Genomic DNA, 56,348 nt, shown 5'->3' with positions numbered 1-56,348 from the left:
CCTGTTTATTCGTACAGTATGCTGTCAGTATATACAGTATTAACTACTGTGCAACTTTTTTATGGAAAAAAGTTTTGATTCGGAAACATCGAATAACTAGTGGTATGATCCATACTTACGGTTTACATAGCAGAACGCTTGGAAAAATATGAACGACAGCAGCACCCATATTTCTTGGTTTTTCTATCTTTTAAAGTGGCCTTTAAAGCTACTCACACGTTTTAAGGCTATTGCGGACTCCCATGACGAGGTGCCTTCACAGCCCGACCATGTGGTGTATGTTATGCGTTCGCCGTCGGCAGCGGATCTTGTGGTGGCTCGCCAGGCTGCAAAAGAGCTGAACTTACCCGACCCGACCTCGACCTTCGAAGTCAAAGGGCGCGAATTTCCACGCGTGTTATATGTAGAAGACGACCGTCACCGTTTAGAGTATGACGCCATTGAGCCTTTCTCAGAAATACTCGACCTGCACAATAAGTTCGATGACCTAAACGTACTCATGTTTCCCGTAGGCATGTTCTGGGGACGTGAACCGGGTAAAGATAAGCGAGACAGCAAAACGATTACCGCAGACATCGACGTTCCAGGTAAGTGGAAAAAATTCATGCTGGTGCTGTTTTCCGGGCGTAGCGTACTTGTTCGTGTATCAAGACCTGTGAGCCTTAGAAAGATGGCCGACGACTTCAAAGGCGATAAAAATCTCGCTCGCAAACTTAAACGTGTCGCACGAACTCATTTTGCCCGACTTCGCCATGCCGTTGCAGGCCCAAAACTGACAGGCCGTAAAGAAATTATTGCCGAGTTACTTCGCCTACCTGCTATTAGAAAGGCTATTTTGGAAGAAGCGAAGAGCAAGCACATTAGCGAAGAAAAGGCAGAAAATGTAGCGCGCCAATATTTAAATGAAATTGCGGCTGATTACCGAGAAGGTTTGGTACGCTTTGGTGACCGCTTCCTGTCTTGGTTATGGACCAAAATTTATCGGGGCATATCAGTAAAGAACAGTGCTGAAGTTCGCGAACTCGCTCAAGACGGTCATGAAATTGTTTATGTTCCATGCCACAGAAGCCACATGGACTACATCCTACTTAGTTATGTTATTTACAAAGAGGGTTTAGTACCACCACACATTGCTGCTGGGGTGAACTTGAACTTCTTCCCGATGGGGCCTATTTTCCGACGCGGCGGTGCGTTCTTTATTCGTCGTAGCTTTCGTGGCAACAAACTTTATTCCACAGTATTCCGCGAATATTTAGGCCGCCTTTTCCAGAAAGGTTACGCCATCGAATACTTTATGGAAGGTGGTCGTAGCCGAACGGGTCGTTTACTTGCTCCAAAAACGGGCATGTTAGCTATGACCCTGCAGGGCCAGCTTCGCGGCATTAGTCGACCTATTAGCTTAGTACCCGTGTATGTCGGTTACGAGCACGTGATGGAAGTAAGTACTTACCATAAAGAGTTACGTGGTAAGAACAAAGAGAAAGAGTCCATTTTCCAAGTCTTTGGCATTTTGAAGAAGCTTCGTAACTTCGGAACGGGCTATGTTACCTTTGGCCAACCGTTGCGCCTTAGTGACTATTTGGACAACGTGGTTCCAGACTGGCGTGATTCAGTAACCAAAGGTACAGAAGAGCCTGCTAAGCCACGATGGCTTACGCCTTGTGTAAACCAATTAGCGGGGCTTCTTATGCAGCGCGTTAACGAAGGCGCTGCGGTAAATCCTATCAACCTTGCGGCAATGTGTTTACTTGCAACAGACAGACAGCGCTTAAGCAAAGACGAACTTATGGCGCAAGTAAGTGCTTACATTAAATTGCAGCAGGAAGTGAAGTTTAGCGCTTGGCTGCAAGTACCTGAAGCAGACAGTGATTTAGAGCACATGTGGAACCACTTAGTGGAAATGAACAAATTCCATGTGGACAAAGACGATGCCGGAGAAGTTGTACGGCTCGACCAAGTGCAAGCTTTAAGCATGACTTATTATCGCAACAACATCTTGCATGCGTTTATTATTCCTGCACTAATCGCAAGATATGCGCGAGGCCACCACAACTTTACTTTGGACGCGGTAAAAACGTTTGTATTGAAAGTTTACCCAATGATACAAGCCGAACTCTACATGCCGCATACCCAAGAGCAGGTTGAGCTTTATGTAAATGCGCTATGCGAGCACTTTGTGTCGGTAGGGTGGTTCACTGAAACCAAAGACGGCTACGCCATTGCTCAGCGCGATCAAAATGAATACGTACAGTTGGTCATGCTTGCTGACGCGGCAGGGGAAACACTAGCGCGTTATGCAGTAGTTTTAGAGCTACTACAGCATTCAAGTTCATTGTCGCGAAGTGATTTAGAGAAATTCAGTGAAACCGTGGCTATGCGGTTAGGCTCTCGCCATGGTATCGACGCACCTGAGTTCTACGACAAGAAAGTATTTAGTACATTGGTGAGTACACTGAAAACCGAGGGCTATATTGTAGTGGCTGAAGACGGTTCTTACGTTTCAGATGACCGAGCTACTGTACTCAGTGAAGAAGTAGACTTTCTGATGGGAAGTGCGGTGCAGCTCACCATTAAAGAGTCGACTAAACGACTTTTAAATGACCAAGCTGCCCCCAATGCTATAAAGGCTTAACAGGTTTCAAGGTGCCTCAAACAGAGGCACCAAAAGGAACCGGTAGCCAATAATGCAACGCTAAACCAATCGCGAAAATCATGCCAGCATAATGGTTTTGACGGAAAGCTAAGAAGCATGCGTCCGTGTCGCGATTGCGAATAAGAATAAGCTGCCAGAAAAATAATCCTGCCATACCTATTAATCCACCCCAATACGCGTATGTTGCTTGCATGGTGTAGCCCACATAAGCGAGTAAGGCGACGGCCAATATTTGCAGCAATGCGATAAATGGAATGTCGTATTTGCCGGTTAAAATGGCGGTCGATTTCACTCCCACTTTAAGGTCGTCTTCGCGGTCAACCATGGCGTATTCTGTGTCATACGCCACAGTCCAAAATAGATTAGCGACAAACAGTACCCAACATACCAGCGGTAGAGAGTTGGTTGCAGCCGCAAATGCCATGGGTATAGACATACTGAATGCAGCACCCAGAATAAATTGTGGGCCATGAGTCCAGCGTTTCGTAAAGGGGTAAAGTATCGCCAGCGCAGCAGCTATAAATGCCAGAATTATGGTGAGCTTGTTGAGTGTGAGAACTAAAAGCAGTGCTAAGAAAATAAGTATGGCGAAAAGCACAATGGCTTCGAACGAGGAAACAGCCTTTTTCGCTAATGGCCTTTCTTTTGTTCTTTCCACCTGGCCGTCAATATGGCGGTCAGCGAAGTCGTTGATTACGCATCCGGCGGAGCGCATAAGGAAAACACCCGCAGCAAAAATAACCACTAAACGAACCGATGGGTCGCCGTTTGCAGCAATAAGCAGCGCCCAAAAAGTGGGCCATGCCAAAAGCCAAGTGCCAATGGGTTTGTCCATGCGCATTAAGGCGCGGTATGCGTCTAAACGATTCATCGTATCACTCCTAGATTGATGCCTTACTCTCAGCATAGCAAGGTGCTGCAGAAAGGAACACTTCAGCGACTAAAATAGGACCATTTTGTAGATGAAATAGTCGTCTTCTGCCAAACAGCGAAGTTACTGAGTTTGCATGTAAAGTATTGTCTAATCTCACGACATTGCTAGCTTGGTCAAACTGAGCAACCTGAATATCGCCAGGAACAATAGAGGAGTTTTGAAATAACACTTCACCCAAAGGGTTATTTCCCATTTCTGCTAATGCTTGATCTTCGTCACTCAATGACGACACCGGTAACACTGAACGAGCAAACACCCAAGACTCATCGTCGCTGTTGAGCAATACTTCACGCACAATGCACAGGTGCGTGTCGGTAATACCCAAAAACTGAATCTCAGAATTGTGCGCGTGAAGCTGTTGTTGGCCTAATAACTCTACACGAAAATTATTGGACAACGCCTTTAGTTTTGCGGTTAGAGAGCCCGCATCATTTAGCCAACTATTCAGGTTCGGTTCTAGTTGCGGTAGCTCGGTTTGCCAGCTCGCTTCCATACCTACGGGAAAAAAAGATTTTATTTGCATGTAAAATTCGATCTTCGTAACAATAGAACTATCATACCTGAAGGACAATTTTGCTTCAGCACTTGCTGAACTTGCCGATACCCTAAGCAACTTAAAAAGGAAGTCATGCATGATACCAAGGTTATTAAAATTACTGCTGATTATGAGCATTGCGGTGGCGACAGTGTTACCTTTTACGGCTTCTTCACAAGACGCTCAACATGCTTATTTCGGTTTCGAGCCTGACATAACCACTAATTACTTAAAGTCGCCGGGCGACTCAAGCTTAGGGTATATTCGTGTTGCAATTGAAGTGCGTGTACCAAGTACGCAAGAGTTAAGCATGATTGAGTACCATGCGCCGCTTTTGAGAAATGCGTTTATTCAGGTGTTAAGCACAGAAACTGAAGCAAGAATACGTTCACTTACTGGCCGTGAAGAAATTCGATTAGCGTGCTTAGAAGTTGCTCAAGAACTTATTCGTAGAGAAACAGGCGAAGACATTATTCGCGACTTAATATTCACCAAGTATATTTACCAGTAGCGAATAGCAATGACTAAGAGTCATATTACCGCTTCAACACAAAGCGGTAATATGCACCTAAGCCTAAGCCGCTAAGCAGTCCGCTTAAGTGCGCTTCATTAGCCATGTTAACCCACAACGCGTTGCTGTAACCGAGCACCAACCACAAAACCATGAAGAAGATAAGTGCAGGTGGAAGCCATAGTGGACCACCTCTTTTCGCACTCATGATCATGCAAAAACCTAAAAGACCGTATACTACGCCTGAAAGTCCGCCAAACAGTGGGCCGCTTACCGCAAATTGCACGAAGTTTGAAATAACAGCAGTAAGGAAAAACAACGTAATGAGTGTGCCTTTTCCTTGTGTTAGTTCAATTCGACCACCCAAGTACCACCACCAGAAAACATTAAAAATAAGATGTGTAGCGGAAAAGTGAAGGAACGCAGGAGTGACAAGCTTCCATGGCTGTTGCCAATTAAACTCTGTGGCGTTTGGAGGAGCAATAAGTAGACTTTGCGTTGTACTATCAAAAAATAAGAACTGTAAAGCAGCAACAGCTAACACGGCTATCGCAATAACAAAGGTCACAATTCCTGCTTGCGCTGCCATGTTGTGCCAAAGCAGTGCCAGGCCACTTTGAGATTTGCCACCTTGCTTGAATTGAAACTGATCAGGATTGTCGTGGAACTGAGCGATAAGCTCTAGGGCTTGCGCCTCGAATGCTGGCTGAAGAAGCCACAACACTACCTTACCTTGCTCTTCTGTAACGTGAACAGGAATGCGGTGTTGTAGTAACAACGCATACAGCTTTTTAATGTGAGTTTCGTCGCTAGACTGCGTTAGCTTTTTCACTCGCCCTTAACCATATCCTCTGGATATTGAGTTGCCCACGCTGTCATTCCACCGTCTAGGCTGTAAACCTCTTCAATGCCTTGTGCTGCAATAAACTGCGCCGCACCTTGGCTACTTACGCCATGGTAACAAGCAACAATGACTGCTTTGCCTTGGCATTCAGCAAGAAAGTCTTTGATATTGTCGTTGTTCAGTGAGTATGCCGATTCAACATGACCCATTGAAAAGCTGCGAGGATCGCGAATATCTGCAAGCACACAGTCACCCGAGCGAACTCGGGCGCGTGCGTCTTCCAATTGAATGTGCTGCATTTCACTCATATTAGGCTTCCCAATCTAAGATTACTTTTCCAGATTTGCCTGAAATCATGGTCTCAAACCCTTCCTCGTATTGGTCGACAGGGAAGTGGTGAGTAATCATTGGCGTTAGGTCTAACCCACTTTGAATTAATGAAGCCATTTTGTACCAAGTTTCAAACATTTCTCGGCCATAAATACCTTTAATAACCAATCCTTTGAAAATAACTTGGTTCCAATCTACCGCCATGTCTTCTGGTGGAATGCCGAGCATGGCAACTTTGCCGCCATGGTTCATTGCATTGAGCATTTGGCTGAACGCAACTGGAACGCCTGACATTTCTAAACCTACGTCGAAGCCTTCTTTCATACCCAGCTCGCTCATAACAACGTCCAGTGATTCCTTCGAAGTATTCACTGTGCGTGTAGCGCCCATTTTTGCGGCAAGCTCTAAACGGTAATCATTGATGTCGGTAATCACCACATGGCGCGCACCCACGTGCTTGGCTACAGCAGCAGCCATAATTCCAATTGGCCCTGCGCCGGTAATGAGTACGTCTTCACCCACAAGGTCAAAGCTTAATGCGGTGTGCACTGCGTTACCAAACGGGTCGAAAATAGACGCTAGGTCGTCAGTCACTTCGTCCGGTAATTTAAAAGCATTCTCTGCAGGAATAACTAAGTATTCAGCAAATGCGCCGGGACGGTTCACGCCAACACCGACTGTGTTACGACATAAATGACGGCGACCCGCACGGCAGTTCCGGCAATGACCACAAGTAATATGGCCTTCACCAGATACGCGGTCACCCAATTCGAAACCACGAACACCTTCGCCCATTGCTGCAACTTCGCCCACATATTCGTGACCCACGGTCATGCCTACTGGAACCGTTTTTTGCGACCACTCGTCCCATTTATAAATGTGTACGTCTGTGCCGCAAATTGCAGTTTTCTTAATTTTAATGAGTAGGTCGTTGTAACCATACTCAGGAACCTCGGCTTCGCTCATCCAAATGCCGGGTTCGGCTTTCAATTTTGCTAATACTTTCATTGTTAAAACCTCGGTTCTTAATACTGTTATTACTTAATAATATTGAGCTCACGACCTACACGAATAAACGCGTCTATAGTGCGGTCTAGCTGTTCTTTGGTGTGTGCTGCAGACATTTGTGTACGAATACGTGCTTGCCCTTTTGGAACAACAGGGAAGGAGAAGCCCACGACATAAATGCCTTCTTGCAACATCTTGTCGGCCATTTGCGCTGCCACTTTTGCATCACCAAGCATTACCGGAATGATGGCGTGATCAGCTCCGGCAAGTTCAAAGCCTGCTGCTGTCATTTTTTCGCGGAAGTAATTACTGTTCTCTTTTAGTTTTACGCGTAACTCGTCACCTTCACTCAGCATGTCGAGTACTTTCAAACTGGCAGTAACAATGGAAGGCGCAAGTGAATTAGAGAATAGGTAAGGTCTTGAACGTTGACGTAGCCATTCAACAACTTCCTTTTTAGCTGCAGTAAAACCACCTGATGCTCCACCTAAAGCTTTACCTAGTGTACCGGTAATAATATCTACCCGGTCCATTACGTCATGATATTCATGCGTACCGCGGCCCTTGTCACCTACGAATCCAACTGCATGAGAGTCGTCCACCATAACTAATGCATTGTATTTGTCGGCTAGGTCACAAATGCCTGGAAGGTTGGCAATAATGCCGTCCATTGAAAATACGCCATCGGTTGCAATTAATTTATGGCGAGCGCCGTCGGCTTCAGCTTGTTGTAGTTGTTTCTCTAGCTCTACAAGGTCGTTGTTTGCGTAACGGTAACGCTTTGCTTTACACAAGCGCACGCCGTCGATAATGCTAGCGTGGTTTAGCGCGTCACTAATAATGGCGTCTTCAGGGCCGAGTAATGTTTCGAACAAACCAGCGTTGGCGTCAAAGCACGAAGAGTAAAGAATGGTGTCTTCCATACCCAAGAAGTCACTAATTTTCTTTTCTAACTGCTGGTGAATGGTTTGAGTACCACAAATGAAGCGTACCGAAGCAACACCAAAACCGTATTCGTCTAAGCCTTTTTGTGCGGCTTTAATCAGTTCAGGGTGGTTGGCTAAACCTAGGTAGTTGTTTGCACAGAAGTTCAGAACTTTTTGACCATTCACTTCAATTTCAGAATACTGTGAAGAACTAATGGCTCTTTCGTTTTTATACAAACCATCTTCTTTCACTTCTTCAATTTGTTGACGTAGTTGATCGTAAAAAGCGCTTTTCATGCGTTGCTCCTAGCGGTTGCTGGAAAAAAATATGGGCTTATTTTACGCAGTTAGTGCGTGTTTCGCACGGAAAAACTGGTCTGCTGCCTAAAAACTGTTGTACAAACTGCATTACAGATGTTTCCAGCGTTAATGCGAAGTGGGCTAATCTTCGCTATTATTTCCGCTTCGCTATACACATTTAATAAAGGTAACTTTACCCATGTATACACGCGCAATTTATCCGGGCACGTTTGATCCTGTGACCAATGGGCACAGCGACCTCATTGAGCGAGCCTCGAAGTTGTTCAGCGACGTCATTGTTGCGGTAGCGGCAAACACTAGCAAAAAACCTCTGTTTTCGCTTGAAGAGCGTGTCGCATTAGTCGAAAAAACTACGCAGCATTTAGACAACGTTCGAGTTATCGGCTTTTCTGGTTTACTGGCAGACTTAGCCAGAGAGCAAGACGCTAAAGTGCTGGTGCGAGGGCTTCGCGCAGTTGCGGACTTTGAATATGAGTTCCAGTTGGCGAACATGAACCGACGCCTGAATTCGGAGCTAGAAAGCGTGTTTTTAACTCCTTCAGAAGAGAATTCGTTTATATCTTCAACCTTGGTAAAAGAAGTGGCTTTACATAAGGGTGAAGTGAATCAATTTGTGTCTGAACATGTGGCGAAAGCTTTAAAGTCAAAATTTAAGGGCTAAAGTCGGTAATTTTCGGGTAAATTGGGGGATTTTTCATCTATCTTTTTCAGCCCGAAAACGGTATCATGCGCGGCAAAATTTCATGTTACCGTTTTGAAATAAACTTACCATTTTGAAATAAATTGACCTGCAGGAGTCCATGGCATGGCCAAGGTGGATCTTAGCCAATATGGCATTACCAACGTCTCGGAAATAGTTTACAACCCTTCTTATGAGCTACTTTTCGAAGAAGAAACACGCCCTGAATTGGCTGGCTACGAAAAAGGCCAGGTAACCGAGAACGGAGCGGTTGCTGTAGATACCGGAATTTTCACAGGACGTTCACCGAAAGATAAATACATTGTTCGCGACGACACAACACGTGACACAGTGTGGTGGGCAGACCAAGGTAAGAACGATAACAAAGCGATTTCGCCAGAAGTTTGGGCTGACCTTAAAGGTGTAGTGACCAACCAGCTTTCAAATAAACGCCTTTTCGTAGTAGACGCATTCTGCGGTGCAAACGAAGACACGCGTTTAGCTGTGCGCTTTATTACAGAGGTTGCATGGCAAGCTCATTTCGTGAAGAACATGTTTATTCGTCCTTCAGACGAAGAACTCGAGGGTTTCACGCCAGACTTCGTAGTAATGAATGGTGCGAAGTGCATTAACCCGAACTGGCAAGAACAAGGTTTAAATTCAGAGAACTTTGTTGCATTCAACCTAACTGAGCGCATTCAGTTAATTGGTGGTACTTGGTACGGCGGTGAAATGAAGAAAGGTATGTTCTCTATGATGAACTACTTCTTGCCGTTGAAAGGTATTGCTTCTATGCACTGTTCTGCGAATGTGGGCAAAGAAGGCGACGTTGCTATTTTCTTTGGCTTGTCAGGTACAGGTAAAACTACGCTTTCAACTGACCCGAAACGTGAACTTATTGGTGACGATGAGCACGGTTGGGACGACGACGGTGTGTTTAATTTCGAAGGTGGTTGTTACGCGAAAACCATTAACCTTTCTGAAGAAGCTGAGCCTGATATTTTCCGTGCGATTCGCAGAGACGCATTGCTAGAAAACGTGTCTGTTGATGACAATGGTAAGGTTGACTACGACGACGGTTCTAAAACTGAGAATACGCGTGTTTCTTACCCTATTTACCACATCGACAACATTGTTAAGCCGGTGTCAAAAGCAGGCCACGCGAAGAAAGTTATTTTCTTAACTGCAGACGCGTTTGGAGTGCTACCTCCTGTTTCTAAGCTTTCTTTTGAACAAGCTAAATACCACTTCCTTTCTGGCTTCACAGCGAAGCTTGCGGGTACTGAGCGTGGTATTACTGAACCGACACCAACTTTCTCTTCTTGTTTTGGTGCTGCGTTCTTAAGCTTGCACCCAACTCAGTACGCAGAAGTTCTAGAAAAGCGTATGTCTGAAGCTGGCGCACAAGCTTATCTTGTGAACACAGGTTGGAACGGCACAGGTAAACGTATCTCTATCAAAGCTACGCGCGCTATTATCGACGCTATCCTAGACGGCTCGATTGAAGACGCTGAGTTTGTTGAACTGCCTTACTTCAACTTGGCTATGCCTACAGGCCTTGCTGGTGTTGAAGACGCAAGCATTCTAGACCCAAGAAAAACGTACCAAGATGCGAATGACTGGGACGTGAAGGCTCAAGACTTGGCTCGTCGTTTTGTTGCGAACTTTGAGAAGTTCACAGACACAGATGAAGGTCAGTCTTTGGTTGCGGCTGGTCCTCAGCTGTAAACAAAGCTTAAGTTAAAGAAAACCGTAGCGAGGAAACTCACTACGGTTTTTTTTGTGCCTGTTTTTCGTAGGGACCGCTGTACGTTCTCCATGGCAGTGGTTAAGCATACATCCTTGTGCTGGTGTGCGAAGCTTCAGGCTCAAATTAAATGGGGTCAGAGCACAAAGTGCTCTGACCCCGTAGGTGAAGTGCTCTGACCCCGTAGGTGATTGCGTACGGATGCGTGTTTAATATCATGGTTGGATGAGAGTCTATTCGGTACAATTAACTCTCATCTTCAAAAATGTCTTCGATGCGCATTTCGAATAGCCGTGCTGCTTTGAACGCCAGAGGTAAACTGGGGTCGAACTTTCCTTTTTCGATGGCATTGATAGTTTGTCGAGAAACATCTAATGCCTGCGCTAGGTCTGCCTGGGTCCAGTTCCGCTCAGCTCTGAGCACTTTTAGTTTGTTCTTCATTGATACTTCCTCGTGCCAATCAATAAGCTGATAACGTACGAAAGTCCCATCACCACTAAAATACTTGATGGATTCGGGTGGAAGTCGATTAATCGGATGCCTTCAAGTAGTCCGTAGACCGCACCAAATATCATGCTAACGCCCAAAGAAATGGCCATAGCGTTCATGTGAAGTTTGCGTTGTAACTCATCTAGGCCTTCTAGCATCATTTTATTGGCCATGATCATTTTGTAACCGCAAAAGAGGTTCACAACGATAACCGCAATGCTATAACCCACCGCAAAGTCCCAGACAAACTTTGGACCAAACGCCAGTAGCGCTAGAGATAAAACCCAGGCTAAGGTCCATGTGAAAATAACTTTATTTGATTTCTTATTACGCTCTGCAAGCGTGCTGCTCTGTGAATGTTGCATATCTCTATCCTCAATGAATGACTTACGTTAGTTAGGTTGCCGCGCTGCAATGAATGTCAAGTAACCTTGACTTTATTCATCTTAAGCCATATTTGATATAAGTCAAGTTTATTTTACATAAGGTCAGCTCTGCTTGTCTCTGGAGTGTAGGTGATGTGTTGCGCCCTTAGGCACCCGTTTTGCTATCGAGCGTTTCTTCACGTGAAGTAAGACAAACATAGATGAAGTTGGTAGAGTTGGTAGATAGCTTGATGCAAAGTGCTATAAATTCAGAGGGTAAGAAGTGAAGTACATATATTTCGTTTTGTTAACAGTAGTGCTCTGCTCCTGTAGTGACATTGTTTCGTCATATTATCCAACGTATGAAGATGCGAAAGAAGATGACCTGTTTGCTAGAGGTTGGCTTCCGAGTATATTACCGACCACCACAATAGACATTACGGTAAGAAATAATCTAGATACAAATACATCCAGCGGCGACTTTAAGTTGCTACCGAGAGATTTACTTCACTTTTTAAATGAACTCGAAAAAGTTGATGGCAATTCTTATAGTTACCAAGACTCTAACCGAGAGTACTTATGGAGATTTAATGTATCTGAATCGGGAGTGGTAAGTTTCATACTAACCAAAGGTTAAACTGAGGAGCGTCATAAATTGAACTCGCGAAGAATTTGTCGCGCGGCGGTGGAGAATAGATTGGAAATTAGTTTTGGTTTTAAGAGAATCGCTTTATGCATATTTTTTTATCTTCCTCTCGCTGTTGTAGCCCAGAATCATTGTGATTCGATGTCAGCGAATGAAGTTACAGTGTCAGAATATTGTGGGACAACTAATTCTGTTCAAGACTTAATTTCATGCTCAGAGAATGCGATAAGGAATGTTTCGGCAGTATATGCGTATCAGGTTTTGGAGCGCTGTACAGAGGATTCAGCAGACTGCCTGAAAAAGCAAGGACAGCTGGTATACGCATTACAACTAGAGCAATATTATGAATCAATGCTTTCTAAAGTCGAGCCGTACGTTACTGCAGGAGAACCCTGGGCATTATACCTGACAGCTCTCCTGAGTGCGCAGTTTGGTCGTTATGAAGAGGCTAAGCTCCTAATCGAGCCTTTCTTGGAATCTGGAGACTTAGATGCTGCTCTAAATACCTCTGAAATTCTGCGAATGGAGCAGAAATATCATCAAGCCTATTTAACTCTGAGTGAGGCTATGGCTGCATCCGAAAGTGGCGACACGAACGAGAGAGCAATCATGGCGTTGGGGCAATACTATCAATATGGATTAGGAGTTCAGACTAATTTAGAGCGAGCTTTAGAGCTCTATTCAAGCATAGATGGAGGAGATCTGTTTGGAAGCCTAGAGCACCTTATTAGTGGTGTATATTGGGAGTTGAATGATAGCGCCAATACTATTTCCTATTTGGAATCTAGCCTTCGTCGGGGGTTCGGTTTGTCAGCCCGATTTTTGGGAGATATTTATTTTGTAGGACAAAAAGACGTGGATCAGGATTACCGGGTTGCTGCCCAGTATTATAACGAAGCAGCGGCTAGAGGGTTGGAAGGGGCTATGTTCATGCAAGGTCTTGCTTTAATTCGGGCTGGAGAAGTAAGAAAAGGAAGGATTAGCGTTATTGCCGCAGGTATTATGGAGTCCGACCCAAAAGCTATTGAGATGCTCAATGAAAGTGATGTCGACTATCGTTCATTTACATGCCTTGTTGAAGAGGAAGCTCCTTATGGTAGAGACTTTCTAACGAATTGATTTGCTGAAAAAATAGTTTCGGTTCATAAGATGAGAAAAGGATTTTGGATTCATGACACAAAACAGTAGAACCAATATTTGGCTAATTTTTCTATTAATTGGAGACAACTACATTGTATTGAACTTTATAAATGCACCTAGGTTTCTATTCGAGCCAGATGAAGAACTTTGGTTTGTTGTGGCAAAAAGAGAACTCAGTTTTGCGGATAAAATAAGAGCGGAATTATTATTAAACTACGGAGCAGATTCATCTTTTGAAATAGCGAGAGAAACAGCTTTTGAAATTTCACTCAGGGAAAGAGGTTATGAGATGCTCACTTTGATGTCGGATTACGTTTCTGATGTCGAAAAACAGCACGCGTTGAGATTCGCCAAATCCGAGGGTGATGCTGAACTATTGATTTTTCTTCGTTTGAACTACGATTACTAACGCTTCCTAAGGCTTCATGATATGTTCGGTAATCTCTCAAATAATGTAATTGCGATATCGATTCTATTTTTCTTTATGCTCAACGCATGCGGAGCCCCGGCGCAATCTGCTCCATTAACAACAGAAACACAGGTGGTAGCATCGCAATTAATAGCTGCTTTGCGCTCCAAAGACAGGAGCGCTTTTGAGCAGCTATTTTCATCAGAAGACAACCTTCCTACCAATGCGGATTACAACTTTTATTTTGGATTAGAAGAGCCAAGTCGATTGAGGCGTTTCTTTTTAAATCCGAGCATTGATTATTCAATTTTCAATCAAGTAGATAACTCGGTGGTGATAGTCTACTTCCGTAGTGACTTAGTTGATAAACCTACCGTTTTAGACTGGGAGCTTATAGGAAGTCATTGGCTTGAGTTGTATGCAGCAACAGAAATCATAAAGAAGAACAATAGATGGAACTTTGACCAAACGCCTTTTTATCTCTTCAGACATGCACCGTGGGCTCACGATTACGGGTAGCTAAAGAGCCAAACAAGTACATTGTCCCCACAAACAAAAAGGGCTTTCCAATCGGAAAGCCCTTTGTTTTTAAACTGCGGCGTTCTTTAACTTTTAAAGACGCTCTGCGAAGTCCAACTCGTGTTCTGGCTGGCCTTCGTTTTGGTCAACAAGGTACCACTTCATCCAGCGCTCCATGCGGTAGGCGTAGTCAAGCTGCGCTGCTGCGCGGCGGTTGCCGTGACCTTCGCCTGGGTAAAGCACTAGGCGTACGGGTACGTTGCCGTGAACTTTCAAGTAGCGGTATAGCTCCATAGACTGACTTGGGTGTACGCGAGTGTCTTCTTCACCGTGCATAATCAGAATAGGCGTACGCGCTTGTTCTGCCCAGTAAATGGGGCTGCGCTCGAGATACCACTGCCACTTGTCCCATGGATAGCTGCGTGCGTGAACGAGGTGCATCTCGTTCGGAATGTCGGTGGTACCGAACTTTGAAAGGTTGTTGCTGATACCCACGAACATGACGCTTGCTGCGAAGTGTTCAGTTTGTTTAGTTGCGCCCCATGCAGAAGCGTAACCGCCGTAAGAACCGCCAGTAATACCTACACGGTCTTCGTCTGCTACACCAATTTCAACAAGGTGCTCTTTCGCGTCTACGATGTCGTCGAACTCTGCACCTGCGTAGTCGTTTTGACCTAGCATAGAGAACTCAACACCACGGCCTGTACTACCGCGGTAGTTCGGGAAGAAGGTCGCAAAGCCTTCTTGCGCCATGTACCAAGTTGGCGTGGAGTAGCGGTCGTTCCAACCGTTGCGAATGTGTGCTTCAGGACCACCGTGAATAGCCATAATTACAGGCACTTCACGACCTTCGCGGTAGTTGGTTGGGTAAACCAAAATACCTTCAAGCTCTAAACCGTCACGCGCAGTGTAAGTGATTACTTCTTGGCGTGGTTGTTCTGCGTCGTGAATCCAAGCGTTCGAGTCTGTTAAACGAGTAAGCTCTGAACCCGCTAACGTGAATGCTTCACGTGGGTGCGCAGGGCTATGGCCAAGTAAAGTAATTACACCTTCAGCGTCAATAGAACCTAGTGTAGTTGCAATGAGCTGACCACTTGGCAATAGCGTAGTTTGCTCATCACTTTCTACGTTGTGGCGAACTACAACAGTTTCTGTGTTCACATCTGCTAACCAAACAAGGTGGTTATTGTCGTGCCAAATGATGTCGCCAACGTGGCCTAGAAAGTTCGGTAATAACTCGGTGACGCTGCCATTTCTGAGGTTCGCCGTGTACAAGCGACCGTCTGCAGGGTCGTTGCGATCTTGCGAGCCAATAATAGCCAGACGTTGACCATTTGGTGAGAACGTTGCTGAACCTAGCTTACCTTCGGTATCAAAACGAACCTGTTCTTCACCTTCGCTATTAATCAGCACATAGCTGCTACGCATGTAGCTGTCGTCGATAAGCGTGGTTGGCGCTGCACGAACAAGAAGGTCTGTGCTACCCGGGCGGAACTGCACCGAGTAAACTTGTTCGTTAAATTCAACTTGGGTTACTTCTTCTGATTCTGTGTCGAACAAGAATGCGCGAGTAAAAGTAAATTCCTCTTCGTATACGCGAGCTCTGAAGCCTGCTTTTTCCAGTGCCTTGTCGTCTTCTGACTCTTCGCTTGCACGAAATGCAATGAAGTCGCCACTGTCACTCACGTCGAAGCTTGAGATTGAAGTGTCGTGTTCAAGTACCTTAACCGACTCACCACCATTTAAAGGAATGCTGTAAAGACTGGTGTTTTTATCGCCGTCACGCTTGGCTAGGTAAAGTACCTTGGTTTGGTCTGCATTGAAGGCAATTTGTCCAACACGCGTGTTGCCGGTCACAAATGGAACTTCAGTGCCGTCTGCGCGAAGCATAAACATTTCTACGTGAGAGCTGCCGTCTTCTTCGCTATATGGGTCGCGAGGGCGAACACGTGTGAAAATGGTAATTTCACCGTCGTCAGTAGTAATGGCTTGGTTCACGGATTGAGTGGTAACAATCTGCTCGAGCGTAATATTGTTAGCTTCACTGGTTCCGCACGCTAAAATGCTACTAAGCGTGAGAAGCGCGAGTGCTAACCATGCGCTGATTCGAGTCATGAGTAACTCCTTGTCGTTGGCTTTTTACAAAAGATTTTCAAGAAGGCTTATTTAACCTGTTTTTGCGTCAATCTTCTAGGGGGCTAAGGGTTGGTAGCCGAGGTTTCTTGCAAATTCGCCGCACCTCGGGCAATCATGCGGACCTGTTGGATGGTTTGTTCGGTGAGTTGCGCGCGCTCTTGAGCATTCATATCTAAGATGTCAGCCCCTGCGCTAAATACAACGCGAACAATTGCGTCACTTTGAATGCGCGCTAACTTGTCTTCCGTTTGACGCTCTGTTCGAAGGTAATCTGTTAGTTCTTTTTTGAAGTGATCAATTTCCCGTGCGATAGCTAACCTGAACTCTTTGGTCGTTCCTGCCTGTTCTTGCAGCATTAAACGGAAAATATTTTTATTGTTTGTGACATAGTCCATAAAAGTATGCACGGATATCTCGATAATGGAGCCGCCGTCTGCAATGCGTTGACGAGACTGGCGCAGTAATTGACGGAGCGCCAAGCCACCCTCGTCCACTAAAGTAAGGCCGAGTTCGTCCATATTCTGAAAATGGCGATAAAAACTTGTGGGTGCAATGCCGGCTTCTCGCGCAACTTCACGCAGGCTTAAGCTGGAAAAAGAGCTTTCCGGGCACAACTGATTTAGAGCTGCATGAATGAGGGCTCTACGAGTCTTTTCTTTTTGTTGCGCACGCACGCCAGCCATGGCTATTTCCTTATTGGGTAAGGGCTAAAGATTATCAGTGAACAAATGTAAGGTCAATTTACAAATCTTTCCTTGATCATTCGATAAAATATGTATAAATTCAGCGTACACTTGTTAGCTTAAAATGAATTTTATATGAAAAAACCACCTTTGCTATGGCTGAATATTCTTGTTTTCAGCATTACCTTTGCAGTTGCTGCAATAGGTACACCACTTTATATCTATTTTAACGGCTTGAGTAGCGCGTTAGTTATTACATTGATTGCTTTGTTTTCATGGGCCGGCTTGTCTATTACAGCTGGATACCATCGGTTATGGTCACATAAAACTTACGACGCACATCCTGTAGTGCGTTTTGTGTATGCGCTTGGTGGCGCGTTGGCGCTGCAAAACAGCGTATTGCATTGGGCTTCAGATCACCGTGAGCACCACAAGCACGTTGATCATTTAGATAACGACCCATATTCAATTTCGCGTGGATTTTGGTTTGCGCACATTGGCTGGATGCTTCGCGAGTATCAAGAGCAGCGTTATGAAGACTACTCGAACGTGAAAGACTTACAAAAAGATCCGATAGTAATGTGGCAACACAAGCACTATTTAACGCTTACCTTGCTCATGAATATTGGTTTGCCACTTCTGATTGGCCTTATGGTTGGTGAGGTGCTTGGTGCGCTAATCATTGGCGGGTTTTTAAGACTTGTTCTTAGTCACCACACCACATTCTTCATTAACTCTTTGGCGCATATGTGGGGGAAACGTCCGTACACAGAAAGAAACACAGCGCGCGACAATGGTATTTTAGCCCTACTTACCTTTGGTGAGGGTTACCACAACTTCCACCATATTTTTGCCGGTGATTACCGCAATGGTGTGCGTTGGTATCAGTACGACCCAAGTAAATGGTTGATTGGTTTGCTGTCATGGTTCGGGTTAGCGACTAATTTAAAGCGTGTGAACAAGTTTCAGATTGAAAAGGCCCGTTTAGACATGATGTGGCAACGCGCGCAGAACAAGAAAGCAGGCTTTGTTGAACGCTTTGAGCGTGAGTACCAACATCTTACTCAACAGTTGAAAGAGTTGAACGTGAAACGCAAAGCTTGGGCACAAGCCAAGAAAGAAGCGATAGAAGACATGGCTCAAGTGCGCGAACTTCGCGCTCAGTATAAATCGCTAAAACGTTCTTTTAGACAACAAAAACGCTTATTCCGCAGACAGTTACAAATTGCATTAGCTTAATTGTTGAAAGTATTGCGCGTGAACATTGAAAGCCCTCCTCGAGAGGGCTTTTCTTTACCCGCTGTTAACTTGTAAAAAGGGCTGTTTTGCGCAATAATTAAGCAATCAATAGGGGTTGGTTGTATGCAAATAAATAGTTCTCAGAATGCTGTGTTTACTTCTGCGTTGCAAGGTATGCAACAAAGCAGCGACCAAGTTGTGGATGCTAGCCAGCGTATTGCGAAAAGTGGTGCGATGGACGCTGAAGCCGCTGTTGATTTAATCGCGGGAGAAAAGTCTTACACGGCAAACGCGAAAGTATTAGCAACGCAAAGTGACATGGTTGGCACTTTGTTAAACATTAAAGCGTAAGGTTCTCGGTACTTTATATGGTCATGGCGGTTCCAGCATCAATTCCTTTCGTTCCTGCAAGTGTTGCGGGCCCGACGGATAGTGCCCGCCGAGACAACCAATTACGTGAAGTGATTACGCAAGTTTCCCAAAACGAGCAATTCAATCGTGAACGTGGTTTAGGTAGTAACCCTGAACGCGCACCTCTTCCTGGTTTACCCAGCTTCGCCAAACAACTTGCCGACGCTCGCCAAGGGGCAGAGCAAATAAAACGCCGCGCCGCCCGTGGTGAAGACGGTGAGATTGAAGAATCTTCGCAAGTAAAACGTGGTATTGGCGAGGACGACGCAGAGGTTCCAGATGAACAACGCGTGCTTGGCGAAGAAGAAAAGGGCGAAGGAAAGAACGAAGACGGACTGGGTGAAAAGTCTGAAGACGAGAAGAAAGTTGAAGAGCTAAAGCAGCGTGATGCAGAAGTTCGTCGCCATGAAGAAGCCCATGCCAATGTTGGTGGACAATATGCTGGCTCACCGACTTATGAATTCGAGAAAGGCCCAGACGGCACGAACTACGCTGTTGGTGGTGAAGTACAAATAGATGTTTCCGAAGTGCCGGGCGACCCTGCGGCCACGCTACAAAAAATGCAGATTGTTCGCCGCGCCGCATTAGCGCCTGAAGAGCCTTCGTCAGCAGACCGACAAGTGGCTGCCGATGCTTCGCGAAAAGAAGCGGAAGCAAGACAAGATTTAGCAGAGCAACGTCGTGAGGAAGCTTCACAGGCAGTTAACACGGCAAACAGTTCAGTCCGTTCTGCAGATCAGTTTTCCGACGATGAGCTTGACGCTTTAATAGAGCGTGGTTCGCGTATCGAGCAAGCCTATCAAGGTAGTTTCCGCCCAAGAGAAAGCGCGGTTCTAGCACAAGCCTAACTAGCCTACAGCGTTGCTTGTGTTAACCACGCAACTGCCGGCAACGACACCATTCCAATGAGTACCCCATAACCAATAATTGCTGCAACCAATCTTGGTTTAAGTCCTGCTGCAATGGCTAATGCTCCTGCAGTTATCATCGGCGGCATTGCGGCTTCTAACACCGCCACCTTTGCTGCAAGGTCGTTCGCTCCAATAAACTTAAATGTCATAAGCGCACATAGCGGTAGTACAAGCAGTTTGATGGTAAGAGCCAGCGCAAAGGGCACCATGTCGTGGCGAAGTACACGAAGCTTCAGTTGTAAGCCCACCGCTATCATGACCACGGGCACCAGCGTTTGTGCCAAAGACTCCAACAGTGGCTGTATGGCTCCAGGGTATTGTTCTTGACCCACAAGTAAGGCTGCTATCATGGCGAGCAACGGGGGAAATGTGAGTAGTTTTAAAGCTTGTTGTTTCTTGCTTGTGGGCTCATTGTTTTCTTGCTGAGACTGCTGGTAACGGCCGTACCTTGCGGCGATAACGCTAGAGAACAGAATGAGCGCCAGAAACGAACCTGCTTGGTCGTATAACACTGCATAAGGAAGCCCCGCCTCACCATACAATGCAGTAACCATTGGAAAGCCCATGAATGAGGTATTTCCAAGTGGCACTACGATAAGCATGGCGCCGGTAAGCTCTTTGCTCCACTTCAAAAGCCTGCTAAGCAAAAGCACAAGAGCCATAGCTAAACCAAACATCACCCAAGGCGTAAAAATTGGTGCCAGCACTGACTTATTTATTTGCAATGAAGGCAAATGAATAAGCACCATGGCGGGAACAGCAACATAAATCACGTACTGATTCAGCACTTGGCCACTATTTTCGGGTAACGACCGAGTGATTTGTAACAGCCACCCGATCAGTAAATACGCAACAATGAGTGTGAGGTTATCCATGCTCTATTTCTTTTTGGCGTTAGCAAAAGCAGCGGCGAAGGCGTTACCCATTGCGCTATTCCCTTTGTCTTCCTGTTTATTGCGGCCTTGGCTCGCCTGACTACGAGTTTTTCCAGTTGCTTTACCAGTTGCACCGCGGTCAGCGTTGTTAGAAGAGCCGTTGCTTACGGCTCCTGCCTGATCGTCCATCCGCATGGTTAAACTAATACGCTTACGTGGAAGGTCTACGTCGAGCACTTTCACTTTAACCACTTGCCCAGCTTTCACAACTTTATGTGGGTCGCTAACAAATTCGTGAGAAAGCGAAGAAATATGTACTAAGCCGTCTTGGTGTACACCGATGTCTACGAACGCACCGAAGTTAGTCACATTGGTCACTACACCTTCTAACTGCATATTCGGTTTCAGGTCTTCTAGCGTTTCTACACCTTCTTTGAATTCTGCGGTTTTGAATTCTGGACGCGGATCTCGGCCTGGCTTCTCTAGTTCTTTAAGAATGTCTGAAACAGTGGGCAAGCCGAAGTTATCGTCGGTGAAATCGTTAGGGTTCAGCCCACGTAAAAAGTCTGACTGACCGATAATTTCAGACAACGCTTTACCATTGTGCTCTGCTATCTTCTCAACAAGAGGATAAGCTTCTGGGTGAACTGATGAGGCGTCTAATGGCTGCGAGCCATTGGTTACACGCAAGAACCCCGCGGCTTGTTCAAATGCTTTGGGTCCCAGTCTACTCACCTCGAGTAGCGCTTTACGGTTGTCGAAAGCACCGTTTTGGTCGCGGTGTTGCACAATGTTCTGCGCCAAACTGCGATTAAGACCAGCGACACGAGCGAGCAACGGAACAGACGCCATATTCAAGTCTACGCCAACCGCGTTAACACAGTCTTCCACTACGGCATCTAGGCTAGTTGCCAATAAAGACTGGCTCACGTCGTGCTGGTATTGGCCTACACCAATCGATTTCGGTTCAATTTTCACGAGTTCTGCTAGTGGATCTTGTAAGCGACGAGCAATAGACACCGCACCCCGGTATGAAACGTCGAGGTCTGGGAATTCCTGTGCGGCTAATTCAGACGCGGAATAAACAGATGCGCCGGCTTCACTCACCATGACCTTTTGCATTTTTAACTCGGGTAGCGCTTTAACCAGCTCCCCGGCAAGCTTGTCGGTTTCTCGTGAAGCAGTACCGTTACCTATCGCAATTAACTCTACTTTATGTTGCTTGCACAGAGCCGCTAGCGAGCGTAATGACTTGTCCCATTGGTTTTGTGGTGCATGAGGGAATGTTGTGGTTTGCCCTACAAGTTTTCCGGTTTGATCAACTACAGTCGCTTTAACACCCGTTCTTAATCCGGGGTCTAAACCTAATGTGGTTTTCTGACCGGCTGGCGCTGCCATAAGAAGGTCTTTTAAGTTTTTCGCAAATACTTTTATAGCGTCTTCTTCGGCTGCGTCTCTTAACTGACCTAATAAGTCAGTTTCCATACGCGGAAGAATTTTTACACGCCATGTCCACTGCACGGCCTGAAGGCGCCAAGCAGATAGGCCTCCAGAAGCGGCTTCTACATTAAAATGCTGTGCAATTTTTTCTTCATACGCGCTGCGTTGGCCTTCTTCTGCATGAGGCTCTGGTTGAAGTTTCAGTTGTAGTACGCCTTCGTTCCTGCCGCGCAGCATGGCTAATGTGCGGTGTGAAGGAACCTTTTTAATCGGTTCTGCATACTCAAAATAGTCACGGAACTTCGCGCCTTCAGACTCTTTACCCGGCATCATTTGGCTGGTGATATCCGCTTGTTGCCATAGAGACTGGCGAATTTCTTTCAGTAACTGAGCGTCTTCAGAGAAACGTTCCATAACGATGAAGCGCGCACCTTCAAGCACCGCCTTAGTGTCTTCAAACCCGGCTTCAGCGTTTATAAATTCTGCTGCTAGCGCTTCTGGGTCTGCGTTGTTATCGGTAAGAAGCTGGTCTGCTAGTGGCTCGATACCCGCCTCAATGGCAATTTGTCCCTTGGTACGGCGTTTCGGTTTATAGGGTAAGTAGAGATCTTCAAGCTCGGTTTTCGAGGTGCAGTTTTGGATAGAGTTAGAAAGCTCTGGGGTAAGTTTTTCTTGCTCTTGAATGCTTTTTAAAATAACTGCTTTACGTTCACTAAGCTCACGTAAATAGGTAAGGCGAGTGGCTAGGTTACGTAGTTGGGTGTCGTCTAATCCGCCGGTCACTTCTTTTCGATAACGAGCGATGAAAGGAACCGTGGAGCCTTCGTCGATAAGTTGTACGGTTGCTGAAACTTGTTGAGTTTTAACATTCAGTTCGGAGGCAATCTGTTCAAGAATTTGAGCGTGTTCGGCGGTAGCTAAAGCCATAAAAATGAGAATTCCTAAATATACGAGTGCAAAAGCGCAGCACTCGTGTCATTGAATTTATAAAACCGTATTACTTCAATAGTAAAAAGGCGCAGAATGGTCCGCGCCAGAAAATTCAATATTACCGCAGAAGCTTTGCTGCGTCATGCTTGATAGCTGTTAAACGTCTGCAGAAGGGCGTGATTTCATCGCATCAAACCAACGTTGCAAGTGGGTTTGTTCATCTTTAATACGAACGTCTACAACACGAGCAAATTCAACGGTACAAAATGCGTTAATGTCGGCTACGGTGAAACGGTTAGCGGCAATCCATTCATTGTCTGCTAAGTGTTTGTTTAGCTTATGAAAGAACTTCTCCACGTCATTCTTGCAGTTCAGGCCCCAGCTCTCGTTGGGCTCCATACGGTCTTTGAAGTAGCCGCTTAGGTGCTGAAAAGCCATGCCAGTAGGTAAGAAAAAGTAAAATTCAATCCAGCGGGTCCATTTTTCTATTTCCGCTTTTTCTTTGGGTGTTTCACCCATTAAATTCATAGTTTCCGGATGGCTTTCTTCTACAAAACGGCAAATAGCCATGGTTTCAGGAATGCACGTTCCGTCGTCTAGCTCTAAAACCGGAACCTTTTTCATAGGATTCTTGGTGATAAATTCAGGCGTTAGGTTTTCGCCTTTTTGCAGATCGAGTTCCACACGCTCAACTTGGTCTAGCAGCCCTTTCTCAGCCATAAACATGCGAACGCGACGCGGGTTGGGCGCAATGGCCATTTCGTATAATTTCATTTTCTGAACTACCTTTTTGTGTCAGTGGTAGCACTCAGTTTGCACGTTCATAAGACAAAACGCTATGGCTGAAATTGACTATACTCAAGTGGAAACTGACATTGGAATGAAGATTATGCTCAAACTTTCTATGTATTGTGCTCTCGTGATTTTTCTAGTGCTGTCTTCTAACCTTTCGTACGCACAGCAGAGATGCTCTGGCTCAGAGTATCAGCAGTTTGATTTTTGGGTAGGGGAATGGAATGTGTATAACACCGCGGGTGACAAAGTCGGTATAAATGCGATTACAAAAACTTTTGACGGTTGTGCATTACACGAACAATATCAGAACATGAGGGATTACCGAGGAGCCAGCTACAATATCTATGACGCGACTCGTGAAGTGTGGCACCAAACCTGGGTTGACAATGGTGGTTTGCTGCTTGTCCTAGAAGGTGGAGTAATTGATGGTAAAATGGTGTTGTCGGGAGAAACTCAGAACACAGACGGCAAAGTTCTAAAACAACGTATTTCCTGGGAACTACTTAACGACGGTCGCGTGCGACAGTTATGGGAAACGCGTCAGCAGGATGAAGACTGGACGGTTGCTTTCGATGGCTATTATGAGAGACAGCCTTAGCTTCTTTAGGTTTTGTCGTAACGAATTTGGGTAACAAACCACTCTTTTTTACCTGATGGGGTTGTGACGTAAAACTCGTCATCGACTTCTTTTTTAAGCAGCGCGCGAGCCATCGGAGAGTCGATTGAAATATAGTCGTTGCGACCGTAAATTTCATCGGGCCCCACGATCCGAAAGGTTTTTTGCACACCGTCAATATCTTCTATTTCAACCCAAGCACCAAAAAATACCTTTCCTTCTTGTTGTGGCGAGTAGGCGACAACTTTAAGAACTTCAAGGCGTTTACGTAGAAAGCGAACACGACTGTCAATTTGTCTGAGTAGGCGCTTGTTTTCTTTGTAATCGGCGTTTTCACTGCGGTCGCCTAAGCTTGCAGCCCAAGCCACCTTTTTTGTGATTTCAGGCCGGTATTCTCGCCACAAATGGTCGAGTTCCTTCTCTAGCTTTTTAAAACCTTCTGCGGTAATTAGATTTGTTTTCACGGTCGACCTTTGTGTGTAATGCGCTGAGAGCAGGAAAGATACTTAGCTTTGCGCTTCATCGCAAGAGGCGGCTTATAAGCGATGTAATCACTAACTTTTTATCGCGAAAAATCAGTTTTTTACCGAATAAGATAATCTCAAAGCGGTTAATTTGTGTACTTAAACTATACTTAAAGTGTAGTCATCTTTTGATGGCGTAAATTATGAGTGAGGAGGTACACAATGAAGAAACTCATGATTATAGGTGTTGTCGCGCTCATGTCTGTTGGGTGTGCAAGTACGAACTCAAGCAGCGCGTTCGCGAAGAAATACGAAGTGGACTGGGACGAGGTTGCAGTGATTGAAGCTGCTAACCGAAACGGAGCTTCTCCGTCTAGAGTCATTTGGGTGAATCCACCGATGAAGCGGGTTCAAGACGACTCTGACGCGTCACCTCAACCGCAACAATAGTAATAACCGGTAACAATTTACAGCAGGGTTTGCCAACGTTTTCATTGGCAACCCGCTGTCCTACCTCTAAACTGTGTCTCATGATTAAAAACCGAGCACGCATGTGCAACGAGACACGGTGATTCTATGAATGAAACTTCTGAACGTATATTAGTTGTAGACGACGACGTGCGGTTACGTGCGCTGCTAGAACGGTATTTAAGCGAACAAGGCTTTCAAGTTCGAGCCGTGGGCGACAGCGAGCAGATGGACCGGTTGCTTACACGGGAAACTTTTCACCTTATGGTGCTCGATCTTATGTTACCCGGTGAAGATGGCATTTCGATATGTAAACGATTACGCCAAAAAGAAAATAACCTACCTATTATTATGCTGACGGCAAAAGGCGACGACGTAGACCGTATAATTGGTTTAGAGGTTGGCGCTGACGACTACATGCCAAAGCCATTCAATCCTCGTGAATTACTGGCTCGGGTAAAAGCTGTATTGCGTCGTCAAGTTCGTGAAGCACCGGGCGCTCCGAGTGGTGAAGACCGCGTCGTGGAATTTGGCAATTTCTGGTTCAATATGGGGACTCGGGAACTGCGTAAAGGCGATGAAGTGATTACCTTAACCAGTGGCGAATTTGCGGTGTTGAAATCGTTAGTGAGCCACCCGCGCGAGCCGCTTTCGCGTGACAAGTTGATGCACCTTGCACGTGGTAGAGATTACAGTGCAATGGAGCGTAGCATTGACGTTCAAGTGTCGCGGTTACGCCGAATTATCGAAACCGACCCAGCTAACCCTCGTTACTTACAAACCGTATGGGGCTTGGGTTATGTATTCGTACCCGACGGGGAGTCGGCGCATTAAATGACGTTGCTGCCAAGAACAGCCTTTGCCAGAACAATAGCACTGCTTGCATTACTGCTGGTTGTTAACCAAATATTGTCGTACGTCATGATCACCATTTATGTGGTGAAACCGAGCGTGCAGCAGCTCAGTTATTTGGTGGGTAAGCAAGTACAAACCCATGAACTTATCGCCGAGCAGCGCTTGCTGCCGAATATGCGACAGCGTTACCAGGATATTTCAGGTGTTGAAGAACTCTCTTTGCAGCAAGCTGAAGAAGCTGGTGTTCGCCAAGCTGCACCTTATAGCTTTTTAGCCACTGAAATGGCTCGTGTCATGAAAAAGCCGGTTTCAGTAAGAATTAGTGACACTGCCCCCATGCAGATATGGATTCAAACCGAAGGGCAAACCGGCTGGTATCGCATTCCTATGACAGGAATAGATCAAGGCCAGTTCTCTCCATTGCTTTTCTATCTAGTTCTTATTGGGACGCTGAGTGTTGCGGGTGGCGCTTGGTTTGCGCGTTGGTTAAACCAACCGTTACGTAATTTACAGCGAGCGGCGCAAGACTTGAGCCGAGGTATATATCGCGGTGAATTAGACGAGCTAGGTGCAACCGAAATTATCAACGTTACCCGCGCATTTAATAAAATGTCGCGAGGAATTCAGCAATTAGAAGACGACCGCAACTTGTTACTTGCAGGTATTTCCCACGACTTACGAACGCCGTTAACGCGAATTCGTTTAGCTGCAGAAATGATGGCGGACAAAGACCATGTGTTGTGGGACGGTGTCGTACAAGACATTGACGACATGAATTCGATTATCGACCAGTTTGTCGACTTTGTACGCTCGCCAGATGTGAAAGATTTTGAGAAAGCGAATTTAAACGAGCTCGTACATGACGTGGTACTTACCAGTGAGTACACCGACGAACAAAGCATTGAACTTGATCTTGAACGCAATTTACCCGCGGTCATGATGCAGCCCACTGCTATAAAACGTGTGCTCATGAACTTAGTTGTGAACGCACAGCGCTATGGCGCGCCACCGATAACCATTCATACGGGCTCGACTAAGCGCGTTGGAAATACTGACGCCGCGGGCGTTTTCCTAGAGGTGTGTGACCGCGGTGAGGGCATACCCGAGGACAAGCTGAAACGAATGTTTGAGCCTTTTACGCAGGGAAATAGCGCTCGTGGTGGTGAAGGTTCGGGCCTAGGGCTCGCAATTGTGAACCGGTTCGTCGACTTGCATCGCGGCGCGTTAGAAGCGACCAACCACCCGGGCAAAGGTTTTTGTATTCGTATTGAGTTACCGTCTAAGCCCGACCTGATGGAGCAAGCCGGGCCCCAAGACTAAATAGGTGCGACTCGGTTCACTCCATTGAGTGCCGCCACCCGGTATGCCTCTGCCATGGTTGGATAATTAAACGTGGTATTAATAAAGTAATTAATATTATTACCGCCGTTCTTTTGTTCCATAATGGCCTGCCCGATGTGAATAATTTCCGAAGCCCGCTCGCCGAAACAGTGAATGCCTAAAATTTCGAATGTCTCTCTGTGGAATATTAGTTTTAGGCAGCCAACGTGTGAATCAGCAATTTGTGCGCGCGCAAGGTGTTTAAACTGTGCACGGCCCACCTCATAGGGAATATTGTCGGCGGTAAGTTGCTCTTCTGTGGCTCCCACCGAACTAATTTCAGGAATGGTATAAATTCCCGTGGGGATGTCTGAAACAAGCTTGGAGTCGCATTGACCGTCGAGTACTGCGGTAGCTGCAATTCGCCCCTGGTCATAAGCGGCGCTCGCTAAACTCGGGTAGCCAATAATGTCACCAACCGCATAGATATTGTCCACAGCGGTGCGATAGTTAGCGTCTACCTCTAGCTGTCCGCGGTAATTTGCTTTTAACCCCACCGCTTCAATATTTAGCTGTTCAATATTGCCCGAGCGACCATTTGCGAACAGAAGGCAGTCGGAAAACATTCTCTTGCCTGAAGTTGTGGTAAGCACCACACCGTCTTCTCGACCTTCGATTGAGTCGAACTCCTCGCCATGGCGAATAACCACGCCGCTGTTGCGTAAGTGATAACTCAGTGCGTCAGAAATTTCTGTGTCGAGAAATGAAAGTAAGCGTTCACGGTTATTGATTAGGTCGACTTTTACACCCAACCCCCGAAAAATACTTGCGTATTCACAGCCAATTACACCTGCACCGACAATTAAAATAGAGCGCGGTTCGTGCTTCAAAGAAAGCACAGTGTCGGAGTCGTAAATACGTGGGTGCGAGAAGTCTACACCTGGTGGTCTGTAGGGGCGAGAACCCGTTGCAATGACCACATTCTTGGTGTGAATAATGTCGATTGAGCCGTCTGGTCGTGAAATGGCTAAATGGTTTTTATCTTGAAAACTAGCCTTGCCATGTATAACGGTTACACCATTTCGAACATAGAACGAACTGCGCAAAGAAACTTGTTTGCGAATAACGCCCTCAGCATGTTTGAGAATTTCAGAGAATGTAAGCTGGGTAGGCATTTCGCCGCGCGCAAATAAGGGGCTGGCGTTGTATTCGGTTAAACGGCTCACCGAATGGCGTAGGGCCTTTGAGGGAATGGTGCCCCAGTGCGTACAGCCACCACCAAGTCTGGGGTATGCTTCAATAATTGCGACACTTTGATGGCGCTTCGCTAACATCATTGCCGCACCCTCGCCGGCAGGTCCGGAGCCGATCACTACAGCGTCGAAGTTGGCGGTGACATTGTCTTTCTTCGCATTTTGGCTCATAAGTGGCGCAAATCCTTTGTTTTTTCTAACATGATCATAAGCATAAGACGGTTCTGGTTATTCGCCAAGTTTTGGTAACTCTGCGAAGCTTGCAACAGCGGGGTGACGTGCAAATGTTTTAGCCGGTTGTTGGCTGTCAGGTTTTGTTATACCCAAGGTGTATTCAATGCCAAACCGTTTTGCACTGTCTAAGATATGCTCTCCGTCGTCCACAAATAGTGTGCGTTTTGGGTTAAAAGAGAGCGTTTCAGAAAGACCTTGCCAAAGTTCGTTGAACTCTTTGCAGTAACCAAATTCATGCGTAGAGAACTGCTGAGGTATCCACTCTTTCAAATGTGTGAACTCATTTTTCAGCGCGAGTGCGTCTGGGTGAGCGTTCGTTAACAACGCTACTTGTTTGTTGCTCGCCTTAAGCTGCTTCAAGAAGTTCATCGCGTCTGGCCGGTATTTAATTTTTTCAGTCATTTCTCGCTTTAGCTGGCGAACCGGCAGTGAAAGCGTTCGTTCCCAGTAATCGAGACAATACCAGTTGAGTGTTCCGGCTACCTCGGTAAAAGCTTTATTCAGGAATTCTTGCGCTTCCCCGTGATCAATATTGTGGTGTTTTGCATAGGCTAAAGGTAAATAGTCTACCCAAAAATAGTTGTCATAATGGAGGTCTAGAATCGTACCGTCCATGTCGAGAAGAATAGTGTCTATGTTTTGCCAGTTCAGCATGGGTTTTCTCGATGATTTAATTTAGTGTATGTTTAGAGAGTTCACGGAATAAGAGCGCAGTATTATGGCCGGCAAACAAATACCAACCATCCTCTCACGCCAAATTGTAGCGAAAAGTCGCTTATTACGCATCGAGTCTATCGACTTGAAGTTTAGTAATGGAGAATTACGGCAATATGAACGCATGCAAGGCAGCGGGCGCGGTGCAGTTATGGTTGTACCGTTTATCGATAACGACACTATGTTACTTGTGCGCGAATACGCCGCAGGCCTGCACAATTACCAACTTGGCTTCCCGAAAGGTCTTATCGATCCGGGGGAAACGCCCGAGCAAGCTGCGGATAGAGAATTGAAAGAAGAGATTGGCTATGGCGTGAAAAAGTTGGTGCCCATGAAAAGCGTAACTATGGCTCCTGCATTTTTCTCAGCGTCTATGCACCTTTATGTCGGTCTTGATCTATACTCAGAGAAGCTACCCGGCGATGAACCCGAACCATTGGAAATTGTGCCGTGGAGCGTGAACAATATAGATGAACTCCTCGTTCAACCTGACTTTACCGAAGCGCGAAGTGTCGCTGCATTACTTTTAATGCAAAGGTGGCGAGAACAAGGCAATATAAATAACGGAAGCAGTAGTTAAGAAGGGGGCTTTATGAACCCACCTCAATATTGGCCTGAAGAACACCTAGCTCATTTGTCGGCAGAGGTTGCCGACATTGCCTCTGCTGTCGGTAAAAAAATCCTCGCGTTGCAAGGCGAGGGCAAATTCGACGTAGAAACAAAGGCAGACGATTCCCCTGTCACTAGTGCCGATCTCATGGCGAGCGAATTCATTAGTGAACACTTACATAACCTAAACCCTTCTTTGCCTGTGCTTACGGAAGAGTCGTTAGTCGACTGGTCGGTGCGTAGAGACTGGTCGAGCTATTGGTTAGTTGACCCGTTAGATGGCACCCAAGAATTTATTTATGGCTCTGGTGACTTTGCCGTGAGTATTGCCCTTATCCATTACGATATGCCAATTCTCGGCGTGATTTACTGGCCAGCGGAAGACGCATTGTATACCGCAGCAGCTGGGCAAGGAGCCTGGCGACTACAAAAGGGTGTTCATCAAAATATTAGTGTTCGTAGGCTAGACACTCCGCAGTCAGACAGTATTAAAGTCGCTCTCAGTCGGCGCCAACCAACCGAAAGAATTCTTTCACGCATGAGCTCAGGCGATCGAGACATAGAGCACGTTTACACTGGAAGTTGTGCTTTGAAGTCTTGCCTGGTAGCAGAAGGTACAGCCGATTGCTTCGTTCGCGTTGGTGAAACTGGTGAGTGGGACACAGCGGCGGCACAAATATTGGTGGAAGAGGCGGGCGGAAGTTTGGTGGACGAGTCTTTTCGGCCCTTGAAATATAACCGCAGTGCACAACCGAAGAATCCCAACTTTTTAGTATTGGGTGACCCTAGAATCGATTGGCAGGATATTTTACCTCAAGGCATAGCGCCCGAATCGTCATAGCTGTCGGCAGGAACAATATGCGCCGTTTCATGTAATTCAGACCATACAATAATGGCTTTGCCTTCCTGTAACTGCCGTTTCACCTGTGCCACCTTGGTTTCTAAAGACACATCTTGTTCGCCGTACTCAGTGCCTTCCATCAATACAAACTGTTCCACAAGGGCGTCTAACGTTTCGGTTTCAAGTTCTTGCCAAGGGATTTTCATTGCCAGCTACCTCGCCTTAATTTCAGAACCGAACCATCGCATAATACGACCGGGTAACCAAGGCTTGGCCGCTCCTTCGTGCTGGGTAATAAAACCAACATGCCCACCATGTCGGTGCATCTCGTAATGAACTTGGGGGCTTAAGTCTTCTGATGAAGGAATAACTTCTTGGCTCATTAAAGGATCGTCTTGAGCATGAATCACTAGGGTGGGCGTAGTAATGTTTCTTAGGTATTGTTTGCCGCTACACTTTTCATAGTATTCATTCGCACCTTGAAAACCATGTAACGGCGCGGTTACGCAGTCATCAAACTGTGGAAAGTCTTTGCAGGTTAGTAGCTTCCGTGGATTTAAGTCGAGAACGTCTGAAAAAATACCCAACTCCAATTTTTGATACGTTTTTTGCTTCAAACTGTTGAGTAAGTGGTTGCGATATACCCGAGAGAACCCTTTGTTCATTCTCAGTGACGAGGAGGCTAAATCCAATGGCGGACATACAGCAACAGCTCGTTGAATAGGGGGATTCTCCACGCGCCCTAGTAAATTCACGAGCATGTTTGCGCCAAGACTGAATCCTGCTGCGTGAATAGGACGGTTCGGGTATTTATCTGCGATATGTTGCAATGTATGTAGGGGATCTTCATATGCGCCAGAATGGTATGCAACCGGAGTTTTGTTCAACCTTCCCGAGCATGTTCTAAACTGCATGACTACAGCGTCGGCGCCTTGCTCAACACTCGTGATTGCAAGTTGATCGGCGTAGGCCGACTTAGCGCTACCCTCTAAACCATGAAAAATAACTACTATTGGGGCATCTGCTTGAGTTTTTGCGCCTTTTAGCCACGCCAGGTCAAGCTCGTCTCCGTCTGGGGTAGGTAATATTTCAATATCAAATTTCGCACGTGGCTGGTAGCGACTTATGCGTGACCAAAGGGTTTGCAGGTGCGCGCTCTTCAACCATGGATGAGGTTTGAAATGTTCAGAAACATTTGTGTCATTGCAACTTGGTACACTGGTTTGCATAATTTAAGGTTCACTTTATTCCATTAATGACCAGGGTTTTACTATGTTATTTTCCATGCGAAGTTACGTTATTCTTATTGCCTTCGCGCTTGTTTTAGCGGGCTGCTCTAAGCAACCTGTAGCGCCGGAGTCTGGCGAACCAGACATCTATACCAGCCCTTATGACGAGCGTGAGTATCGCACACTTACACTCGAAAATGGATTGCGTGTGTTATTGGTTAGCGACACTGAAACTGAGAAAGCTGCAGCAGCATTAGCAGTTGGTGCGGGAAGTATGCAAAACCCAGACAGCCAACTTGGCCTTGCGCACTTTCTAGAGCACATGCTCTTCTTAGGTACGGAAAAATATCCTGATCCGGATGAGTACAGCGAATTTATGTCGCGCCACGGCGGCACGCACAATGCCTATACCGCTGATGATCTCACAAACTACATGTTCGAGATTAATAACGACGCTTTGCCTGAAGCGTTAGACCGCTTTTCTGACTTTTTCAAAGCACCTCTGTTCACCGCTGAATATGTTGAAAAGGAAGTGAATGCAGTGAACTCGGAATGGTCGATGCAACGTGCAAACGACGGTTTCATTCTATTTGCATTGAACAACCGTACGTTAAATCCAGACCATCCTATTGCGCGTTTCCGTATTGGTAATAACGAGTCTTTGGGCGACAAGCCAGACAGCAACTTGCTTGAAGCCATGGTGGAGTTTTACGAGCGTTATTACTCTGCAAACTTAATGACTGCAGTAGTGTTAGGTAATCGTTCTCTTGACGAACTTGAGCAACTAGCTCGTGGCTCATTCTCGGACATTCCTAACTTTGACGCTGCGGTAGACCCGATTACAGCTCCACCAGTAACGGAAGCTCAGAATCAGCAGCTTATTTATTACAAGCCACAAGTGGAAACGCGTACGCTACTTCTAGACTTCACCATTCCTGAAGTGTCGGAGTATTTTGCGAATAAACCACAAGGCTTGGTGAGTTACCTCATCAGCTCTGAAATGCCGGGCACTCCTGCTGCACTTCTCCGTGAAGGCGGACTTATCGAGTCGTTAAGTGCTTGGGGTGAGGCCAACAACTATGGCAATGCAGGCCGTGTTCGTGTAGCGCTAGAGCTTACCGAGCAAGGTTATGCGCAAAAAGAGCTAGTGTTAGGTTTATTGTTCCGCTATTTCGACATGCTACGTGAAACAGGCGTAGACGAAGCTTACGTAAGCGAGCTACGTACTGTGTTGAACAACGAATTCCAATTCTTGAGAAAACAAGAAGCCTTTGGTTATGTTTCTCAGCTTGCAGCCGCTATGCAAGAGGTACCGACCCAGCACGCTATCGACGCCGACTATCGGTTAGACAGTTTCAATGCAGAAGTTACCCAGTCAGTTCTAGAGGCTGTGCGTCCAGAAAACGCACGTATTTTTGTGGTAGCGCCTGATGTTGAAACCGACCAACAGATGCATTTCTTTGACGGTCAGTATCGTATTGCGGATCTTTCTAACGAAATGATTCAGTCATGGAAGGATATGGCAGCTCAGGTTCCGATTAATTTGCCTGCCGTGAACCGCTTGCTACCTGAAGACTTGAGCTTAGTGACTGGTGAAGTGCAAGCTCAACCACAAACGATTATTGATGAGCCGGGTTTAAGCTTGCTTTATCAGCGTAGCGAACGCTTCGAAGAACCTCGTGCGTCGGTATTTGTAGACTTCTACCAACCTACATTCGAGTGGAGTTACGAAGAGCGCGTAGCTGCAAGTATGTTACTTGATGCCTTTAACTTGAGTGAGCGTGGTTTTTCTCGTGAAGCAGGTATTGCGGGCGTCGGCTTTTCACTGTCTTTCGGACAAGGATTACAGCTAAGACTTAACGGCTTCAATGACAAACAAGCAGAGCTTGCGAATATGTTGTTAACCCGATTTGTTGAGTTTGAGATGACAGCTGAGCAATTCGCAATGGTTCAAGACCGTCAGCGCCGTAGCATTATGAATGAATTGGTGGCACGCCCACTGAATCGTTTGTTCCCAGCTTATCAACGCTCGGTACGACCTGACTTCTTGAGTCATCAGCAGCGTTTGGCTCGTGTGATGTCGATACAGCCGGAGTTACTCAATACTGTTAAAGCTAAGCTGTTAGGCGACGTTTCTGTACGGGCATTGGTTTACGGTAATCACACGGCAGAAGACGCGACTGCATTAGTGCGCGACGCAGCTAACTTTGTTACGCCGAGTGCGGAAATAACTTACCAAGAGCACACGCCGATTCGTGAGTTTGGGTCTGACTTCCCGTTGAGCTATCAAAATAATACTCAATTGGACGATTCTGCTGTTTTACAAGCGCACTTTGTGGAAGACGAGTCGATTCAGGCGCGTTTATCTATGCAGTTGCTTTCAGAATTGCTTCACACTCGTTTCTTTAATCAATTAAGAACGGAAGAGCAGCTTGGTTATGCAGTGGGCGTAACGAACTTAAGCCTGCAGGAGAACCCAGGTTTGGCTATGTACATTCAAAGCCCAGTTCGTGGTCCTGCTCCGTTGGTGGATCGCTTCAATGCATTTATAGATGATGCGACAACATTTGTAGCGGAACTAGAAGACCAACGTTTTGAAGAAACCAAAACTGCGTTAAGAAGTAGTTTAGAGCAGCCTCCACAAAGCCTTGGTGAAGAAGCTGGTTTGGTGGTTTCTGAATGGCGTAGAGAAGAGCCGAATTACAACCGCCGTGAAGAGTCGCTTGCGGCTTTAGACCAACTTACAAAAGCGCAGCTACAAACTTACTTCACAACCTTGGTTGCAGGCGACCATGCCGCACGTAATCAGGTACGCATTGAGTTTCGTGGTGCGAACTTTACAGACATTCCATTCTCTGCAACTGAGCAGTGGACACAAATGCCTGTAAATGCGGGTACAGAGTAAGAGGTTATTCTGAACTTGCGGCTTGAACTTGTTCTTCAAGCTCAAGCCATTGTTCTTCAAGTAAAGCGAGTTGGTTTTCCAGCTCGCTTTGTTGTTTAAAGTGCTCAGACAATGCTTCTGGTGAAGCAGTTTGGTAAAGGTCGGACGCACTTAATACTTCATTCACCGTATCCAGCTTCGCTTGCGTACTTTCCATGTCCTTCTCAACTTTCTTAAGCTTGTCTTTCAATGGTTTGAGTTGTTGTCTTTTTACTGCGGCGGCTTGCCGTTGTGCTTTCTTGTTGGTGTCAGACTTTTCCTCTGCCTTTGAATTTGAGAACAGTAAAGGGTTGTCTTGTAACCATGTGCTGTAATCGTCTAAGTCACCTTTAAAGGCGCTAACTTGCCCTTGGTTCACCAAGTAGTAGTCGTCGACTGTGGTGCGCAAGAAGTGGCGGTCGTGCGAAACGACAACGATTGCGCCTTCAAACTCTTGCAATGCTGCAACCAAGGCTTCCCGCATATCTAAATCTAGGTGGTTTGTCGGTTCATCTAAAAGGAGCAAGTTAGGTCGCTGATAAACTAGCATCGCCAACACTAATCGAGCCTTTTCCCCTCCGGAAAACGGCCCAACCGGTTCAAAAGCTCGATCACCTTTAAAGCCAAAACGGCCTAAGTAGTCACGAATAGCTTGGTCGCTCGCCTTGGGGTCTATGCGTTGAATATGAAGCGCGGCTGAGCCTTCTAGATCAAGCGTTTCAAGTTGGTGCTGAGCAAAATAGCCGATCACTAGACCTTGGTTAACTTCGCGCTCACCCTGTAACGGTTGTAACTCGCCCGCAAGTAGCTTGGTTAACGTCGACTTACCTGCACCGTTGCGACCGAGTAAACCGATACGACTGCCAGGAACCAGGTTAAAGTGAATGTCGTGCAAAATAACAGTGTCACCATATCCAGCCTGCACCTTTTCCAAGTGAATCAGCGGGTTGGGTAGCTTGAGCGGCTTGGGGAAACTTAGGTCGTAACTTACAGAGGCATCGATAGGTGCTGTTGCAGTAAGCTTCTCTAGTGCTTTCAAACGACTTTGCGCTTGCTTCGCTTTACTTGCTTTCGCGCGAAAGCGGTCCACAAAGCTTTGCAAGTGAGCGCGTTTTTCTTGCTCTTTTTGGTACTGCTGATGTTGCTGACTAATGCGTTCTGAGCGCTGGCGCTGGAAGCTGGTGTAATCGCCTTGATAGGCAAAAATTTGTTGCTGCTCAATATGTAAAATATGCGTCACGATGCCGTCTAAGAAGTCGCGGTCATGCGAAATAACAATCACGGTTCCTGGAAATACTTTTAACCACGACTCGAGCCAAACAATAGTGTCGAGGTCGAGGTGGTTGGTTGGTTCGTCGAGTAGTAGTAGGTCAGAGCGAGCAATTAACGCCTGGGCGAGGTTTAATCGCATTCTCCAGCCACCGGAAAATGACTTAACCGAATGCTGAATTTGGTCGGGGGTAAAACCAAGCCCATCTAATAATGAAGCTGCCCTTGCTTCGATTTGATAACCACCGATGGCGTCTAGTTTGGCATGCAGCTGACCGATTTGTTCACCGTCGTTATTATGTTCTGCCAACTCCAGAGCGTGCCGAGTTTGGATATATTCTTGGTCGCCCTGAATAACGTAGTCTTTAGCACTGACTTCCAGTGCGGGTGTTTCTTGTGCAACACTTGCAATACGCCAAGTCGCAGGCAGGTTCAATGTGCCGTCGTCTTCTTTTAGTTCGCCTTTAAGCAATGCAAATAGCGAAGACTTACCAGTGCCGTTCGCGCCTACTAAACCAACCCGTTGCCCCGGGAAAATAGTGAACTTCGTGTCGTTGAGCAACGTTTTGTGTCCGCGAATAAGTTGTAACTGTTCGGCTTGAATCATAATGCGTGGCTAATGGCTTCGTGAATAGTGTGAAAGAGCGCATGATACTTTGTCTGCAGCGAAAATTCATTCGCGCTACAATACAAGTTAGGCAGTATTTTTAATAAAGCGTGGTTTTCATGAGAAAAAGATTTATCGCAGGGGCAACTTGCCCTGAATGCAAAGCACAAGATTCGATGATGCTTTACGTAGAAAATGAACGGGAAATGGTTCGTTGCGTAGAGTGTGACTTCTTAATGAAAGAGCCTCAAGAAGCGGTACATGAAAAAACGGGAACGCAACAAGATCAAGTCATTGGCATTTTCAAACCTGAATAGTAAATACCATGGATACGTTACGCACTGACCATTTACCCCTAGAGCTTTATAGCGCGGCACAAGTTAGAGAGCATGAGCAGGAAGCGGCTGAACGCTGCGAATTAAACATGTGGCAGCTCATGGAGCGTGCTGGAAAGGCAGTGTGTGAGTGTTTACGCGGTGCTTTTCCTCCGCCTTTGCGCGTCTCGGTGCTTTGCGGCTCAGGAAATAACGGTGGCGATGGTTATGTGGCTGCGTTGTGCGCTCAGCGAGAAGGTTATGACGTTTCCGTTTTTGCGAACAAAGAACCACAATCTGAAGATGCCAAAAGAGCGCGTAGCCTATGGGTGGAAGCCGGGAACACAGTTCTTCCCCTTGGTGATTGGTCAGAATTAAAGGCTGATGTAGTGATCGACGCTCTCCTGGGCACAGGGTTAAGCGATAGCGTACGCGGTGTTTATAAAGACGTTATTGAGCAGCTTAACGAAAAGCGCCTCCCCGTTATTGCTGCAGACATTCCCAGTGGTTTAGATGCAAATCATGGTGTACCCCTAGGGGCCGCTGTTAAGGCGAGACACACGGTGTCTATGGTGGCGTTAAAAACGGGTTTGTATTGTGGCGCCGCAAAAGGTTTTGTTGGGCAGTTACATCTTGCCGGTTTGGGCGTTTTAGAAGCGTTCCGTGAAATTGTTCCAGAAAGTGCAGTTCGACTTGATCAACGACTGCTTGCAACCTATTTACCGGCAAGAAAGCAAGACGCGCATAAAGGTAGCTCGGGCCATGTGGTTATTATTGGTGGCGCCCCGGGAATGGCTGGCGCAGCAGGAATGGCTGGCGTAGCTGCCATGAGAGCTGGAGCCGGAAAGGTATCAGTGATATGCGCGCAAGGACAGTCGGGTCAATGCGCAATAAGCCCTGAGTTAATGGTACGAGAAGGTGATGCGCAAAGCACTGAGTTACGCGAGCTGGTTAGCCGTGCAGATATTGTTGCTATCGGTCCAGGGCTCGGACAATCTCAATGGGCAAAGGGATGGTTCGATTGGATCGTTGCTTCTGATAAAAGCCTTGTTGTAGATGCTGATGCATTGAACTTGTTGGCAACACGAACGGTCAGAAAAGATAACTGGGTACTTACGCCGCACCCCGGCGAGGCGGCTCGCTTGTTAGCCTGGAAAACGTCTGACATACAGGCAAAGCGCCAAGAAGCGGCTGAGCAAATACAGAAAAGGTTCGGTGGTACGGTTGTGCTTAAGGGCGCGGGAACTCTAGTACAACACAATGAGCATTTATCTGTATGTCAGTGCGGCACACCTGCGCTGGCGACTGCGGGTAGTGGAGATATATTAACCGGTGTTATTGCTGGAATTTGGGCGCAAGCCAATGCTTTGGGCGTGAGCCAAGAACAGGCTGCACAAATAGGCGTTGTTGCTCATGCTCTTGCAGGTGAAAATGCTGCAAAAGGCAAGACTCGTGGCATAATAGCGTCAGATTTATTCGCTGAGCTCGTTAACGCAGTGAATCCAGAATTAGCGTAAAAGGCAGAAGTACGACGTATGAATATGAGCAAACGGGTTTTTCTTGCGAAAGAAGCTGACACCGTAGCTTTAGGGAAAAGTATCGCGGCTGGTATTAACCAAGCTATTGTGATTACGTTACATGGCGGTCTGGGCATGGGGAAAACCACGCTGAGCCGCGGCATTATTCAGTCGTTAGGGCATGACGGTGCCGTGAAAAGCCCAACTTATACTTTGGTTGAGCCCTACGAGTTGAGTGACTGGAAGGTTTATCATTTTGACTTGTATCGGTTAGCTGACCCTGAAGAACTTGAATTCATGGGAATCAGAGATTATTTTGCTCATGACACTATAAGTTTAATAGAGTGGCCAGAGCGAGGTTATGGCGTGTTACCAGAGCCTGACTTATCTATTGAGTTGACGTCGGTTGCACAAGACAACGGGGATATTTGCCGAGAGGCGAAGCTAGAAGCTTTCACAGAAGTAGGGAAAGCAATACTTGAAGCAATATAAGAAGAACAGCTAAAAGTGACTACCATGATTCGCGCTATCTACAGTCAAAGTTGCATTATAATTTTTTTGCTACTCAGTTGTGTATGGGTGGCAGAGGCTTCTGCGAACACAATTCATGACGTTCGTGTGGGCGTGCACCAAGACAAAACACGCGTTGTTTTTGAGTTAGGGGCAAACCCAGACTATACCTACTTCACACTATACGACGGTGGTCCTCATCGAGTCGTTATTGATTTTAATGAAACCTCGTACAACTTTGCGCTAACGTCGATTACCACCAATTCGTTGTTACTTGAACGTATTCGCCCAAGTACACCACCGGAAAGCAGCACATCTAGAGTTGTATTAGACGTTAACCAACCCATCGAACCTAATATTCAAGTATTGGAACCCAATGGTGATGGAAACTACCGTTTAGTTGTCGACCTTCCTGGGCAGTCGGTTATACCTGAGCGCTCACAGCGTGTGGTGCGCACCGCGGAGCATAGTGAGCTTCGCCCTGTCGTTATTGCCGTAGATGCCGGGCATGGTGGTCGTGACCCTGGTTCAGTAGGGCCGACAGGTAAATATGAGAAGCATGTAACACTTGCGGTAGCAAAATATTTAGCTGATTTAATTGATGCAGACCCGTCTATGGAAGCGGTTCTTACTCGTACCGGAGACTACGGTGTTTCATTAGCGCAGCGTGCACGCCTAATTCGTCAAGCGCATGCCGACTTCGTTATTTCCGTTCACGCCGATGCGTTCACATCTCCAGAACCTCGTGGAGCGTCGATCTGGACGTTATCACCGCGTCGAGCCAACACAGAGTTTGGTCGTGCGCTGGAAGACCGAGAACGTTTATCTGATGAGCTATTTGAATTAGATGAAGCCGCTCAACGTGAGAGTGACCCGTACCTTGTTGAAACGCTTTTAGACATGAGACGAAAAGACTCTATGTCAGATGGGCAACGCGCTGCTGAAACCATTTTAGAGCGTTTAAGCCGAGTGACTGACTTACACAGAAGAGAGCCTCAAGGCGCAAGTTTAGCGGTGTTGAGTAATATTGGAACCCCTTCTGTGTTGGTTGAGCTAGGGTTTATTTCTAACCCGCAGAAAGAAAGAATGTTGACCTCAAGAGATCATCAGCGAGTGTTAGCGCGTTCACTTTACGAAGGCATTCGTGCGAATTTTATTCTGTATCCTATCGAAGGCACAATTTTAGCGAACCAGCGTATTCATACGCACGTTGTAGAAAGTGGTGAGAGCTTGTCGGTTATCGCTGCCCAATACAATACGTCGGTTGCAGCCATTATGCAGCACAATGGACTAGCAGACTCAATGTTAAGAGTTGGCCAAGAACTACAGATTCCAGCGTCTTAAACTCGCCCTAAACCATGGCTTAAAAAAATAATGTCTATTCAAAAGTTGCCAATTCAACTGGCGAACCAAATTGCAGCAGGAGAAGTGGTAGAAAGGCCGGCCTCTGTGGTTAAAGAATTGGTAGAAAATAGTATTGACGCGGGTGCTACTGAGATTCAAATTGATATTGAGCGCGGCGGACACCGACGTATACGCATTCGCGACAATGGCTCGGGAATTTTAAAAGACGAGCTTACGCTGGCGCTAAGCCGCCATGCGACCAGTAAAATAACTACTTTAGACGACTTAGAGGCGATTCTAAGTCTCGGTTTTCGTGGTGAAGCATTAGCGAGTATTAGTTCGGTTTCAAGGCTCACGCTAACCTCTAAAACCGAAGAACAAGAAAGTGCGTGGAAAGCGTTTTGCGAAGGTCGTGACATGGATGTGCACGTTGAACCGGCCTCGCACCCAACCGGAACGACAGTAGACGTAGAAGATCTATTCTTCAATACACCCGCACGCCGTAAATTCTTGCGCACTGAAAAAACAGAAATGAGCCACATCGACGAAGTGATTCGCAGAATAGCACTCGCTCGACCAGATATTGGCTTTAAGCTTACTCATAATGGGCAAACCAGCAAACACTTCCCGAGAGCCAAAAGTGCTGAGCCTTCCAGCCAGCGTGTTGCCAAAGTAATCGGTGGACGCTTTATGGAAGAGTCGGTGAAGTTGGAAAGCGAAGTAGGCGATTTGCATGTGAATGGCTGGGTGGCTCCTGCCTCGGTTTGTCGGCACCAGCAAGATGTTCAGTATTTTTATGTGAACGGCCGCATGATGAAAGATAAGTTACTTAACCATGCGGTTCGTCAGGCTTATGGTGAAACACTTGCTGAAGATCGTTTTGCTACTTACGTGCTTTATCTTACTTTGCCTGCAAATCAGGTGGACGTGAATGTTCACCCAGCGAAGCATGAGGTGCGTTTTCATCAGTCACGCCAAATTCATGACTTCGTGTTAAGTGCTGTTAGGACGGTATTGAGCGACAGTGAGCATACCGAACAGCCGGCTGCAAGCCACGACTATCAGCCTCCTGACCCGTCTATTTATCAACAAGCCAGCCATAGCGGCTCCCAAGTGCGCACAGGTGCCCCCGCGGGCGCAGGTTATTCGGCTCGTCCGCAATCACCGCCGAAACAGGCCGTTGAAACTTGGTCGCGTATGATGGCATTACCGGCGCAAAGTACAGAGCGTTGGACACCGGTGTATTTGCTCTCTGGAGCTGTACTTATGGTGAAAGGCGACGAGGTCGGTGTAGTTCCAACCGGCGCGATTAGCAGTCAACATGAGTTACAAAAGCTGAAAGAAAAACTTGCGGTGGGGCTGGCAGGTCAGCCTCTATTGCTGCCAACTCAGTTTGAATATGACCAAATGGCAACGGTGCTCACTGACTTCCACCAGCAGTTAAGTTTATTAGGCATCGAGTTGCGCCAAGTTTCGGCGTCACGCGCAGCTATATTGAAAGTGCCTGCGTTACTTCGTCATACGGCGTTAGCGCAAACATTGCCCCAACTGTTAAGCCTTTTACAAGCTAGCAGTTCCGACATACACCTTACAGAGCGCCTCGATGTACTAGAATGGTTGGCAAGCGAAGCGGGTGCTAAATCTTTGTCGTTGGAGCAACTCAATGAGGCTTGGCAAGCGATACCTGTCGATCAGAAACCAACGGTAAACACACTTGCTTGGCAAGATCTTGTGTTCGGAAATGCTGAATAAAGGCAAAGCTGTGAATTTAGAGCAAGGTGTAATTTGTATTAGTGGTCCAACGGCTGCAGGTAAAACTTCACTTGCGATGGAGCTATTTGATCGCTTTCCGTGTGAAATTGTAAGCGTTGACTCAGCGCTTATTTATCGCGGCATGGATATTGGCACAGCTAAACCTACCGCCGAAGAACTTGAGCGTTACCCACATCATTTAGTGAATATTTTAGACCCGCTTGAGAGCTACTCGGCGGCAGACTTTGCGAGCGACGCAGAAACACTTATTCACGACATTCGGGCGCGTGGTAATACACCCGTTCTTGTGGGTGGAACCATGCTTTATTACAAGGCTCTACTTGCGGGTATGTCTCAGCTGCCGACGGCAAACCAAGAGGTACGCCAAGAGATACAGGAGCGTGCAGACTCTTTGGGTTGGCAGGTTTTATACGATGAACTCAAAGCGTTCGATCCTACAAGTGCAGAGCGGATACATCCAAACGATCCGCAGCGACTTATGCGAGCGCTTGAGGTGTATAAGCTTAGTGGCAAGTCGTTAACCGAGCTGACCGCAGAGCAAAAGCCCGGACTTGCCCTACCTACGTGGCAAATTGCTGTTGCCCCACAAGACAGAAGCATTTTACATAAGCGCATTGAGCAACGCTTCGATCTGATGCTGGCGGACAACTTCCAACAAGAAGTGGAAGCGTTAAGAGCCAGAGGAGATTTGCATTTAGATCTTCCGTCTATGCGTTGTGTGGGGTATCGCCAAATGTGGCAATACCTCGACGGTGAAATGGACTATGACACGATGCGGGAGAAAGGAATTATAGCCACACGGCAACTGGCGAAAAGGCAAATGACCTGGTTGCGATCTTGGCCAGCGCTAAACTGGATAGATCCTTTACAAGGATCTATTTTGGATCATGCCTTGAAAATACTTCAAGAAGCCCCGACTTCTGTCGATGTATGGAAAGCGAAGTAGTCTAGCGATCGTCATAGTGACAACTGGATAAAAATCAATCATCTTGATGATCCAAATAACGACAAAATAGCTATTTTATTGCTACACTACTAAACGTCGCTTCACATATCGTTTTGTGAAAGTGCGTGAATAATTCTAATAACAATGCAGGAAACGAATATGGCTAAGGGACAAACGTTGCAAGATCCGTTCTTGAATGCGCTAAGAAGAGAACGAATCCCAGTGTCAATTTACCTTGTGAACGGAATCAAGTTACAAGGTCAAATCGAATCATTCGATCAGTTTGTGGTGCTACTGAAAAATACAGTTAGCCAGATGGTGTACAAACATGCAATTTCAACAGTGGTTCCTGCTCGTATTCCGAGTCAGTATCCGCCTCAAAACGGACAAGAGCACGACGAAATTAACGAACATCTGTAAGTCAGGTGTAGGAGTAGGCTTGCTTGTTTGATAGGTACGAAGGTAGTGAGCAAGCCGTTCTGGTTCATGTTAATTTCGCCGCTGAGGCGGCTAGAGAAGATTTAGAAGAACTGAAGCTTCTAGTCTCTTCTGCCGGTGTCGAAACTGTTGGTGTAGTTACCGCGTCTAGAAATTCTCCAGATGCTCGGCTTTTTATTGGTTCCGGAAAGGCCGAAGAAATAGCGTCGCTTGTTAAAGCAGTCGACGCAGGTGTTGTGATATTCAATCATGCACTATCACCTTCCCAAGAGCGTAACCTTGAACGTGTATTTGAATGTCGTGTAATCGACCGTACGGGTCTCATTCTTGATATTTTTGCACAACGCGCCCGAACCCATGAAGGGAAGCTGCAAGTTGAGCTTGCTCAGCTTCGACATATTTCTACCCGCTTAATTCGAGGTTGGACTCACTTAGAGCGCCAAAAAGGTGGTATCGGGTTACGAGGCCCGGGGGAAACCCAGTTAGAAACAGACCGTCGTTTGTTGCGGGAGCGCATTAAAAATATTCTACGTAGATTAGAAAAAGTAGAGAAGCAGCGCGAGCAAGGGCGTAGGTCTAGAAAGCGTGCTGAAATTCCCACGTTAGCGTTGGTCGGTTATACCAATGCGGGTAAGTCGACATTGTTTAATATGCTTACTGAAGCGGATGTTTATGCTGCGGACCAATTATTTGCGACGCTCGACCCGACGTTACGGAAGTTCGACTTAGGCGATATTGGACCAGTTATTTTTGCAGACACGGTTGGTTTTATTCGCCACCTCCCCCATGATCTTGTAGCGGCTTTTAAAGCAACGCTTACCGAAACGAGAGACGCCGACGTACTTATTCACGTGGTGGATGCATTCGACGAGCGCAGAGATGAAAACCAGCGCGAAGTGAATAGCGTATTGGAAGAAATAGAAGCCAATGAAGTTCCGCAATTATTGGTATTTAACAAGCTCGATCTTATGGAAGGTGTAGCACCACGAATCGATTACAATGATGAGGGTGTGCCGGAGCGGGTTTGGGTTTCTGCAGTTACAGGCGAGGGGCTAGATTTACTTCGCCAAGCATTGCATGAACGTTTGGCACCGCACATGGTCGAAACAACGTTGCGTGTGCCGCCGATGGAAGGCAAATTAAGAAGTAAATTGTATGCGCTACAATGTGTGCAGGAAGAGCAGGCAAACGAGCGAGGAGATATGTTAATATCGGTACGAATGCCTGACGTAGAGTGGCAAAAATTAAAAAAACAGTTTGGCGAAAAACTGCAACAGATTATCAATTAATCAGTAGAAACTTGGAGTAATCAATGGCCTGGAATGAACCGGGGAATGGCGGCAAAAAAGACCGCGACCCTTGGAATAACAACCAAGGTGGTAATAATCAGGGGCCTCCTGACTTAGATGAAGCGCTCAAAAATATGATGAGCAAACTTGGCTTAGGTGGCAATAAAGGCGGCGGACGTAGCGGCCAAAAGAATTCTGGATTTGGTGGCAAGAGCATTGGACTTCTTGTCGCCTTGGCTGTGGTAATTTGGTTTATTTCCGGATTCTACACCGTTAAAGAAGCAGAGCGTGGCGTAGTTCAACGCTTTGGTGCGTATTACGCGGAAGTAGGTTCTGGTTTACATTGGCGTCCTCGTTTCATTGACACTATCACCAACGTTGACGTGAACAACATTAGTTCACAACAAACACAGGGTTCAATGCTGACAGAAGACGAGAACGTAGTGAACGTGGAAATGGGCGTTCAGTACCGAATTACCAACCCTCGCGCATACTTGTTCAATGTAGAAAGCCCGGAATCGAGCTTGTCACAGTTAACTGACAGTGCGTTGCGTTATGTAATTGGCCACAACACGATGGACAACATCTTAACCGTAGGTCGTGATGAAGTTCGTCAACAAACGCGTGAAATTATTGAAACCTTGGTAGAGCGTTACGGCATTGGTATTACCGTAGTGGAAGTCAACTTCCAAGGCGCAAGACCTCCAGAAGCTGTTCGCGAAGCATTTGACGACGCTATTCGTGCACAAGAAGATGAAGAGCGTTTCATTCGTGAAGCTGAAGCCTATGCGCGCCAAATTGAGCCAACAGCTCGTGGTCGTGTAAGACGTATGCTGCAAGAAGCACAAGCTTATAAAGAGCAGGTTACGCTTAGAGCGCAGGGTGAAGTGGCACGTTATAACGAGTTGCTACCTCAGTACCAAGCAGCGCCGCAAGTAACACGCCAGCGTATTTTCCTTGAAACACTAGAAAGAATTTATGCGAACAACGGCAAAGTGTTTGTCGACGTTGAAGGTGGAAATAACTTACTTTATTTACCGCTCGACAAAATCATGCAAAACCGCAGTAGCTTGAGTGACTCACCTGTTCCTATGTTGCCAGACAACAGCGGTGAAACTAGCACTAGCGATACTCGTTTAAATTCGCAGTCTTCAACACGCGACACTGGCCGCGACACCTCGCGTTATACCAACAGAGGAGTGAACTAATCATGAGAAACTTTATTATTGTACTTGTCGTGATTCTCGCTTTACTTGGTTTAACTTCGTTGTTTACTGTTGGCGAAGCACAGCGTGGAATCGTGATTCGATTCGGTAAGGTTGCGCAAGACGAGCAAGGGCAAGTGATTGTGTATGAACCAGGCTTGCACCTAAAACTTCCGTTTATTGACCGTATCGTAAAGTTAGATTCGCGTATCAAAACGTTGGACGGACAAGCAGACCGTTTCATTACCAGCGAAAAGAAAGACTTAATTGTTGATGCGTTCGTGAAATGGCGTATTACTGACTTTGCGACATACTACCTTTCAACTAATGGTGGTAACCAGCGTCAGGCTGAAGACTTGTTAACTCGCCGAATTAATACCGGTTTACGCGCGGAGTTTGGTTCTCGCACTATTCGCGAAATCGTTTCAGGTGAGCGTGACGAACTTATGGAGCAGGCGCTTATTCAAGCCGCAGAAGGCTCTAACGACCTAGGTATTGAAGTGCTAGACGTACGCGTGAAGCAGATTAACTTACCTACAGAGGTGAGTGACGCAATCTTCAACCGTATGCGTGCCGAACGCCAAGCTGTAGCTGGTGAGCACCGCTCTGAAGGTCGTGAGCAAGCTGAAATCATTCGTGCAGACATCGACGCTCGCGTTACCGTAATGATTGCGGACGCTGAACGTCAGTCGCGTCAGATTCGAGGTGAAGGTGATGCGGAAGCCGCTCGCATTTATGCAGAGGCTTATGGGCAAGACCCAGAGTTCTTCGCATTTATTCGTAGCATGGAAGCCTACACACACAGCTTCGGTAATGGCGACAGCATGTTAGTGATTAGTCCGGAAAGTGATTTCTTCCGCTATTTTAATGCGCTAGAAAGTGCCGCAGACTAAACTACAATTTAAAGAAAGATAAAGAAGGGGGCTTAGCCCCCTTTTTTAGGTGGATTACTCGAGGAATTTTCGGATGTACAAGCATTTATATAGTCGATTCTTAAAAGCCCGAGAAGGCTTTTTACACTGCGCTCCACATAGTCATTACTATTGGCCTGATGTAACACGTGACGCGCACATGGCTTATTGGGACGACTCTTCGAGAATGGCAGACGATAAGTGGGGCTATTTGTTTGCGGAAAAAGTACCTGCTGTGCAAGAAAAGATAGCGAACATTTTAAATGTCTCGAAACCTGCCCAAATTGTATTTGCACCGAATACTCATGAACTATTGTATCGGGCGCTTTCAAGTTTCCGCTATGGCAGAGACTTAGCAATTTTAACGACTGATAGTGAGTTCCATAGTTTTAACCGCCAAAGTAGACGCTTAGAAGAGCGCGGCAATGTGGAAGTAGTACGTGTGCCTACGGAGCCTTTTGACACATTTGCAGAGCGCTGGCGTACAGAAGTTGCAAGCCGCAGCTGGGACATGATTTTCATTAGCCAAATATTTTTCAACTCTGGTGTGGCTGCGCCTGCGCCGAGTGAGTGGTTAGACGATGTGCAAAATGACGACACGCTTATCATGGTAGATGGTTACCATGGTTTCGGAGCGATCCCTACCGACTGGCAACCGTACGAAGAGCGTTTGTTTTATTTAGCGGGTGGTTATAAATACGCCCAAGCTGGTGAAGGTTGTTGTTTTGCGGTCGTACCGAGCGCCCATGCCTATAGACCAGAATATACCGGATGGTATGCCGACTTTGGTAATTTAACTAACGCTCAGGAAGGGCAAGTGGGATACGCGGATGATGGTATGGCGTTCGCCGGCGCAACGATGGATTTGTCTGCGTTGTACCGCCTCGATGCGGTACTCACGATGTGGCAGCAAGAAGGACTTAAACCAGCGAAAATTAACGAATATGTAAGCACTTTAAAAGCGTCATTCCTAAAGCGGTTGGACGAACTTAACGACCCAAGAGTGAACAGAGACACGTTATTAGAGAATGGGTTAGAAACCCACGGTCACTTTTTCACGTTCAGGTGGGGAAGTGCGGAGGACGTCGCGACGTTAGCCGCACACCTACGAGAGCAGGGCGTTTTAACAGATTATCGTGACAATCGTCTGCGTTTTGGCTTTGGTCTTTACCACGAAACACAAGATTATCAGCAACTAAACTTTAATAGCGTTGCTAGCGATTAAAAAAGCTGCGAATTGGCGGCAAAATTCTGATAGAATCGCCGCCTGAAATTTTCCTTCAGGACAAAAAGCGAAGCCATGGGTAAGAATGTAGTGATTCTCGGCACTCAATGGGGTGACGAAGGTAAGGGTAAAATTGTTGATTTGCTGACCGACGAAGCAACGTACGTTGTGCGTTATCAGGGCGGTCACAATGCCGGTCATACACTTGTAATTGACGGTGAAAAAACCGTACTTCACCTTATTCCATCGGGCATTCTTCGCGATAACGTCATTTGCGTTATCGGTAACGGTGTGGTGTTGTCACCCGACGCGTTAATGGAAGAAGTTGAAATGCTAGAGAACCGTGGCATTCCAGTTCGCGAACGCTTACTTATTAGTGAGTCTTGCCCGCTTATTTTGCCTTATCATATTGCACTCGACCAAGCTCGTGAAAAGGCGCGTGGTAAGAAAGCAATCGGTACTACGGGGCGTGGTATTGGTCCTGCTTACGAAGATAAAGTTGCACGTAGAGCAATCCGCGTAGGGGATCTATTCCACCCAGTACGTTTAGAAGAAAAGCTACGTGAAGTACTAGAACAGCATAACTTTATGCTGACTAATTATTACAACGAAGAAGCCGTTTCGTTAGACGACGTGCTTGCACGCTGTAAAGAGCTCGTTGAAATCTTTAAGCCGATGATTGCTGACGTTCCGGGCCTATTGGAAAAGGCGCGCTGCGAAGGCAAAAACATTATGTTTGAAGGTGCACAAGGTACCTTATTAGACATCGACCACGGCACATATCCTTATGTAACAAGCTCTAACACCACTGCAGGTGGTGTTGCTACTGGTGCTGGCTTTGGCCCACGTTACCTTGATTATGTGCTGGGTATTGTGAAGGCGTACACGACACGCGTAGGTTCGGGACCTTTCCCAACAGAACTTGACTGTGATGTAGGCCAACACTTAGGTGTTAAAGGTCACGAGTTCGGTGCGACTACAGGTCGTAAGCGTCGTACTGGCTGGTTCGATGCAGTGGCAATGCGGCGCGCGGTTCAAATTAACTCGTTAAGCGGTTTGTGTTTAACCAAGTTAGACGTACTTGACGGGCTTGAAGAAATTAAGATTTGTACAGGTTACGAGCTAGCTAGTGGTGAAGTTACGGATTTACCACCAATGGCTGCTGAAGACTATGAAGTTGTAAAGCCAGTTTATGAAACTCTACCTGGTTGGAGCGAGCAAACTGAAGGTGTAACAGCTCATGCAGACCTACCTAATAATGCGCTTGCGTTTATCGCACGTATCGAAGCATTATTGGGTATTCCAGTAGATATTATTTCTACCGGACCAGATCGTGCAGAAACGATTGTTCTGCGCCATCCATTTAAAGCGTAATTTCGCAGCATAAAATTCGGATTTTATGCGTCTTTTTTGCACAATAGTTTCAATTTTTGAGCGGTTGTGACAAAAAACGAAAAAAAATGTGGGATCACAGTTGCAAGACCTTAAATGATCCCCTAGAATGCGCTCCACCTAATCGGGGTGCCGGCATAGCTCAGTTGGTAGAGCAACTGACTTGTAATCAGTAGGTCGGGAGTTCGACTCTCTCTGCCGGCACCAACTTTTTAGAAAAATCGGGGAGGGGTTCCCGAGTGGCCAAAGGGATCAGACTGTAAATCTGACGGCTCAGCCTTCGCAGGTTCGAATCCTGCCCCCTCCACCATTTTTTTATAGGTCCGAGGTAGCCCAGTTCTGAATGCGGGTGTCGTATAATGGCTATTACCTCAGCCTTCCAAGCTGATGACGCGGGTTCGATTCCCGCCACCCGCTCCATTAGAAATAAGCCGCATGCTGATATAGCTCAGTTGGTAGAGCGCACCCTTGGTAAGGGTGAGGTCGGCGGTTCAAATCCGCCTATCAGCACCAGGCTCATTTGTGCTATCCTCCCTATTTAATTTAAAATTTAAACGAATTTAATTTACAACCAAAGATCGCGTCCGTTGGGATCGCATAATCTGGAGAGAGGCTGTCATGGCTAAAGAGAAGTTTGAACGTTCAAAACCGCACGTTAACGTAGGTACAATTGGTCACGTTGACCACGGTAAAACTACTCTAACCGCTGCAATCACAACGGTTTTGGCAAAAACTTATGGTGGTGCTGCAAAAGACTTCGCAGCAATCGATAACGCACCAGAAGAGCGTGAGCGTGGTATCACGATTTCAACGTCACACGTTGAATACGACACGCCAACACGCCACTACGCGCACGTAGACTGCCCAGGTCACGCTGACTATGTTAAGAACATGATCACGGGTGCGGCGCAGATGGACGGCGCAATTTTGGTTGTAGCGTCTACTGACGGCCCAATGCCACAAACACGTGAGCACATCTTGTTGTCACGTCAGGTAGGTGTACCTTACATCGTAGTATTCATGAACAAATGTGACATGGTAGACGATGAAGAGTTGTTGGAATTGGTAGAAATGGAAGTACGTGAATTGCTTTCAGAATACGAATTCCCTGGTGATGACTTGCCAGTAATCCAAGGTTCAGCGTTGAAAGCGTTGGAAGGCGACGAAGCTTGGGAGAAGAAGATTGTAGAGCTAGCAGAAGCTTTAGATTCATACATCCCAGAGCCAGAGCGTGACATCGACAAGCCGTTCTTGATGCCGATTGAAGATGTATTCTCAATTTCAGGTCGTGGTACGGTAGTAACAGGTCGTGTAGAGCGCGGTATCGTAAACACTGGTGACGAAGTAGAAATCGTAGGTATCAAAGACACTACGAAGACTACAGTAACGGGTGTAGAGATGTTCCGTAAGCTTCTAGACGAAGGTCGTGCAGGTGAGAACATCGGTGCGTTGCTACGTGGTACGAAGCGTGAAGAGATTCAACGTGGTCAAGTATTGGCGAAGCCAGGCACAATTACTCCGCACACTAAATTTGAAGCGGAAGTATACGTACTGAGCAAAGAAGAAGGTGGACGTCACACTCCATTCTTCAAAGGCTACCGTCCACAGTTCTACTTCCGTACAACGGACGTAACAGGTGCGGTACAGTTGCCAGAAGGCGTAGAGATGGTCATGCCAGGTGACAACGTTAAATTCGTTGTAGACTTGATTGCGCCAATCGCGATGGACGAAGGTTTACGCTTTGCAATCCGTGAAGGTGGCCGTACAGTAGGTGCTGGCGTAGTATCTAAGATTGTAGACTAATCTAGAGCTAGCAAGCTGAATTGAAAAGCCCGCTTCGTGCGGGCTTTTTTGTATTTGGAGGCCAGCTTCACGGTTTGCGGGTAGGGTTAAAACCGGAAAGAGCGAGTACATCTCGCTCAGGTTTTAACGTGAGGCATGGAGGCCGAGCCGGAGCGATGCTACATGGACGTATTTGCCTCTATGTTCAGCCGGAGGCCGTACAGTAGGTGCTGGCGTAGTATCTAAGATTGTAGACTAATCTAGAGCTAGCAAGCTGAATTGAAAAGCCCGCTTCGAGCGGGCTTTTTTGTACGCAAAAGAAGATGGGGTCAGAGCACTAGGTGCTCTGACCCCATTTGTTTTTTAGGAAAAGGTTGTTATAAACAATAGATTAAGAGGTAAACTCAGCTTCAACAGGGGGATTGCGCGGAGCCTCTTAGAATTTCTCTGAAACCCCCAAAGCCTATGGCTTAGAGCGATATTGAAGACGGGGTCAGAGCACTGAGTGCTCTGACCCCATTGTGCACTGAGTGCTCTGACCCCATTGTGCAATATTTCTGTAAAGCGGCTGAATATTAGCGGATAATATTCTACACTCTGGGTACATAAATTAGTGTAGCTAGGAGTATTTATGAACAATTCAGTACTAACCAAAGCAATACTTGCACCTGCTTTTCTGGTGTTGGGCGTAGCCGGTTGTGGCTCCGACAGTTCTTCAAACAGCGGACCAGCTGTCTTCAGTCTTGGAGTGAGTGATGCTCCTGTAGAAAACGCAAACAAAGTAGTTGTGTGCTTTTCAGGTATTGAACTTGTGGGTAACGGCGACCCGGTAACTATGAATGTAGGTGACGAAGGTGTCGTTGGTCCTAACGACATGTGTACCGACAATACTGGAAATGTTATTCCAAATACGCACGGGTTTGATTTGCTAACCCTGCAAGGTGCGAATTCGAGCGACTTCATCGAAGGCGTTGAAGTTGAGCCAGGTGAGTACGGGCAATTTCGCTTAAATATCGCTGACAATGGTAGTTACGTAGAAACTATCGGAGGCGAGACAGTTTCGTTACGCGTTCCTTCCAACCAACTACGTCTTGATGGTTTAACGCTGACGGCGAACCAAACTTTTAACTACACCTTAGAATTTGAACTTAGACAGGCTCTTGTTGCGCCTCCAGGTCTTGGCCAATACCAATTGAAGCCGCGAGGTGTTCGTTTGGTGGATAATGCCGAAACCGGTAATATCAATGGTCGATTAGACGAAGCGCTGTTGACCAACAACGAGTGTACGGTAGCCCCTGAAGACGCATCTGTTCCTGTAGCGTCGGTGTACTTTTATGAAGGCGCAGGTGTTGCAGTTGAAGACATGCAAGACAACCAAGACAACGAGTCAGATCCTTATGCGAGTGTAGCGGTGTATTATGACGGAGCTATGGAATACCCATTTGAAATTGGTTTCGTAGCTGCTGGCCCTTATACGCTGGGCTTAACATGTGACACGGAAGACGACCCAACCGCAGAAGACACATTGAACTTTATTCACACACAAGATATCGAAGTCATTGCCGGCGATACATTAGAACTTCTCGTCGAAGAAACAGAAGAATAATTCGTCGCTAAAGAGGAGATATCGACGTGACCACATGGATTAGCCATCGTGGGTACTGTGAGTCAACTACGGAAAATACGGCCGAATCGTTTAGGGCAGCGCTAGAGCATGGTTTCACTCATTTGGAAACCGACCTGCGCTGCTCAAGCGACGGCCATATTGTTTTGTGTCACGACCCAGATTTGGGTCGGATTGCTCGCCATTTCGTACCTATTCATCTGATGTCTAGAGCTGAATTACAACGAGTGGAGCTACCGAACGGACAACGCTTGCTGTTTTTTGATGAGTTCTTCGAGGAGTTCTCAAAGTTCGACTGGATTCTGGATATAAAGCCGGAAAACGCGGCGCAAACGATTACTAAACTGCATGCACTGACTTCTGACGATAGCGTTAAGAACTTTCTGGAAAAGCACGCAAGATTTTTGTGTTGGAACGCTCAGCATGAAGATATTCTTGCTGCCCGTATTCCCAAGGCTAAGTTTATGGCCCGTGACAAAGCTTGCTACCGAGCGGGAACGGCAGCACTTTTCGGGTTACCCGGATTAGGCAGTATCCAACGAAACCAAACCTACGCTGTTCCGCCTGTGTTGAAAGGTGTTCCGATATTAAATAAAGGCGTAGTGTCGAGATTTCATGATCAGGGTGCTAAAGTTATTGGGTATTTGCCTGAAACGAAGAGGCAACATGAGCAGGCTTTGAAGGCGGGTGTAGACGAACTGTTAACGAACCACGCTCATTTTAAACCCGCATTTGATTAGGAACAGTAATGGCGAAACCATTTTTATTATTGTCAGCGGTACTGGTATTAAATGGCTTGGTATCGCAAAAGGCTGAAGCTGACGAGTTTGATTGGACAGACTTAAAGTTCGCAGCAGGCGTTGGGGTGAATTATACTGGAATTGGCGCTTCCGCTGGATACACATTCGATAACACTTATTTGAGTGCCTCCTCAGGTATTATGAGTAATACCGACCGTTACGGGGAACTGTTCGGAGTAGGCGTGTCTTATCAAAGAACCGACCTTTTACAACAGCTATTAGATGTGAGTAATAAACACGCCTTAGGGTTATATGCGGGAAGCTTAGGAAGTGAGGTTACCACCCGCTTAAGAAATGGAAGTACATACTGGCGCGCTGACTCCATGCTAGGTTTGGCCGCTACCTACAACTACTTTTTCAATGGCATTGAACAGTCAGGCTTTCATGTTGGTTTCTTTACCGGCTACAGCTTTAGTGACGTTGAAAATACCAGCACAACCGGTGTGCAAATAGGTTATCGATTCTAAGCGAATTTCCTCCCAACCTGCGCTTGCTTTTACCGAGTCTATCGGTATAATGACGCGTCCATTCTGGTCACTTCCCTTTACTTTCCCTTGCATGCCAACGCATGTTTTGAAACGCACAAGGTTAGTGTATCGCATGAATGGATGTAGTTTGTTTTAGGGGTGTAGTTCCAATTGGTAGAACAGCGGTCTCCAAAACCGACGGTTGGGGGTTCGAATCCCTCCACCCCTGCCAGAATTTTTAGGTGTGTGCGTAGCGTACGCACTTTCAACGCAAAGATGTGCAGGATTTTGAAAACATGAGTGCAAACACTGAGAGTCAATCAAACCCAATGGATATCGTAAAATGGGTGCTCGCCATCGCGCTTTTAGCTGCTGCGGTTGTTGGTAATTCTTACTATGGCGAAGTTTCTGTTGTATTCCGTGCGCTAGGCGTTATTGCATTAGTAGCGGCAGCGGCGTTCTTCGCTGCAACAACAGCTCGTGGTAAACAGTTCTTAGGTTTTGCAAAAGAAAGTCGCACTGAAGTACGCAAGGTTGTTTGGCCTTCGCGTAAAGAAGCCACCAATACAACACTTATCGTGTTAGCGGCTACATTGGTAGTTGCTCTTATACTTTGGGGCTTAGACGGTATTCTTGTACGCGTTGTTGGCTTTGCAACAGGCGTTTCGGTTTAATTAGGCTGGGAGAGCAATTATGGCAGAACAAGCAAAAAAACGTTGGTACGTAGTTCAAGCTTTCTCAGGCTATGAAGGTCGTGTTTCTAAAATTCTACAAGAGCAAGTAAAGCTTCACGGTATGGAAGACCGTTTCGGTCAAATTCTTGTGCCTACTGAAGAAGTTGTAGAAATGCGCGGTACGCAAAAACGTAAAAGTGAGCGCAAGTTCTTCCCAGGTTACGTGCTTGTTGAAATGGCTATGGACGATGAAACATGGCACTTAGTAAAAAGCACGCCTCGCGTTCTTGGCTTTATTGGTGGAACAGCAGAGCGTCCAGCTCCAATTTCACAAAAAGAAGCTGATGCGATTCTTAACCGCCTTACTGAGTCTGCAGACAAACCACGTCCGAAAACATTGTTCGAACCAGGTGAAATGGTTCGTGTTATCGACGGTCCGTTCGCAGATTTCAACGGTACAGTTGAAGAAGTCGATTACGAAAAAAGCCGCATGAAAGTGTCGGTATCTATTTTTGGTCGTTCAACGCCAGTCGATTTGGATTTCAGTCAAGTCGAAAAAGGTTGATCACGCTGGCGGATTCCTATACAATCCGCCTCCGTTTTTTGGAATTTGGGTAGCCGTTTGAGTATGTCTCCTCTTGGTATACGAGGCGTTTAACCCTAAAAACAGAGGTTTATATCATGGCAAAGAAAGTTTCCGCCATCATTAAGCTGCAAGTAGCAGCTGGTGCGGCAAACCCTTCACCACCGGTTGGTCCTGCTCTAGGTCAGCACGGTGTGAACATCATGGAGTTCTGTAAAGCGTTCAACGCACAAACAGACAGCCTAGAAAAAGGCGCTCCGGTTCCAGTTGAAATTACTGTCTTTGAAGACCGTTCTTTCACGTTCATTACTAAGACTCCTCCAGCGTCTTTCTTGTTGAAAAAAGCTGCAGGTATCAAGAGCGGATCTGGCCGTCCTAACACTGAAAAAGTGGGTACTGTGACGCGCGCTCAACTGGAAGAAATCGCGAAGACCAAAGAACCAGACTTAACTGCTGCTGATATGGACGCTGCTGTGCGTACAATCGCCGGTTCTGCTCGTTCAATGGGCTTGAAGGTAGAGGGGTAAGTCATGGCACGTTTAACTAAGCGTATGAAAGCAATCCGCGAAGCGATCGATAGTACTCGTGACTACGACGTAACTGAAGCGATTGGCTTATTGAAAAAATTAGCGACTGCTAAATTCACTGAAAGCGTAGACGTTGCAGTGAACCTTGG

General features: G+C 46.5%; 56 protein-coding genes and 5 tRNA genes (1 of these 61 running past the window's edge). 42 read left to right on the top strand and 19 right to left on the bottom strand.

Annotation, left to right across the window (positions count from 1 at the left end; genetic code table 11):
- Nucleotides 1-148: 148 nt before the first annotated feature.
- Nucleotides 149-2,632, top strand: a complete 2,484-nt coding sequence (gene plsB, locus DQX04_RS07930; RefSeq protein ID WP_111915350.1) for a glycerol-3-phosphate 1-O-acyltransferase PlsB — start codon at nucleotides 149-151, stop codon at nucleotides 2,630-2,632.
- 16 nt (nucleotides 2,633-2,648) lie between these two features.
- Here the strand turns inward: plsB and ubiA are convergent, their stop codons facing one another.
- Nucleotides 2,649-3,524 carry a 4-hydroxybenzoate octaprenyltransferase gene (gene ubiA, locus DQX04_RS07925; RefSeq protein WP_111915349.1) on the bottom strand — a complete coding sequence of 292 codons (876 nt, stop codon included), beginning with the start codon at nucleotides 3,522-3,524 and terminating at the stop codon, nucleotides 2,649-2,651.
- Between the two features lie 10 nt (nucleotides 3,525-3,534).
- A complete protein-coding gene (locus DQX04_RS07920) occupies nucleotides 3,535-4,110 on the bottom strand; it encodes a chorismate lyase (protein WP_165831967.1) in 576 nt (191 codons plus the stop codon).
- A 109-nt stretch (nucleotides 4,111-4,219) separates the two neighbouring features.
- Here DQX04_RS07920 and DQX04_RS07915 point away from each other — a divergent pair, with 109 nt between their 5' ends.
- On the top strand, nucleotides 4,220-4,633 hold the full coding sequence (locus tag DQX04_RS07915; RefSeq protein ID WP_111915347.1) for a flagellar basal body-associated FliL family protein: 414 nt from the start codon (nucleotides 4,220-4,222) through the stop codon (nucleotides 4,631-4,633).
- Between the two features lie 25 nt (nucleotides 4,634-4,658).
- Here DQX04_RS07915 and DQX04_RS07910 read toward each other — a convergent pair whose 3' ends face one another.
- From DQX04_RS07910 to DQX04_RS07895, 4 genes are read right to left on the bottom strand one after another with little or no spacing between them, the layout of a single operon-like run.
- Entirely contained in the window at nucleotides 4,659-5,465 is an 807-nt protein-coding gene (locus tag DQX04_RS07910; protein ID WP_111915346.1) for a rhomboid family intramembrane serine protease, read from the bottom strand.
- On the bottom strand, nucleotides 5,462-5,785 hold the full coding sequence (gene glpE, locus DQX04_RS07905; RefSeq protein WP_111915345.1) for a thiosulfate sulfurtransferase GlpE: 324 nt from the start codon (nucleotides 5,783-5,785) through the stop codon (nucleotides 5,462-5,464). Before glpE ends, DQX04_RS07910 begins: the two co-directional genes overlap by 4 nt.
- Before the next feature lies 1 nt (nucleotide 5,786).
- Entirely contained in the window at nucleotides 5,787-6,815 is a 1,029-nt protein-coding gene (tdh, locus tag DQX04_RS07900) for an L-threonine 3-dehydrogenase (RefSeq protein ID WP_111915344.1), read from the bottom strand.
- Between the two features lie 29 nt (nucleotides 6,816-6,844).
- Complete coding sequence (locus DQX04_RS07895) at nucleotides 6,845-8,038, bottom strand: glycine C-acetyltransferase (RefSeq protein WP_111915343.1); 1,194 nt, start codon at nucleotides 8,036-8,038, stop codon at nucleotides 6,845-6,847.
- Between the two features lie 202 nt (nucleotides 8,039-8,240).
- Between DQX04_RS07895 and coaD the strand changes: the two genes are divergently transcribed.
- A complete protein-coding gene (gene coaD, locus DQX04_RS07890; RefSeq protein ID WP_111915342.1) occupies nucleotides 8,241-8,723 on the top strand; it encodes a pantetheine-phosphate adenylyltransferase in 483 nt (160 codons plus the stop codon).
- 144 nt (nucleotides 8,724-8,867) lie between these two features.
- Nucleotides 8,868-10,469, top strand: coding sequence for a phosphoenolpyruvate carboxykinase (ATP) (gene pckA / locus DQX04_RS07885; RefSeq protein ID WP_111915341.1), 1,602 nt, complete (start codon nucleotides 8,868-8,870; stop codon nucleotides 10,467-10,469).
- Nucleotides 10,470-10,734: 265 nt separating this feature from the next.
- Here the strand turns inward: pckA and DQX04_RS07880 are convergent, their stop codons facing one another.
- Nucleotides 10,735-10,929: a helix-turn-helix transcriptional regulator gene (locus tag DQX04_RS07880; protein ID WP_111915340.1), complete on the bottom strand. Its 195-nt coding sequence runs from the start codon at nucleotides 10,927-10,929 to the stop codon at nucleotides 10,735-10,737.
- On the bottom strand, nucleotides 10,926-11,342 hold the full coding sequence (locus tag DQX04_RS07875) for a hypothetical protein (protein WP_165831966.1): 417 nt from the start codon (nucleotides 11,340-11,342) through the stop codon (nucleotides 10,926-10,928). Before DQX04_RS07875 ends, DQX04_RS07880 begins: the two co-directional genes overlap by 4 nt.
- Nucleotides 11,343-12,129: 787 nt before the next feature.
- Here DQX04_RS07875 and DQX04_RS07870 point away from each other — a divergent pair.
- Genes DQX04_RS07870 through DQX04_RS07860 form a run of 3 tightly spaced genes read left to right on the top strand, consistent with a single transcriptional unit; the run spans nucleotide 12,130 to nucleotide 14,056 of the window.
- Nucleotides 12,130-13,107: a tetratricopeptide repeat protein gene (locus tag DQX04_RS07870; protein ID WP_126266347.1), complete on the top strand. Its 978-nt coding sequence runs from the start codon at nucleotides 12,130-12,132 to the stop codon at nucleotides 13,105-13,107.
- 52 nt (nucleotides 13,108-13,159) lie between these two features.
- A complete protein-coding gene (locus tag DQX04_RS07865) occupies nucleotides 13,160-13,537 on the top strand; it encodes a hypothetical protein (RefSeq protein WP_111915338.1) in 378 nt (125 codons plus the stop codon).
- Nucleotides 13,538-13,558: 21 nt separating this feature from the next.
- On the top strand, nucleotides 13,559-14,056 hold the full coding sequence (locus tag DQX04_RS07860) for a hypothetical protein (protein WP_111915337.1): 498 nt from the start codon (nucleotides 13,559-13,561) through the stop codon (nucleotides 14,054-14,056).
- 93 nt (nucleotides 14,057-14,149) lie between these two features.
- Here the strand turns inward: DQX04_RS07860 and DQX04_RS07855 are convergent, their stop codons facing one another.
- Complete coding sequence (locus DQX04_RS07855) at nucleotides 14,150-16,171, bottom strand: S9 family peptidase (protein ID WP_111915336.1); 2,022 nt, start codon at nucleotides 16,169-16,171, stop codon at nucleotides 14,150-14,152.
- 83 nt (nucleotides 16,172-16,254) lie between these two features.
- Nucleotides 16,255-16,875 carry an HTH-type transcriptional repressor FabR gene (gene fabR, locus DQX04_RS07850; protein WP_111915335.1) on the bottom strand — a complete coding sequence of 207 codons (621 nt, stop codon included), beginning with the start codon at nucleotides 16,873-16,875 and terminating at the stop codon, nucleotides 16,255-16,257.
- A 135-nt stretch (nucleotides 16,876-17,010) separates the two neighbouring features.
- Between fabR and DQX04_RS07845 the strand changes: the two genes are divergently transcribed.
- From DQX04_RS07845 to DQX04_RS07835, 3 genes are all read left to right on the top strand, one after another.
- Nucleotides 17,011-18,114, top strand: coding sequence for a fatty acid desaturase (locus tag DQX04_RS07845; protein WP_111915334.1), 1,104 nt, complete (start codon nucleotides 17,011-17,013; stop codon nucleotides 18,112-18,114).
- 123 nt (nucleotides 18,115-18,237) lie between these two features.
- Entirely contained in the window at nucleotides 18,238-18,465 is a 228-nt protein-coding gene (locus DQX04_RS07840) for a flagellar basal body rod C-terminal domain-containing protein (RefSeq protein ID WP_111915333.1), read from the top strand.
- 17 nt (nucleotides 18,466-18,482) lie between these two features.
- A complete protein-coding gene (locus DQX04_RS07835) occupies nucleotides 18,483-19,373 on the top strand; it encodes a putative metalloprotease CJM1_0395 family protein (protein ID WP_111915332.1) in 891 nt (296 codons plus the stop codon).
- A 5-nt stretch (nucleotides 19,374-19,378) separates the two neighbouring features.
- Here the strand turns inward: DQX04_RS07835 and DQX04_RS07830 are convergent, their stop codons facing one another.
- From DQX04_RS07830 to DQX04_RS07820, 3 genes are all read right to left on the bottom strand, one after another.
- Complete coding sequence (locus DQX04_RS07830; protein WP_111915331.1) at nucleotides 19,379-20,311, bottom strand: AEC family transporter; 933 nt, start codon at nucleotides 20,309-20,311, stop codon at nucleotides 19,379-19,381.
- 3 nt (nucleotides 20,312-20,314) lie between these two features.
- On the bottom strand, nucleotides 20,315-22,678 hold the full coding sequence (locus tag DQX04_RS07825; protein WP_111915330.1) for a Tex family protein: 2,364 nt from the start codon (nucleotides 22,676-22,678) through the stop codon (nucleotides 20,315-20,317).
- Nucleotides 22,679-22,837: 159 nt separating this feature from the next.
- Nucleotides 22,838-23,455: a glutathione S-transferase family protein gene (locus tag DQX04_RS07820; protein WP_111915329.1), complete on the bottom strand. Its 618-nt coding sequence runs from the start codon at nucleotides 23,453-23,455 to the stop codon at nucleotides 22,838-22,840.
- 64 nt (nucleotides 23,456-23,519) lie between these two features.
- On the opposite strand from DQX04_RS07820, the gene DQX04_RS07815 reads away from it, so the two are divergent.
- The gene (locus DQX04_RS07815; protein WP_111915328.1) at nucleotides 23,520-24,074 is read left to right on the top strand and encodes a hypothetical protein; all 555 of its coding nucleotides are present in this window, start codon (nucleotides 23,520-23,522) and stop codon (nucleotides 24,072-24,074) included.
- Nucleotides 24,075-24,079: 5 nt separating this feature from the next.
- Here DQX04_RS07815 and greB read toward each other — a convergent pair whose 3' ends face one another.
- Nucleotides 24,080-24,556: a transcription elongation factor GreB gene (gene greB / locus DQX04_RS07810; protein ID WP_111915327.1), complete on the bottom strand. Its 477-nt coding sequence runs from the start codon at nucleotides 24,554-24,556 to the stop codon at nucleotides 24,080-24,082.
- A 222-nt stretch (nucleotides 24,557-24,778) separates the two neighbouring features.
- On the opposite strand from greB, the gene DQX04_RS07805 reads away from it, so the two are divergent.
- The 3 genes from DQX04_RS07805 (at nucleotide 24,779) to envZ (ending at nucleotide 27,199) form a co-directional block, all read left to right on the top strand.
- Complete coding sequence (locus DQX04_RS07805; RefSeq protein ID WP_111915326.1) at nucleotides 24,779-25,006, top strand: hypothetical protein; 228 nt, start codon at nucleotides 24,779-24,781, stop codon at nucleotides 25,004-25,006.
- 126 nt (nucleotides 25,007-25,132) lie between these two features.
- Nucleotides 25,133-25,858 carry a two-component system response regulator OmpR gene (ompR, locus tag DQX04_RS07800; RefSeq protein WP_111915325.1) on the top strand — a complete coding sequence of 242 codons (726 nt, stop codon included), beginning with the start codon at nucleotides 25,133-25,135 and terminating at the stop codon, nucleotides 25,856-25,858.
- On the top strand, nucleotides 25,859-27,199 hold the full coding sequence (envZ, locus tag DQX04_RS07795) for a two-component system sensor histidine kinase EnvZ (RefSeq protein WP_111915324.1): 1,341 nt from the start codon (nucleotides 25,859-25,861) through the stop codon (nucleotides 27,197-27,199).
- Here envZ and sthA read toward each other — a convergent pair.
- Nucleotides 27,196-28,623 (bottom strand): Si-specific NAD(P)(+) transhydrogenase, encoded by a 1,428-nt coding sequence (sthA, locus tag DQX04_RS07790; RefSeq protein WP_111915323.1) that lies wholly within the window; start codon nucleotides 28,621-28,623, stop codon nucleotides 27,196-27,198. The two genes, envZ and sthA, sit on opposite strands and share 4 nt — an antisense overlap.
- A gap of 57 nt (nucleotides 28,624-28,680) precedes the next feature.
- Nucleotides 28,681-29,340: a GMP/IMP nucleotidase gene (yrfG, locus tag DQX04_RS07785; RefSeq protein WP_111915322.1), complete on the bottom strand. Its 660-nt coding sequence runs from the start codon at nucleotides 29,338-29,340 to the stop codon at nucleotides 28,681-28,683.
- 64 nt (nucleotides 29,341-29,404) lie between these two features.
- Here yrfG and nudE point away from each other — a divergent pair, with 64 nt between their 5' ends.
- A complete protein-coding gene (gene nudE, locus DQX04_RS07780; RefSeq protein ID WP_111915321.1) occupies nucleotides 29,405-29,980 on the top strand; it encodes an ADP compounds hydrolase NudE in 576 nt (191 codons plus the stop codon).
- A gap of 12 nt (nucleotides 29,981-29,992) precedes the next feature.
- Nucleotides 29,993-30,850 (top strand): 3'(2'),5'-bisphosphate nucleotidase CysQ, encoded by an 858-nt coding sequence (cysQ, locus tag DQX04_RS07775; protein WP_111915320.1) that lies wholly within the window; start codon nucleotides 29,993-29,995, stop codon nucleotides 30,848-30,850.
- Here cysQ and DQX04_RS07770 read toward each other — a convergent pair.
- Together DQX04_RS07770 and DQX04_RS07765 are read right to left on the bottom strand one after the other, a co-directional pair.
- Nucleotides 30,823-31,056, bottom strand: coding sequence for a YheU family protein (locus DQX04_RS07770; protein ID WP_111915319.1), 234 nt, complete (start codon nucleotides 31,054-31,056; stop codon nucleotides 30,823-30,825). The genes cysQ and DQX04_RS07770 overlap by 28 nt on opposite strands.
- A 6-nt stretch (nucleotides 31,057-31,062) precedes the next feature.
- On the bottom strand, nucleotides 31,063-32,079 hold the full coding sequence (locus DQX04_RS07765; RefSeq protein ID WP_111915318.1) for a hydrolase: 1,017 nt from the start codon (nucleotides 32,077-32,079) through the stop codon (nucleotides 31,063-31,065).
- Nucleotides 32,080-32,122: 43 nt separating this feature from the next.
- Between DQX04_RS07765 and DQX04_RS07760 the strand changes: the two genes are divergently transcribed.
- Nucleotides 32,123-34,984, top strand: a complete 2,862-nt coding sequence (locus DQX04_RS07760) for an insulinase family protein (protein WP_111915317.1) — start codon at nucleotides 32,123-32,125, stop codon at nucleotides 34,982-34,984.
- Between the two features lie 4 nt (nucleotides 34,985-34,988).
- On the opposite strand, the gene DQX04_RS07755 is transcribed toward DQX04_RS07760, so the two are convergent.
- The gene (locus DQX04_RS07755) at nucleotides 34,989-36,878 is read right to left on the bottom strand and encodes an ATP-binding cassette domain-containing protein (protein ID WP_111915316.1); all 1,890 of its coding nucleotides are present in this window, start codon (nucleotides 36,876-36,878) and stop codon (nucleotides 34,989-34,991) included.
- 119 nt (nucleotides 36,879-36,997) lie between these two features.
- Between DQX04_RS07755 and DQX04_RS07750 the strand changes: the two genes are divergently transcribed.
- From DQX04_RS07750 to rplA, 25 genes are all read left to right on the top strand, one after another.
- Nucleotides 36,998-37,195 (top strand): YheV family putative zinc ribbon protein, encoded by a 198-nt coding sequence (locus DQX04_RS07750; protein ID WP_111915315.1) that lies wholly within the window; start codon nucleotides 36,998-37,000, stop codon nucleotides 37,193-37,195.
- Between the two features lie 8 nt (nucleotides 37,196-37,203).
- On the top strand, nucleotides 37,204-38,709 hold the full coding sequence (locus DQX04_RS07745; protein WP_111915314.1) for an NAD(P)H-hydrate dehydratase: 1,506 nt from the start codon (nucleotides 37,204-37,206) through the stop codon (nucleotides 38,707-38,709).
- An 18-nt stretch (nucleotides 38,710-38,727) separates the two neighbouring features.
- Nucleotides 38,728-39,201 carry a tRNA (adenosine(37)-N6)-threonylcarbamoyltransferase complex ATPase subunit type 1 TsaE gene (gene tsaE, locus DQX04_RS07740; RefSeq protein WP_165831965.1) on the top strand — a complete coding sequence of 158 codons (474 nt, stop codon included), beginning with the start codon at nucleotides 38,728-38,730 and terminating at the stop codon, nucleotides 39,199-39,201.
- Between the two features lie 24 nt (nucleotides 39,202-39,225).
- Nucleotides 39,226-40,563 carry an N-acetylmuramoyl-L-alanine amidase gene (locus DQX04_RS07735; protein WP_111915313.1) on the top strand — a complete coding sequence of 446 codons (1,338 nt, stop codon included), beginning with the start codon at nucleotides 39,226-39,228 and terminating at the stop codon, nucleotides 40,561-40,563.
- 30 nt (nucleotides 40,564-40,593) lie between these two features.
- Nucleotides 40,594-42,315: a DNA mismatch repair endonuclease MutL gene (gene mutL, locus DQX04_RS07730; protein ID WP_111915312.1), complete on the top strand. Its 1,722-nt coding sequence runs from the start codon at nucleotides 40,594-40,596 to the stop codon at nucleotides 42,313-42,315.
- The gene (miaA, locus tag DQX04_RS07725; RefSeq protein WP_111915311.1) at nucleotides 42,305-43,282 is read left to right on the top strand and encodes a tRNA (adenosine(37)-N6)-dimethylallyltransferase MiaA; all 978 of its coding nucleotides are present in this window, start codon (nucleotides 42,305-42,307) and stop codon (nucleotides 43,280-43,282) included. Before mutL ends, miaA begins: the two co-directional genes overlap by 11 nt.
- Before the next feature lie 159 nt (nucleotides 43,283-43,441).
- Complete coding sequence (gene hfq, locus DQX04_RS07720) at nucleotides 43,442-43,702, top strand: RNA chaperone Hfq (RefSeq protein WP_111915310.1); 261 nt, start codon at nucleotides 43,442-43,444, stop codon at nucleotides 43,700-43,702.
- A gap of 23 nt (nucleotides 43,703-43,725) precedes the next feature.
- Entirely contained in the window at nucleotides 43,726-45,009 is a 1,284-nt protein-coding gene (hflX, locus tag DQX04_RS07715; RefSeq protein ID WP_111915309.1) for a ribosome rescue GTPase HflX, read from the top strand.
- A 23-nt stretch (nucleotides 45,010-45,032) separates the two neighbouring features.
- Nucleotides 45,033-46,217 carry an FtsH protease activity modulator HflK gene (gene hflK, locus DQX04_RS07710; protein ID WP_111915308.1) on the top strand — a complete coding sequence of 395 codons (1,185 nt, stop codon included), beginning with the start codon at nucleotides 45,033-45,035 and terminating at the stop codon, nucleotides 46,215-46,217.
- A 2-nt stretch (nucleotides 46,218-46,219) separates the two neighbouring features.
- Entirely contained in the window at nucleotides 46,220-47,107 is an 888-nt protein-coding gene (gene hflC / locus DQX04_RS07705) for a protease modulator HflC (RefSeq protein WP_111915307.1), read from the top strand.
- A 73-nt stretch (nucleotides 47,108-47,180) separates the two neighbouring features.
- Nucleotides 47,181-48,350, top strand: a complete 1,170-nt coding sequence (locus DQX04_RS07700; RefSeq protein WP_111915306.1) for an aminotransferase class V-fold PLP-dependent enzyme — start codon at nucleotides 47,181-47,183, stop codon at nucleotides 48,348-48,350.
- Nucleotides 48,351-48,425: 75 nt separating this feature from the next.
- Nucleotides 48,426-49,724 (top strand): adenylosuccinate synthase, encoded by a 1,299-nt coding sequence (locus tag DQX04_RS07695; protein WP_111915305.1) that lies wholly within the window; start codon nucleotides 48,426-48,428, stop codon nucleotides 49,722-49,724.
- Between the two features lie 149 nt (nucleotides 49,725-49,873).
- Nucleotides 49,874-49,949, top strand: a tRNA-Thr gene (locus tag DQX04_RS07690).
- 18 nt (nucleotides 49,950-49,967) lie between these two features.
- Nucleotides 49,968-50,052 (top strand) — tRNA-Tyr (locus DQX04_RS07685).
- A 35-nt stretch (nucleotides 50,053-50,087) separates the two neighbouring features.
- Nucleotides 50,088-50,162, top strand: a tRNA-Gly gene (locus DQX04_RS07680).
- 17 nt (nucleotides 50,163-50,179) lie between these two features.
- Nucleotides 50,180-50,255: transfer RNA gene (locus tag DQX04_RS07675), tRNA-Thr, on the top strand.
- 105 nt (nucleotides 50,256-50,360) lie between these two features.
- Entirely contained in the window at nucleotides 50,361-51,545 is a 1,185-nt protein-coding gene (gene tuf / locus DQX04_RS07670) for an elongation factor Tu (protein WP_111915289.1), read from the top strand.
- Nucleotides 51,546-52,155: 610 nt separating this feature from the next.
- Nucleotides 52,156-53,130: a DUF4382 domain-containing protein gene (locus tag DQX04_RS07665; protein WP_111915304.1), complete on the top strand. Its 975-nt coding sequence runs from the start codon at nucleotides 52,156-52,158 to the stop codon at nucleotides 53,128-53,130.
- Between the two features lie 26 nt (nucleotides 53,131-53,156).
- Nucleotides 53,157-53,888: a glycerophosphodiester phosphodiesterase family protein gene (locus DQX04_RS07660; protein ID WP_165831964.1), complete on the top strand. Its 732-nt coding sequence runs from the start codon at nucleotides 53,157-53,159 to the stop codon at nucleotides 53,886-53,888.
- An 8-nt stretch (nucleotides 53,889-53,896) separates the two neighbouring features.
- Entirely contained in the window at nucleotides 53,897-54,415 is a 519-nt protein-coding gene (locus DQX04_RS07655) for a hypothetical protein (protein ID WP_111915302.1), read from the top strand.
- Nucleotides 54,416-54,570: 155 nt separating this feature from the next.
- A tRNA-Trp gene (locus DQX04_RS07650) sits at nucleotides 54,571-54,647 on the top strand.
- Nucleotides 54,648-54,711: 64 nt separating this feature from the next.
- Entirely contained in the window at nucleotides 54,712-55,089 is a 378-nt protein-coding gene (secE, locus tag DQX04_RS07645; RefSeq protein WP_111915301.1) for a preprotein translocase subunit SecE, read from the top strand.
- Between the two features lie 19 nt (nucleotides 55,090-55,108).
- On the top strand, nucleotides 55,109-55,654 hold the full coding sequence (gene nusG / locus DQX04_RS07640; RefSeq protein WP_111915300.1) for a transcription termination/antitermination protein NusG: 546 nt from the start codon (nucleotides 55,109-55,111) through the stop codon (nucleotides 55,652-55,654).
- Between the two features lie 116 nt (nucleotides 55,655-55,770).
- Nucleotides 55,771-56,199, top strand: a complete 429-nt coding sequence (gene rplK, locus DQX04_RS07635) for a 50S ribosomal protein L11 (RefSeq protein WP_111915299.1) — start codon at nucleotides 55,771-55,773, stop codon at nucleotides 56,197-56,199.
- A 3-nt stretch (nucleotides 56,200-56,202) separates the two neighbouring features.
- Nucleotides 56,203-56,348, top strand: partial view of a 50S ribosomal protein L1 gene (gene rplA, locus DQX04_RS07630; protein WP_111915298.1) — the start only. The gene runs 556 nt beyond the window's last position; only the first 146 of its 702 coding nucleotides appear in the window; the start codon lies at nucleotides 56,203-56,205; its stop codon lies off the right edge, out of view.

Origin of the sequence: Aliidiomarina sp. B3213 (assembly GCF_003290085.1) — a bacterium.
GTDB lineage: Bacteria > Pseudomonadota > Gammaproteobacteria > Enterobacterales > Alteromonadaceae > Aliidiomarina.
This window is presented reverse-complemented; position numbering and strand designations above follow the sequence as displayed.

Excerpts from the sequence above, each read along its gene's own strand:
- plsB (WP_111915350.1), top strand. The coding sequence starts at position 149 with ATGAACGACAGCAGCACCCATATTTCTTGGTTTTTCTATCTTTTAAAG.
- ubiA (WP_111915349.1), bottom strand. The coding sequence starts at position 3,524 with ATGAATCGTTTAGACGCATACCGCGCCTTAATGCGCATGGACAAACCC.
- DQX04_RS07920 (WP_165831967.1), bottom strand. The coding sequence starts at position 4,110 with ATGCAAATAAAATCTTTTTTTCCCGTAGGTATGGAAGCGAGCTGGCAA.
- DQX04_RS07915 (WP_111915347.1), top strand. The coding sequence starts at position 4,220 with ATGATACCAAGGTTATTAAAATTACTGCTGATTATGAGCATTGCGGTG.
- glpE (WP_111915345.1), bottom strand. The coding sequence starts at position 5,785 with ATGAGTGAAATGCAGCACATTCAATTGGAAGACGCACGCGCCCGAGTT.
- tdh (WP_111915344.1), bottom strand. The coding sequence starts at position 6,815 with ATGAAAGTATTAGCAAAATTGAAAGCCGAACCCGGCATTTGGATGAGC.
- DQX04_RS07895 (WP_111915343.1), bottom strand. The coding sequence starts at position 8,038 with ATGAAAAGCGCTTTTTACGATCAACTACGTCAACAAATTGAAGAAGTG.
- coaD (WP_111915342.1), top strand. The coding sequence starts at position 8,241 with ATGTATACACGCGCAATTTATCCGGGCACGTTTGATCCTGTGACCAAT.
- pckA (WP_111915341.1), top strand. The coding sequence starts at position 8,868 with ATGGCCAAGGTGGATCTTAGCCAATATGGCATTACCAACGTCTCGGAA.
- DQX04_RS07880 (WP_111915340.1), bottom strand. The coding sequence starts at position 10,929 with ATGAAGAACAAACTAAAAGTGCTCAGAGCTGAGCGGAACTGGACCCAG.
- DQX04_RS07875 (WP_165831966.1), bottom strand. The coding sequence starts at position 11,342 with ATGCAACATTCACAGAGCAGCACGCTTGCAGAGCGTAATAAGAAATCA.
- DQX04_RS07870 (WP_126266347.1), top strand. The coding sequence starts at position 12,130 with ATGTCAGCGAATGAAGTTACAGTGTCAGAATATTGTGGGACAACTAAT.
- DQX04_RS07865 (WP_111915338.1), top strand. The coding sequence starts at position 13,160 with ATGACACAAAACAGTAGAACCAATATTTGGCTAATTTTTCTATTAATT.
- DQX04_RS07860 (WP_111915337.1), top strand. The coding sequence starts at position 13,559 with ATGTTCGGTAATCTCTCAAATAATGTAATTGCGATATCGATTCTATTT.
- DQX04_RS07855 (WP_111915336.1), bottom strand. The coding sequence starts at position 16,171 with ATGACTCGAATCAGCGCATGGTTAGCACTCGCGCTTCTCACGCTTAGT.
- fabR (WP_111915335.1), bottom strand. The coding sequence starts at position 16,875 with ATGGCTGGCGTGCGTGCGCAACAAAAAGAAAAGACTCGTAGAGCCCTC.
- DQX04_RS07845 (WP_111915334.1), top strand. The coding sequence starts at position 17,011 with ATGAAAAAACCACCTTTGCTATGGCTGAATATTCTTGTTTTCAGCATT.
- DQX04_RS07840 (WP_111915333.1), top strand. The coding sequence starts at position 18,238 with ATGCAAATAAATAGTTCTCAGAATGCTGTGTTTACTTCTGCGTTGCAA.
- DQX04_RS07835 (WP_111915332.1), top strand. The coding sequence starts at position 18,483 with ATGGTCATGGCGGTTCCAGCATCAATTCCTTTCGTTCCTGCAAGTGTT.
- DQX04_RS07830 (WP_111915331.1), bottom strand. The coding sequence starts at position 20,311 with ATGGATAACCTCACACTCATTGTTGCGTATTTACTGATCGGGTGGCTG.
- DQX04_RS07825 (WP_111915330.1), bottom strand. The coding sequence starts at position 22,678 with ATGGCTTTAGCTACCGCCGAACACGCTCAAATTCTTGAACAGATTGCC.
- DQX04_RS07820 (WP_111915329.1), bottom strand. The coding sequence starts at position 23,455 with ATGAAATTATACGAAATGGCCATTGCGCCCAACCCGCGTCGCGTTCGC.
- DQX04_RS07815 (WP_111915328.1), top strand. The coding sequence starts at position 23,520 with ATGGCTGAAATTGACTATACTCAAGTGGAAACTGACATTGGAATGAAG.
- DQX04_RS07805 (WP_111915326.1), top strand. The coding sequence starts at position 24,779 with ATGAAGAAACTCATGATTATAGGTGTTGTCGCGCTCATGTCTGTTGGG.
- ompR (WP_111915325.1), top strand. The coding sequence starts at position 25,133 with ATGAATGAAACTTCTGAACGTATATTAGTTGTAGACGACGACGTGCGG.
- envZ (WP_111915324.1), top strand. The coding sequence starts at position 25,859 with ATGACGTTGCTGCCAAGAACAGCCTTTGCCAGAACAATAGCACTGCTT.
- sthA (WP_111915323.1), bottom strand. The coding sequence starts at position 28,623 with ATGAGCCAAAATGCGAAGAAAGACAATGTCACCGCCAACTTCGACGCT.
- yrfG (WP_111915322.1), bottom strand. The coding sequence starts at position 29,340 with ATGCTGAACTGGCAAAACATAGACACTATTCTTCTCGACATGGACGGT.
- nudE (WP_111915321.1), top strand. The coding sequence starts at position 29,405 with ATGGCCGGCAAACAAATACCAACCATCCTCTCACGCCAAATTGTAGCG.
- cysQ (WP_111915320.1), top strand. The coding sequence starts at position 29,993 with ATGAACCCACCTCAATATTGGCCTGAAGAACACCTAGCTCATTTGTCG.
- DQX04_RS07770 (WP_111915319.1), bottom strand. The coding sequence starts at position 31,056 with ATGAAAATCCCTTGGCAAGAACTTGAAACCGAAACGTTAGACGCCCTT.
- DQX04_RS07765 (WP_111915318.1), bottom strand. The coding sequence starts at position 32,079 with ATGCAAACCAGTGTACCAAGTTGCAATGACACAAATGTTTCTGAACAT.
- DQX04_RS07760 (WP_111915317.1), top strand. The coding sequence starts at position 32,123 with ATGTTATTTTCCATGCGAAGTTACGTTATTCTTATTGCCTTCGCGCTT.
- DQX04_RS07755 (WP_111915316.1), bottom strand. The coding sequence starts at position 36,878 with ATGATTCAAGCCGAACAGTTACAACTTATTCGCGGACACAAAACGTTG.
- DQX04_RS07750 (WP_111915315.1), top strand. The coding sequence starts at position 36,998 with ATGAGAAAAAGATTTATCGCAGGGGCAACTTGCCCTGAATGCAAAGCA.
- DQX04_RS07745 (WP_111915314.1), top strand. The coding sequence starts at position 37,204 with ATGGATACGTTACGCACTGACCATTTACCCCTAGAGCTTTATAGCGCG.
- tsaE (WP_165831965.1), top strand. The coding sequence starts at position 38,728 with ATGAATATGAGCAAACGGGTTTTTCTTGCGAAAGAAGCTGACACCGTA.
- DQX04_RS07735 (WP_111915313.1), top strand. The coding sequence starts at position 39,226 with ATGATTCGCGCTATCTACAGTCAAAGTTGCATTATAATTTTTTTGCTA.
- mutL (WP_111915312.1), top strand. The coding sequence starts at position 40,594 with ATGTCTATTCAAAAGTTGCCAATTCAACTGGCGAACCAAATTGCAGCA.
- miaA (WP_111915311.1), top strand. The coding sequence starts at position 42,305 with ATGCTGAATAAAGGCAAAGCTGTGAATTTAGAGCAAGGTGTAATTTGT.
- hfq (WP_111915310.1), top strand. The coding sequence starts at position 43,442 with ATGGCTAAGGGACAAACGTTGCAAGATCCGTTCTTGAATGCGCTAAGA.
- hflK (WP_111915308.1), top strand. The coding sequence starts at position 45,033 with ATGGCCTGGAATGAACCGGGGAATGGCGGCAAAAAAGACCGCGACCCT.
- hflC (WP_111915307.1), top strand. The coding sequence starts at position 46,220 with ATGAGAAACTTTATTATTGTACTTGTCGTGATTCTCGCTTTACTTGGT.
- DQX04_RS07700 (WP_111915306.1), top strand. The coding sequence starts at position 47,181 with ATGTACAAGCATTTATATAGTCGATTCTTAAAAGCCCGAGAAGGCTTT.
- DQX04_RS07695 (WP_111915305.1), top strand. The coding sequence starts at position 48,426 with ATGGGTAAGAATGTAGTGATTCTCGGCACTCAATGGGGTGACGAAGGT.
- tuf (WP_111915289.1), top strand. The coding sequence starts at position 50,361 with ATGGCTAAAGAGAAGTTTGAACGTTCAAAACCGCACGTTAACGTAGGT.
- DQX04_RS07665 (WP_111915304.1), top strand. The coding sequence starts at position 52,156 with ATGAACAATTCAGTACTAACCAAAGCAATACTTGCACCTGCTTTTCTG.
- DQX04_RS07655 (WP_111915302.1), top strand. The coding sequence starts at position 53,897 with ATGGCGAAACCATTTTTATTATTGTCAGCGGTACTGGTATTAAATGGC.
- secE (WP_111915301.1), top strand. The coding sequence starts at position 54,712 with ATGAGTGCAAACACTGAGAGTCAATCAAACCCAATGGATATCGTAAAA.
- nusG (WP_111915300.1), top strand. The coding sequence starts at position 55,109 with ATGGCAGAACAAGCAAAAAAACGTTGGTACGTAGTTCAAGCTTTCTCA.
- rplK (WP_111915299.1), top strand. The coding sequence starts at position 55,771 with ATGGCAAAGAAAGTTTCCGCCATCATTAAGCTGCAAGTAGCAGCTGGT.